57 protein-coding genes (1 of these 57 cut by a window edge) are annotated in these 55,369 nt (G+C 62.6%); 15 read left to right on the top strand and 42 right to left on the bottom strand.

What is annotated here, in order from left to right; translation table 11 throughout:
• The 3 genes in view from AC1DYJ_RS30890 to AC1DYJ_RS30880 are tightly spaced (at most 24 nt apart) and all read right to left on the bottom strand, a layout consistent with a single transcriptional unit that may run on beyond the window.
• Positions 1-630, bottom strand: partial view of a Bax inhibitor-1/YccA family protein gene (locus AC1DYJ_RS30890; RefSeq protein ID WP_477281607.1) — the 5' portion only. Its footprint begins 75 nt before the window's first position; the window shows 630 of its 705 coding nt (coding positions 1-630); the start codon lies at positions 628-630; its stop codon lies beyond the left edge, outside the window.
• A gap of 24 nt (positions 631-654) precedes the next feature.
• Entirely contained in the window at positions 655-1,431 is a 777-nt protein-coding gene (locus AC1DYJ_RS30885) for an anti-sigma factor family protein (RefSeq protein WP_477281605.1), read from the bottom strand.
• Positions 1,428-1,961, bottom strand: coding sequence for a sigma-70 family RNA polymerase sigma factor (locus AC1DYJ_RS30880; protein WP_477281763.1), 534 nt, complete (start codon positions 1,959-1,961; stop codon positions 1,428-1,430). The genes AC1DYJ_RS30885 and AC1DYJ_RS30880 overlap by 4 nt, the downstream gene beginning before the upstream one ends.
• A gap of 175 nt (positions 1,962-2,136) precedes the next feature.
• Here AC1DYJ_RS30880 and AC1DYJ_RS30875 point away from each other — a divergent pair, with 175 nt between their 5' ends.
• Positions 2,137-2,574: a DUF3592 domain-containing protein gene (locus tag AC1DYJ_RS30875; protein WP_477281603.1), complete on the top strand. Its 438-nt coding sequence runs from the start codon at positions 2,137-2,139 to the stop codon at positions 2,572-2,574.
• Between the two features lie 49 nt (positions 2,575-2,623).
• Here the strand turns inward: AC1DYJ_RS30875 and phnX are convergent, their stop codons facing one another.
• Complete coding sequence (gene phnX / locus AC1DYJ_RS30870; RefSeq protein WP_477281601.1) at positions 2,624-3,436, bottom strand: phosphonoacetaldehyde hydrolase; 813 nt, start codon at positions 3,434-3,436, stop codon at positions 2,624-2,626.
• The gene (locus AC1DYJ_RS30865) at positions 3,436-4,596 is read right to left on the bottom strand and encodes a TIGR03364 family FAD-dependent oxidoreductase (RefSeq protein ID WP_477281600.1); all 1,161 of its coding nucleotides are present in this window, start codon (positions 4,594-4,596) and stop codon (positions 3,436-3,438) included. The genes phnX and AC1DYJ_RS30865 overlap by 1 nt, the downstream gene beginning before the upstream one ends.
• Positions 4,597-4,786: 190 nt before the next feature.
• Here AC1DYJ_RS30865 and AC1DYJ_RS30860 point away from each other — a divergent pair, with 190 nt between their 5' ends.
• Complete coding sequence (locus AC1DYJ_RS30860) at positions 4,787-5,971, top strand: amino acid aminotransferase (RefSeq protein WP_477281598.1); 1,185 nt, start codon at positions 4,787-4,789, stop codon at positions 5,969-5,971.
• Positions 5,972-6,054: 83 nt separating this feature from the next.
• Here AC1DYJ_RS30860 and AC1DYJ_RS30855 read toward each other — a convergent pair whose 3' ends face one another.
• Complete coding sequence (locus AC1DYJ_RS30855; RefSeq protein WP_477281597.1) at positions 6,055-6,270, bottom strand: hypothetical protein; 216 nt, start codon at positions 6,268-6,270, stop codon at positions 6,055-6,057.
• 150 nt (positions 6,271-6,420) lie between these two features.
• Here AC1DYJ_RS30855 and AC1DYJ_RS30850 point away from each other — a divergent pair, with 150 nt between their 5' ends.
• Together AC1DYJ_RS30850 and mazG are read left to right on the top strand one after the other, a co-directional pair.
• The gene (locus AC1DYJ_RS30850) at positions 6,421-7,908 is read left to right on the top strand and encodes a winged helix-turn-helix domain-containing tetratricopeptide repeat protein (protein ID WP_477281595.1); all 1,488 of its coding nucleotides are present in this window, start codon (positions 6,421-6,423) and stop codon (positions 7,906-7,908) included.
• A gap of 93 nt (positions 7,909-8,001) precedes the next feature.
• On the top strand, positions 8,002-8,826 hold the full coding sequence (mazG, locus tag AC1DYJ_RS30845) for a nucleoside triphosphate pyrophosphohydrolase (protein ID WP_477281761.1): 825 nt from the start codon (positions 8,002-8,004) through the stop codon (positions 8,824-8,826).
• Between the two features lie 6 nt (positions 8,827-8,832).
• Here the strand turns inward: mazG and hflX are convergent, their stop codons facing one another.
• The 8 genes from hflX to dusB form a co-directional block, all read right to left on the bottom strand.
• Positions 8,833-10,224 carry a GTPase HflX gene (gene hflX / locus AC1DYJ_RS30840; RefSeq protein ID WP_477281593.1) on the bottom strand — a complete coding sequence of 464 codons (1,392 nt, stop codon included), beginning with the start codon at positions 10,222-10,224 and terminating at the stop codon, positions 8,833-8,835.
• Complete coding sequence (gene hfq / locus AC1DYJ_RS30835; protein ID WP_006202172.1) at positions 10,225-10,470, bottom strand: RNA chaperone Hfq; 246 nt, start codon at positions 10,468-10,470, stop codon at positions 10,225-10,227. It lies immediately after the preceding gene.
• 145 nt (positions 10,471-10,615) lie between these two features.
• Positions 10,616-11,476: a D-amino-acid transaminase gene (locus tag AC1DYJ_RS30830; RefSeq protein ID WP_477281591.1), complete on the bottom strand. Its 861-nt coding sequence runs from the start codon at positions 11,474-11,476 to the stop codon at positions 10,616-10,618.
• A 229-nt stretch (positions 11,477-11,705) separates the two neighbouring features.
• Positions 11,706-13,067, bottom strand: a complete 1,362-nt coding sequence (gene ntrX, locus AC1DYJ_RS30825) for a nitrogen assimilation response regulator NtrX (protein WP_181056899.1) — start codon at positions 13,065-13,067, stop codon at positions 11,706-11,708.
• Positions 13,057-15,345, bottom strand: a complete 2,289-nt coding sequence (locus tag AC1DYJ_RS30820; protein WP_477281589.1) for a sensor histidine kinase NtrY-like — start codon at positions 15,343-15,345, stop codon at positions 13,057-13,059. Before AC1DYJ_RS30820 ends, ntrX begins: the two co-directional genes overlap by 11 nt.
• Positions 15,346-15,488: 143 nt before the next feature.
• A complete protein-coding gene (gene ntrC, locus AC1DYJ_RS30815) occupies positions 15,489-16,946 on the bottom strand; it encodes a nitrogen regulation protein NR(I) (RefSeq protein WP_181056897.1) in 1,458 nt (485 codons plus the stop codon).
• Positions 16,943-18,088 carry a two-component system sensor histidine kinase NtrB gene (locus AC1DYJ_RS30810; RefSeq protein ID WP_477281585.1) on the bottom strand — a complete coding sequence of 382 codons (1,146 nt, stop codon included), beginning with the start codon at positions 18,086-18,088 and terminating at the stop codon, positions 16,943-16,945. The genes ntrC and AC1DYJ_RS30810 overlap by 4 nt, the downstream gene beginning before the upstream one ends.
• The gene (gene dusB, locus AC1DYJ_RS30805; RefSeq protein ID WP_477281583.1) at positions 18,085-19,113 is read right to left on the bottom strand and encodes a tRNA dihydrouridine synthase DusB; all 1,029 of its coding nucleotides are present in this window, start codon (positions 19,111-19,113) and stop codon (positions 18,085-18,087) included. The genes AC1DYJ_RS30810 and dusB overlap by 4 nt, the downstream gene beginning before the upstream one ends.
• A gap of 140 nt (positions 19,114-19,253) precedes the next feature.
• Between dusB and AC1DYJ_RS30800 the strand changes: the two genes are divergently transcribed.
• Both AC1DYJ_RS30800 and AC1DYJ_RS30795 read left to right on the top strand, forming a co-directional pair.
• Positions 19,254-20,477, top strand: coding sequence for a bifunctional 2-C-methyl-D-erythritol 4-phosphate cytidylyltransferase/2-C-methyl-D-erythritol 2,4-cyclodiphosphate synthase (locus tag AC1DYJ_RS30800; protein WP_477281581.1), 1,224 nt, complete (start codon positions 19,254-19,256; stop codon positions 20,475-20,477).
• The gene (locus AC1DYJ_RS30795) at positions 20,474-20,983 is read left to right on the top strand and encodes a CinA family protein (RefSeq protein WP_477281579.1); all 510 of its coding nucleotides are present in this window, start codon (positions 20,474-20,476) and stop codon (positions 20,981-20,983) included. The genes AC1DYJ_RS30800 and AC1DYJ_RS30795 overlap by 4 nt, the downstream gene beginning before the upstream one ends.
• Here AC1DYJ_RS30795 and AC1DYJ_RS30790 read toward each other — a convergent pair.
• The 12 genes from AC1DYJ_RS30790 to eno all read right to left on the bottom strand — a co-directional run bounded on the left by AC1DYJ_RS30790 (position 20,959) and on the right by eno (position 31,751).
• Positions 20,959-21,417, bottom strand: a complete 459-nt coding sequence (locus AC1DYJ_RS30790; protein ID WP_477281577.1) for a type II toxin-antitoxin system RatA family toxin — start codon at positions 21,415-21,417, stop codon at positions 20,959-20,961. The two genes, AC1DYJ_RS30795 and AC1DYJ_RS30790, sit on opposite strands and share 25 nt — an antisense overlap.
• 11 nt (positions 21,418-21,428) lie before the next feature.
• Positions 21,429-22,394, bottom strand: coding sequence for a lipoyl synthase (lipA, locus tag AC1DYJ_RS30785; RefSeq protein ID WP_477281575.1), 966 nt, complete (start codon positions 22,392-22,394; stop codon positions 21,429-21,431).
• Between the two features lie 127 nt (positions 22,395-22,521).
• Positions 22,522-22,779: a GlsB/YeaQ/YmgE family stress response membrane protein gene (locus tag AC1DYJ_RS30780; RefSeq protein ID WP_477281573.1), complete on the bottom strand. Its 258-nt coding sequence runs from the start codon at positions 22,777-22,779 to the stop codon at positions 22,522-22,524.
• A 102-nt stretch (positions 22,780-22,881) separates the two neighbouring features.
• On the bottom strand, positions 22,882-24,330 hold the full coding sequence (gene lpdA, locus AC1DYJ_RS30775) for a dihydrolipoyl dehydrogenase (RefSeq protein WP_477426358.1): 1,449 nt from the start codon (positions 24,328-24,330) through the stop codon (positions 22,882-22,884).
• Between the two features lie 191 nt (positions 24,331-24,521).
• A complete protein-coding gene (locus AC1DYJ_RS30770; RefSeq protein ID WP_477281569.1) occupies positions 24,522-25,163 on the bottom strand; it encodes an SGNH/GDSL hydrolase family protein in 642 nt (213 codons plus the stop codon).
• Positions 25,160-25,573, bottom strand: a complete 414-nt coding sequence (locus AC1DYJ_RS30765) for a hypothetical protein (RefSeq protein WP_477281567.1) — start codon at positions 25,571-25,573, stop codon at positions 25,160-25,162. Before AC1DYJ_RS30765 ends, AC1DYJ_RS30770 begins: the two co-directional genes overlap by 4 nt.
• Positions 25,574-25,588: 15 nt before the next feature.
• Positions 25,589-26,956: a pyruvate dehydrogenase complex dihydrolipoamide acetyltransferase gene (locus AC1DYJ_RS30760; RefSeq protein WP_477281565.1), complete on the bottom strand. Its 1,368-nt coding sequence runs from the start codon at positions 26,954-26,956 to the stop codon at positions 25,589-25,591.
• Between the two features lie 2 nt (positions 26,957-26,958).
• A complete protein-coding gene (locus AC1DYJ_RS30755; RefSeq protein WP_477281563.1) occupies positions 26,959-27,264 on the bottom strand; it encodes a hypothetical protein in 306 nt (101 codons plus the stop codon).
• Positions 27,265-27,290: 26 nt separating this feature from the next.
• Entirely contained in the window at positions 27,291-28,676 is a 1,386-nt protein-coding gene (locus tag AC1DYJ_RS30750) for a pyruvate dehydrogenase complex E1 component subunit beta (protein WP_477281561.1), read from the bottom strand.
• Positions 28,677-28,691: 15 nt separating this feature from the next.
• Positions 28,692-29,738, bottom strand: a complete 1,047-nt coding sequence (pdhA, locus tag AC1DYJ_RS30745) for a pyruvate dehydrogenase (acetyl-transferring) E1 component subunit alpha (protein WP_477281559.1) — start codon at positions 29,736-29,738, stop codon at positions 28,692-28,694.
• 196 nt (positions 29,739-29,934) lie between these two features.
• The gene (locus tag AC1DYJ_RS30740) at positions 29,935-30,258 is read right to left on the bottom strand and encodes an FtsB family cell division protein (protein ID WP_477281557.1); all 324 of its coding nucleotides are present in this window, start codon (positions 30,256-30,258) and stop codon (positions 29,935-29,937) included.
• A gap of 218 nt (positions 30,259-30,476) precedes the next feature.
• Positions 30,477-31,751, bottom strand: coding sequence for a phosphopyruvate hydratase (eno, locus tag AC1DYJ_RS30735; RefSeq protein WP_477281555.1), 1,275 nt, complete (start codon positions 31,749-31,751; stop codon positions 30,477-30,479).
• A 395-nt stretch (positions 31,752-32,146) separates the two neighbouring features.
• On the opposite strand from eno, the gene AC1DYJ_RS30730 reads away from it, so the two are divergent.
• Both AC1DYJ_RS30730 and AC1DYJ_RS30725 read left to right on the top strand, forming a co-directional pair.
• The gene (locus AC1DYJ_RS30730) at positions 32,147-33,433 is read left to right on the top strand and encodes a glycoside hydrolase family 19 protein (RefSeq protein ID WP_477281552.1); all 1,287 of its coding nucleotides are present in this window, start codon (positions 32,147-32,149) and stop codon (positions 33,431-33,433) included.
• Between the two features lie 108 nt (positions 33,434-33,541).
• Complete coding sequence (locus AC1DYJ_RS30725) at positions 33,542-33,664, top strand: hypothetical protein (RefSeq protein ID WP_023688444.1); 123 nt, start codon at positions 33,542-33,544, stop codon at positions 33,662-33,664.
• Between the two features lie 70 nt (positions 33,665-33,734).
• On the opposite strand, the gene AC1DYJ_RS30720 is transcribed toward AC1DYJ_RS30725, so the two are convergent.
• The 6 genes from AC1DYJ_RS30720 to AC1DYJ_RS30695 all read right to left on the bottom strand — a co-directional run bounded on the left by AC1DYJ_RS30720 (position 33,735) and on the right by AC1DYJ_RS30695 (position 36,873).
• Positions 33,735-34,100 (bottom strand): PRC-barrel domain-containing protein, encoded by a 366-nt coding sequence (locus AC1DYJ_RS30720; protein ID WP_477281550.1) that lies wholly within the window; start codon positions 34,098-34,100, stop codon positions 33,735-33,737.
• A gap of 85 nt (positions 34,101-34,185) precedes the next feature.
• Positions 34,186-34,389, bottom strand: coding sequence for a dodecin family protein (locus tag AC1DYJ_RS30715; RefSeq protein WP_027045027.1), 204 nt, complete (start codon positions 34,387-34,389; stop codon positions 34,186-34,188).
• A gap of 86 nt (positions 34,390-34,475) precedes the next feature.
• On the bottom strand, positions 34,476-35,339 hold the full coding sequence (gene kdsA, locus AC1DYJ_RS30710; RefSeq protein WP_477281548.1) for a 3-deoxy-8-phosphooctulonate synthase: 864 nt from the start codon (positions 35,337-35,339) through the stop codon (positions 34,476-34,478).
• Positions 35,336-36,208 (bottom strand): VOC family protein, encoded by an 873-nt coding sequence (locus tag AC1DYJ_RS30705; RefSeq protein ID WP_477281546.1) that lies wholly within the window; start codon positions 36,206-36,208, stop codon positions 35,336-35,338. Before AC1DYJ_RS30705 ends, kdsA begins: the two co-directional genes overlap by 4 nt.
• Before the next feature lie 123 nt (positions 36,209-36,331).
• A complete protein-coding gene (locus tag AC1DYJ_RS30700) occupies positions 36,332-36,622 on the bottom strand; it encodes a Dabb family protein (RefSeq protein ID WP_477281759.1) in 291 nt (96 codons plus the stop codon).
• A 116-nt stretch (positions 36,623-36,738) separates the two neighbouring features.
• Positions 36,739-36,873, bottom strand: a complete 135-nt coding sequence (locus AC1DYJ_RS30695) for a hypothetical protein (protein ID WP_268926460.1) — start codon at positions 36,871-36,873, stop codon at positions 36,739-36,741.
• A 259-nt stretch (positions 36,874-37,132) separates the two neighbouring features.
• Between AC1DYJ_RS30695 and AC1DYJ_RS30690 the strand changes: the two genes are divergently transcribed.
• Complete coding sequence (locus AC1DYJ_RS30690; RefSeq protein WP_477281544.1) at positions 37,133-38,383, top strand: class I SAM-dependent methyltransferase; 1,251 nt, start codon at positions 37,133-37,135, stop codon at positions 38,381-38,383.
• A gap of 33 nt (positions 38,384-38,416) precedes the next feature.
• Here AC1DYJ_RS30690 and AC1DYJ_RS30685 read toward each other — a convergent pair whose 3' ends face one another.
• The gene (locus AC1DYJ_RS30685; RefSeq protein ID WP_477281542.1) at positions 38,417-40,396 is read right to left on the bottom strand and encodes a bifunctional 2',3'-cyclic-nucleotide 2'-phosphodiesterase/3'-nucleotidase; all 1,980 of its coding nucleotides are present in this window, start codon (positions 40,394-40,396) and stop codon (positions 38,417-38,419) included.
• 138 nt (positions 40,397-40,534) lie between these two features.
• On the bottom strand, positions 40,535-41,800 hold the full coding sequence (locus AC1DYJ_RS30680) for an NAD(P)/FAD-dependent oxidoreductase (RefSeq protein ID WP_477281540.1): 1,266 nt from the start codon (positions 41,798-41,800) through the stop codon (positions 40,535-40,537).
• 180 nt (positions 41,801-41,980) lie between these two features.
• Between AC1DYJ_RS30680 and AC1DYJ_RS30675 the strand changes: the two genes are divergently transcribed.
• Both AC1DYJ_RS30675 and AC1DYJ_RS30670 read left to right on the top strand, forming a co-directional pair.
• Positions 41,981-42,643, top strand: coding sequence for a 5-formyltetrahydrofolate cyclo-ligase (locus tag AC1DYJ_RS30675; RefSeq protein WP_477281538.1), 663 nt, complete (start codon positions 41,981-41,983; stop codon positions 42,641-42,643).
• A 165-nt stretch (positions 42,644-42,808) separates the two neighbouring features.
• A complete protein-coding gene (locus tag AC1DYJ_RS30670) occupies positions 42,809-43,219 on the top strand; it encodes a hypothetical protein (protein WP_477281536.1) in 411 nt (136 codons plus the stop codon).
• Here the strand turns inward: AC1DYJ_RS30670 and AC1DYJ_RS30665 are convergent.
• A complete protein-coding gene (locus AC1DYJ_RS30665; protein WP_112395099.1) occupies positions 43,216-43,689 on the bottom strand; it encodes an Lrp/AsnC family transcriptional regulator in 474 nt (157 codons plus the stop codon). The two genes, AC1DYJ_RS30670 and AC1DYJ_RS30665, sit on opposite strands and share 4 nt — an antisense overlap.
• A 157-nt stretch (positions 43,690-43,846) precedes the next feature.
• On the opposite strand from AC1DYJ_RS30665, the gene ald reads away from it, so the two are divergent.
• Positions 43,847-44,962, top strand: a complete 1,116-nt coding sequence (ald, locus tag AC1DYJ_RS30660; protein ID WP_477281534.1) for an alanine dehydrogenase — start codon at positions 43,847-43,849, stop codon at positions 44,960-44,962.
• Positions 44,963-45,182: 220 nt separating this feature from the next.
• The gene (locus tag AC1DYJ_RS30655; RefSeq protein ID WP_477281532.1) at positions 45,183-46,457 is read left to right on the top strand and encodes an outer membrane protein; all 1,275 of its coding nucleotides are present in this window, start codon (positions 45,183-45,185) and stop codon (positions 46,455-46,457) included.
• Between the two features lie 418 nt (positions 46,458-46,875).
• On the opposite strand, the gene AC1DYJ_RS30650 is transcribed toward AC1DYJ_RS30655, so the two are convergent.
• The 6 genes from AC1DYJ_RS30650 to AC1DYJ_RS30625 all read right to left on the bottom strand — a co-directional run bounded on the left by AC1DYJ_RS30650 (position 46,876) and on the right by AC1DYJ_RS30625 (position 51,392).
• Positions 46,876-47,343 (bottom strand): DUF1203 domain-containing protein, encoded by a 468-nt coding sequence (locus AC1DYJ_RS30650; protein ID WP_477281530.1) that lies wholly within the window; start codon positions 47,341-47,343, stop codon positions 46,876-46,878.
• Positions 47,344-47,489: 146 nt separating this feature from the next.
• Positions 47,490-48,059, bottom strand: coding sequence for an OmpA family protein (locus AC1DYJ_RS30645; RefSeq protein ID WP_477281528.1), 570 nt, complete (start codon positions 48,057-48,059; stop codon positions 47,490-47,492).
• A gap of 95 nt (positions 48,060-48,154) precedes the next feature.
• A complete protein-coding gene (locus AC1DYJ_RS30640) occupies positions 48,155-48,718 on the bottom strand; it encodes a GNAT family N-acetyltransferase (RefSeq protein WP_477281757.1) in 564 nt (187 codons plus the stop codon).
• 5 nt (positions 48,719-48,723) lie between these two features.
• Positions 48,724-49,575 carry a 3-mercaptopyruvate sulfurtransferase gene (sseA, locus tag AC1DYJ_RS30635; RefSeq protein WP_477281526.1) on the bottom strand — a complete coding sequence of 284 codons (852 nt, stop codon included), beginning with the start codon at positions 49,573-49,575 and terminating at the stop codon, positions 48,724-48,726.
• Positions 49,576-49,614: 39 nt separating this feature from the next.
• Positions 49,615-50,358 carry an alanyl-tRNA editing protein gene (locus AC1DYJ_RS30630; RefSeq protein WP_477281524.1) on the bottom strand — a complete coding sequence of 248 codons (744 nt, stop codon included), beginning with the start codon at positions 50,356-50,358 and terminating at the stop codon, positions 49,615-49,617.
• Entirely contained in the window at positions 50,358-51,392 is a 1,035-nt protein-coding gene (locus tag AC1DYJ_RS30625) for a cysteine synthase A (RefSeq protein ID WP_477281522.1), read from the bottom strand. Before AC1DYJ_RS30625 ends, AC1DYJ_RS30630 begins: the two co-directional genes overlap by 1 nt.
• Before the next feature lie 214 nt (positions 51,393-51,606).
• Between AC1DYJ_RS30625 and AC1DYJ_RS30620 the strand changes: the two genes are divergently transcribed.
• The gene (locus tag AC1DYJ_RS30620) at positions 51,607-52,428 is read left to right on the top strand and encodes an SDR family oxidoreductase (RefSeq protein WP_477281521.1); all 822 of its coding nucleotides are present in this window, start codon (positions 51,607-51,609) and stop codon (positions 52,426-52,428) included.
• A gap of 71 nt (positions 52,429-52,499) precedes the next feature.
• A complete protein-coding gene (locus tag AC1DYJ_RS30615; RefSeq protein ID WP_477281519.1) occupies positions 52,500-53,474 on the top strand; it encodes an alpha/beta hydrolase in 975 nt (324 codons plus the stop codon).
• Positions 53,475-53,574: 100 nt separating this feature from the next.
• Here AC1DYJ_RS30615 and AC1DYJ_RS30610 read toward each other — a convergent pair whose 3' ends face one another.
• Positions 53,575-55,011, bottom strand: a complete 1,437-nt coding sequence (locus AC1DYJ_RS30610; protein ID WP_477281517.1) for a DEAD/DEAH box helicase — start codon at positions 55,009-55,011, stop codon at positions 53,575-53,577.
• Positions 55,012-55,369: the final 358 nt, after the last annotated feature.

Genomic DNA, 55,369 nt, shown 5'->3' with positions numbered 1-55,369 from the left:
GAAGACGGCGAGCTTCTGCTGCGATTCCGCGTCGAAATTCTCGGCATACTGTTCCTTGATCGTCTGCGTGTCCCAGGCGGTCAGGCCGACGAACACGGCGATACCGATCACCGAGATGGCGAACTGCAGCGCGGTCGAGCCGAGGAAGATATTGACGACGCTGGCGATCACCACGCCGATCAGGCCCATGATCATGAACGACGAGAACTGCGTCAGGTCGCGCTTGGTGGTGTAGCCGTAGAGGCTGGTGGCGCCGAACATGGTGGCGGTGATGAAGAAGGTGCGCGCAATGCTGGTGCCGGTGAAGACCAGGAACACCGAAGCCAGCGACAGGCCCATCACCGCACAGAAGGCCCAGAACATGGTCTGGGCGCTCGCCGCCGACATCGTCTGCATCTTGAACGAGAACAGCAGCACGAAGGCCAGCGGCGCCAGCATCACCACCCATTTCAGCGGGCTGGAAAAGATCGGCACGTAGAGAGCCGGCGTCGAGGCCACCACCATGGCGACGATGCCGGTGACGACCAGGCCGATGCCCATATAGTTGTAGACGCGCAGCATGTGGCTGCGCAGGCCCTCGTCATAGACGGCGCCAGCGCCCATGCGGTAGCCAAGGTCAGGGGTGTTCATGCGGGTTCTCCTTGTGTGAGGTCTTTAGTAAAGGGTTTTGGCGAGTGTCTCGGCGGCGCGGTCGAGGTCGTGGACATCGCTGCGCGCAACGACCGCGTAGGCGACCTCGCCGATCTGGAAATAGGCCGAGGAAATATCGCCCGAAGGCGCTATTGCCGGCTTGACCACGTCGAAGGTTCCGGGACGGATCGCAAACAGCGAGACCAGCCCCATATCCTTCGTCTCCAGCGCCACCTCGACGCTCGGCCCGAAGCGCGACGGATAGATCTGCACGTCGCGGACCTTCCAGTCCTTGGGTAGCGACGGCATGACGATGGCGGTCGCCGCGCGGATTTCGTCGGCATTGTAGTTGGGCGCCTCAAGCTGCGAGGGCATCGCCTCGCGCATGAGCGTCGTCCTGTGCGCTCGGATCGCTTCTTCGACATAGGCCGGCGGCGTCGGCGAGGCCACGACCTGGGTCACCAGCAGCGGTCCGAACAGGCCGTTCGCCAGCCAGCCGGCGGCGACAAAGACGGCAACCGCGGCCGCCCGCTGCAGCACGGCGAAGACGCGGCGACTGGCGAGCCCCCTGCCCAGCCGGCGCGCGACCTCCGTCGTCGCCGGCCGTGCCATCCCGGTGGAAGCGGCCAGCGCCAGGCGCAGCTCGTCGCGCGTCCGCAAATCGGACATCACCCGCGCCGCCGCTTCCGGACGAGCCGACAGAAACGCTTCCACCTCGATGCGACGCGCGACGTCCAGCTGATCGTCGACATAAGCGTCGAGGTCGGTATCGGTCACCGGGTCCCGCAACAGATCGGTCATGACGGGTCTCCCACGATCCTAAGATGGTTTTTGGCCGGCGAAGGGGCAGTGCTTTCCATCGAGCGCAGTGCCGCGCGCGCCCTGCCGATGCGCGACATCAGCGTGCCCAGCGGCACCCCGCTGGCGTCAGCAGCCTCCTGGTAGGAAAGGCCCTCGATGGCGACCAGATGCAGCGCCGAACGCTGTTCTTCCGGCAGGCTGAAAAAAGCTTCGCGCACTTGCGCCAGGCGCACGGAATGTTCTTGCGGCGCCGGCGTGCTGGCGTCGGTGAGGTAGCCGGCCTGCTCGACGCGTGCCGCTTCCGAACGGCGCGAACGCATCTTATCGATGAAGGCGTTGTGGACGATCGACAGCAGCCATGCCCGCAGATTGCCGCCGGAGCGGAATGTGCCGCGCCGTTCATAGGCGCGCACGAGCGCGTCATGCACCAGGTCCTCGGCGTCAGCACTGTCGCGCGTCAGCGAGCGTGCATAGCGCCTGAGCGAACCCAGCTGTCCAACTATATCGAAGCGTGGCATCGATCGTTTCATGCCCTGTGTACGGAGCATGTGGGGATTTTAATCCCTCGCCCGCCAAAAACATTTTGCGCCGCCACAATAGGTATCATGCAATCAGAAGTCTGCCTCTCAACGCCTATCTCCCGCGCGGCAGATGTTTGCCTTATGCTGTTGGTCTAGCCTTCCTGTCTTTCCAGAGGAGCAAAAGATGGTCGGTGGGGATCGGGTGACGGGTGCCGCGGCGCTGCCGATCGTCGGCAGGGTATTCATGATCCTTGGCATCGTCGCGATTATCGCTTCCGCTGTGCTGGCGTCCATCGAAACATACGGGCCCCGCACGGCCACGGCGCCGGGCAAGATTGTCGCCGCCGAATATTACCCGCTCGTCGAGTTCTCGACGGTCGACGGCACCGTCATCCGCTTCACCAATGCCATCCGCTCCTCGTTCTGGGGTATCGGCGACAGCCTTACCGTCGCCTATGATCCCACCAATCCGAACAATGCCTCGATCGACGGCTTTGCCGGGCGCTGGTTTCTCTCAGGGCTGGCCGGACTGATCGGCGGCGCCTTCCTGCTGATCGGCATTGTGCTCACAGTGCTCGGACGGGCGCTTATGCGGCGGGTCGCCACGAATTCAAGGCCATAGCCGCGTTTCAAGCCGCTGGCGACGCACTGACAGCTTGGCAGTTGCTCCCTCAGGGTCGCTCGCCGCGTCGCAGCCTGCCCTCGATTACGGCAATGACCGGCAGCAGATCGGCAACGCCGTTGACGACATAGTGCGCACCGGCGGCGCTGAGCCTGGCCGAGGCCTCGGCGCGCTTTCTGCGAAACACTTCTGGCGCCATTGCCTGCGTTTCGGCCAGTGAGTGGCCGAAGACGTTGCCGGTCACCGACACGCCGACCGTCCATGCGCCGGCATTGATGCCTTCCGCAATGCCGACCTCGGTGTCGTCGACCTTGACGCTGAGCCATGGCGGATAGACGCCGAGTTCGGTCAGCGCCTTCCACAGCATGAACGGCGTCGGCCTGCCGTCCGGCGTATCGCCGGTGCAGACCAGGCAATCCGGGGCAAAACCGTGTGCTGCCGCTCCCGGCAGGATTTCGGCCATGATGTCGCGCGTGTAGCCGGTGGTCGAGCCGATCTTGAGGCCGTGCGCGCGCAGCGTGGCGACCACATCGGCGACACCTGGAATGACATCGGAAAAGCGCGCCGCCACCGCCCGGTTCTTCGGCACGAAGACGTTGTAGACGGCATCGATATCGGCGTCGGTCGGCGCATGCCCGTGCTGTTTGGCCCAGGCGGCCGAGATCCGCGGCAGCGCCATCAGCGCGGCAATGTGTGGGCGTTTGGCCATGCCCATCGGTCCGCGCGCCTCCTCGATGGTGATGGCGACACCGAATTCCTGGAACGCTTCGACGAAGACGCCCATCGGCGCCAGCGAGCCATGATCGACAACGGTGCCGGCCCAGTCGAAAACGACGGCGCGAAGCAGGTGCTGGGTGGTCATCAGGCGATCTTTCTGGCGTCTGCCGTGGTTGAACCGAAGAGGTCATCGATCACCTCTTCGGCGATGGCGAACGACGTCGAGGCGCCGGTGCCACTGGTGATCATCACCATGCGCACATTCTCCTGCGGCGCGTCGGCGAACATCGTGTGGTCGGCAGCCGAGGCATAAATGCCGGTCCAGCGTTCCAGCACCCGCGGCGGCGGGCCGCCGAAGACGGCGCTGAACTCTTCCAGGATGATTTCGTCGACCCGCTCCGAGGCGAACGGATCGGGCGTTGCTGCATAGTGATGCGAATCGCCGACCACCAGCGTGCCGTCGGCGCTCTGCACCACGATCAGGTGCACGCCATTGTCCAGCGCCTGCTGTTGATCGCTCTCGAGCCGACGCCGCAAGGCTGTGGCCTCAGGCAAGGCCCCGAAACCGGAATAGCGCGCCAGCCCAAGATCCGACAACACCGGAGACGGAAGCCGGAAACCTGGATCGGCAAGCCGCATCATCTGCAATTTGCAGCGCCTGACGCCGTAGAGCGCAATTCGTTCGGGATAAAGCGTCGCCAGATCATCGCCGGGGCAGACAACCACCTTGTCAGCGTGAACTGTGCCGCGGCTGGTCTCGATCGATGGCGGCTCGATGGCGCGTACTGCCGTTTCGCGCCGGAATTCCACGCCGTGCTGTTGGGCTAGGAACGCGGCAAGCTGCGGGATCGCTTGGCGTGACTCGACACGCACCTCGTGCGGGCTCCACAGCGCACCGGCAAAGTCCCGCCCGGCAAGCTGTGGGTATTGGCGGCGCAAATCGTCCGGTTCGAGCAGTGAACAGCCCTCGCCCATCTCGGTCTGCAGGAACGCCTCGACCACGCTGCGCGCCTCGGGACGCCGCGCGACGACAACCGTGCCGCGCTGGATGATGTCGATGCCGGCCGGCCCGGCCACTTCCAGCCAAATATCGCGGGAGCGCATGGCGCGCCGCCACACCTGGCCGCGTTCCTGGCCACTCACCGTGACGAAGCCGAAATTGCGCACCGAGGCGCCGTTGGCCTGCGCATCGCGGTCGATGATAACAACGGAAAGGCCGCGGCGGACGGCAGCGAGCGCATGCGCAAGACCGACAATGCCGGCGCCGACAATGGCGAGATCGAATTTATCTTGCTGGCTCATCATTGTCCTTTCGCCGCAACGCTTTGTCTGTCCCGGCTAAGCTATTCAAACTACGCCCATGTGACAGGAACGTGTAGGCGAGATTCCGTCGCCGCCGATGGTCCTCGCCAAGCTTTCCGTCTGGTGCACATGAAAGCGCTGGCGAAGCCCGGCCGATTTGCGTATCAATCCGCCGCCACCGGAACCACTCTTCATGTTCGAAACACTGCAGCCTGCTCCCGCCGACAAGATCATCGCCCTGATTGGCCTCTACCGCGCCGATCCGCGACCCGACAAGATCGACCTGGGCGTCGGCGTCTACAAGGACCGCGACGGCAAGACACCGGTCATGCGCGCCCTGCGCGAGGCCGAGAAGCGGCTGCTGCAGGGCCAGGACACCAAGACCTATCTCGGCCTTCCCGGCGATACCGCCTTCAACACGGCGATGGTCAAGCTGGCCTTCGGCCCCACCGCCGACATGACGCGCATTCGCGCGGCGCAAGCGCCGGGGGGCTCCGGCGCGCTGCGGCTGGTGGCGGAGCTGCTTAGCCGGACGCGCCCCGGCGCGACCGTCTGGCTGTCGGACCCGACCTGGCCGAACCACCCACCGGTGATGCGCGGCGCCGGCCTCAAGGTGCGCGACTATCCCTATTTCGACGCGGCGTCCGGCGCGGTGCGCTTCGACGACATGCTGGCGGCGCTGGGAAAAGCCGAGGCCGGCGACATCGTGCTGCTGCATGGCTGCTGCCATAACCCGACCGGCGCCAATCTCGATGCCGCCCAGTGGGCGAAGGTTACCGATCTCGTCGTCGAGCGCGGGCTGCTGCCCTTTGTCGACATTGCCTATCAGGGCTTTGGCGAAGGCCTCGACGCCGATGCCGCCGGTTTGCGCCTGCTGGCCTCCAAGGTGCCGGAAATGGTCGTTGCCTCGAGCTGCTCGAAGAACTTTGCCGTCTACCGTGACCGCGTCGGCGCGGCGATGATCCTGGCCAAGAACAGCGCTGAGGCCGATGTGGCGATGAGCCAGATGCTGGCGGCGGCGCGCGCCATGTATTCCATGCCGCCGGACCATGGTGCGGCCGCGGTACGCATGGTGCTGGAAGATGATGGCCTTCGCGCCGACTGGGAGGCGGAACTCGAGGAGATGCGCCTGCGCATGCTCAAGCTGCGCGTTCTGTTTGCCGATGCGCTGCGCCGGCAATCCAATTCCGACCGCTTCGATTTCGTCGCCAGCCACCGCGGCATGTTTTCAAGGCTTGGCCTCACCGAGGCGCAGGTCGAACGGCTGCGGGCCGAATACGGCGTCTACATGGTCGGCGACAGCCGCATCAACGTCGCCGGCCTGCCCGAAGACGGCATGGACGCTCTCGCCAAGGCGGTTGTCTCGGTGCTCGACTAGAGCAATTCCAGGAAAAGTATGAGCGGTTTTCCGTCCGGAATTGCGAAAAAACAAAGAGAGCAATTCCAGGAAAGTTCCGCCTCTCACCAGGTGGGATCCCGACCCTCAAGGTCGTCGTCCGGGGCGACCTCCGGCTGGCGGCGACTGGCGTAGGGGCCAACATATGCCATTTTGAGCGCATCTCCCACCACGCTGGATATGGCGGCAAGCGATGCGCCGATTTCGAGCCTCGGATAGCTTGGCCGTAGCCGGCTAAGGCTGCGGATTGTGATCGCGGCGGTGGTGGGGATGTCGGTCATGGCGTCCTCCTTGACCATGAGAATGACACCGCTCCCCACTCAGGTCCTTGGCTCGGACCTGAATAGTCCTGACCAGTCCTGAACAGCCCTGAAGTTCGCCTTCAGAACCGTCTTGGGTTATCCTCGCCCCCGAGGGACGGGTTCTGGCAAATGGACTTGGAGTTCGGGAACTACCACCTGAAACGCAGCGAAAGGCTGCTGCTAGGCCCTGATGGGCCGGTGGAGCTTTCGGGGCGATCCTTCGACATCCTCGCCACATTGCTGGGGAGGCCGGACGAGGTGGTCGGCAAGAGCGAACTCTTCGATGCGGCCTGGCCCGGCGTGGTGGTGGAGGAGAACACGCTGCAGGTCCACATTTCGGCGCTGCGAAAACTGCTGCCGGCCGAAATGATCGTAACCGTGCATGGCCGCGGCTATAAATATGCCGGCCCCAAGCCCTTCGCGGCCACGGCCGAGGCTACGGCGCCGTCGAGACCGTCCATCGTCATCCTTCCCTTCGACAATATGAGCGGCGACCCGGAGCAGGACTATTTCAGCGACGGGATTACCGAAGACATCATCGCCGAGCTTGGCAAGTTCAAGGAGTTTCTGGTCATCGCGCGGAACTCCTCCTTCCAGTTCCGCGGCAAGGCGAATGACTTGGCCGAGGTGGCAAAGAAACTTGGCGTGCAGTACGTCGTCGAAGGCAGCGTGCGCAAGATCGGCAACCGGGTGCGTGTCACCGTGCAGTTGATCGACGCTTCTTCAACGGCTCACATCTGGGGCGAGCACTACGACCGCGAACTCGACGACATTTTCGCCATCCAGGACGAAATCACCCAGATGATTGCGGCGCGTCTGGCAAGACAGACCAGAACCGCGATTGCGTCGCGCGCCAGGGCGCGGCCGACGGACAACATGTCGGCCTATGAGTTCTACTTGCGAGCCCTGCAACTGGCGGCAGTCTATGACGCCGCGCACGAAGCGGAACCGTTTCTGCGCCAGGCGGTAAAGCTCGACCCCAGGTTTGCTGCGGCTCACGCCATGCTCAGCGTTGTCGAGACCCTCAAATTCTTCTGGGTCTTCTACGATCCAGCCTATCTGCGTCCCGCGCTGGAAATGGCAAAGACCGCGTTGCAGCTGGACCCCGACGAGGCCTACGGCCATCTCGCCAGCGGCTTTGCTCACTTGTATTTGCGCGAACTCAGGCAGGCTGAAATCACTCTTGACCGTGCAATTGCCCTCAATCCGAACGATCCGTTCATTCTCAGTTTCCGTGCGCTGTTCCTCAACTACACGGACAGGCCGGATGAGGCGCTTGTTGAAATAACCGAAGCCCAGCGCCGCGACCCATACGCTGTGGGATGGTATGACGACTTTCGCGGCATCATCCTGACCACGGCTGGACGATATGCCGAAGCAGTTGCCTGCTACGCGAAAATGGCTGACGTACCGCGGTGGTCACTCGTTCGTCTTGTCGTCTGTCATTTTGAACTCGGCGAAATCAAGCAAGCGCAAGACGTCCTGGCAAAGGTCAAGGCGCACTATCCCGGACTACGCCTTGACGAGATCGTTGACGCGGAAGTGGATTACTACAGGGATGCCGCCGTTTGCACCCGTTATCGCGCGATCCTGGAGCGCGTTGACGGCGAAGGATAAGCTTCATCACGACCCGCCGCCACCTGTGGACAATCTCCCCTCGCCGACCGACGGCATTGGCCGGCAAGCCGTATGCACGATAGCATCCCGGCCATGAAACCTTCGCGCGACATTTCCCGGCTGATCGAAATCATGGCCGCGCTCCGGGCGCCGAAAACCGGCTGTCCCTGGGACATCGAGCAGGATTTCTCGACCATCGCGCCCTACACGATCGAGGAAGCCTATGAGGTGGCCGACGCCATTGCGCGCGGCGACCTCGACGATCTGCGCGACGAGCTTGGCGACCTCCTGCTGCAGGTCGTCTACCACGCGCAGATGGCGCAGGAGACCGGCGATTTCGCCTTCGGCGATGTGGTTGAGGCCATCACCACAAAAATGATCCGCCGTCATCCGCATGTCTTCGGCGACGAAGAGGCACGCAGTGCCGGCATGGCCAAAGGCATGTGGGAAAAGATCAAGGCGCAGGAGAGGGCTGAAAAGCGAAGCGCCCGCCTCGCCCGCGGCCTCGACCCGGAAGACAATGGCAAGGGGTTTCTGGACAGCGTGCCGGTCGCTCTGCCCGCCCTAACCCGGGCGCTGAAACTGCAGGAAAAGGCAGCCCGGGTCGGCTTCGACTGGAGCGAGGCAGTCCCCATCCTCGACAAGATCGAGGAGGAGATCGGCGAGTTGCGCGAGGCGCTGGCCAAGGGAGAAACGGCCGAGATCAAGGACGAATTCGGCGACATGCTGTTTGCCGTCGTCAATCTGGGGCGCCACCTCAAGCTCGACTCGGAAGCAGCACTCAGCGGCACCAACGACAAGTTCCGCTCGCGCTTCCACTATGTCGAGCGCGCAATCGATGCGTCGGGAAGCACGCTGGAAAAGGCCACGCTGGACGAAATGGAAGCGCTCTGGCAGCAGGCCAAAGGCAAGAAATAAGCAGGCTTATGCCTTGTTCTTGCGGTACAATCGGCTTTCGATCTCTTGCCGGGCGGTGTGCGTCGCCTTGAGCGCGATGGTCGTGCTGCCATCTTCGTTGTCGGCGCGCGAAACGATGTCGCCATTGCGGTAGAGCCAGTCGACGAGACCGAACTGCGCCGGCTCGATCGTCACCGTCAGCTCTTCCAGCTCGCCCGACATCCTGGTCTCGATCAGCGCCTTCAGCGCATCGATGCCTTCGCCAGTGATGGCTGAGATGGCGATCGGCGGCGCCTTGTTGGCATCAGTGCCATCGGCCAGCAGACGTTCCCGGTTGCCATCGTCGAGCAGGTCGACCTTGTTCCACACCTCGATGACCCGCTTGGCGTCGCCGGCATCGACGCCGAGATCGGCCAGGATGCGTTCGACGTCCTCGGCCTGCGCGGCGGTGTCGGGATCCGAAATATCGCGCAGATGGATGACCAGGTCCGCCTCGACCACCTCTTCCAGCGTGGCGCGGAAGGCGGCGACCAGATGCGTCGGCAGGTCCGAAATAAAACCGACCGTGTCCGACAGGATGATCGGCGTGCCGTGCGGCAGGCGCACGCGGCGCAGCGTCGGATCGAGCGTGGCAAACAGCATGTCTTCGGCCAGCACGTCCGCCCCGGTCAGCCGGTTGAACAGCGTCGACTTGCCGGCATTGGTGTAGCCGACGATCGCGACCACCGGGAACGGCACCTTCTTGCGCTTGGCGCGGTGCAGGTCGCGGGTGCGGCGCACGGTTTCCAGCTCGTGTTTGAGCTTGATGATCTTTTCCTGCAGCTGCCGCCGGTCCGACTCGATCTGGGTTTCGCCGGGACCGCCGAGGAAGCCGGCGCCGCCGCGCTGGCGTTCAAGGTGGGTCCAGCTGCGCACCAGGCGGCCCTTCTGGTAGTTGAGATGGGCAAGCTCGACCTGCAGCGTGCCTTCCTTGGTCCGTGCGCGTTCGCCAAAGATTTCCAGGATCAGCCCGGTGCGGTCGAGCACCTTGGCGTTGAATTCTTTCTCGAGATTGCGCTGCTGCACCGGCGTCAGCGGATGGTCGACGATGACCACCTCGGCGTGACCCTCTTTGACGATCTCGGCGAACTCCGCGACCTTGCCGCTGCCAAGCAAGGTTGCCGGGCGCGGATCGTTGACGGTCACGACCGCCGTGTGGATCAGATCAAGGTTGATGGCGCGGGCAAGGCCGACCGCTTCGTCGTGGCGCGCGTCGGCCGAACGCGTCAGCCGTGGACGATTTGTTTCGTCATCGTTGCGCTGATGCCGGGTAAGCACCGGCACAATGACAACCGCCCGGGTCGGACCATTGGCTTCCGTCCCGGGGTGATGCGCTGGTTTCCCGCGGACGCTGCGGTCCGCGTCTTTCTCACGTGCCAATCAGGCGCCCTGGCTTTCCTCGCCATCGAACATCTGAACCGGCTGGCTCGGCATGATCGTGGAAATGGCATGCTTGTAGACGAGCTGGGAGTGGCCGTCGCGGCGCAGCAGGACACAGAAATTGTCGAAGGAAGTGACCACGCCGGTCAGCTTGACGCCGTTGATGAGAAAGATGGTGAGTGGATTTTTGCTCTTGCGAACAGAATTCAGGAACAGGTCCTGAAGGTTTTGCGATCGTTCCGCCATTGTTCTTGTCTTTCGCCGATCCCCTTCGGTTTGCAGGCCAATGCGCCAAATTAGCGGGCACATGTCAAGCTTGCAAACACCCCCTTGCCGTCARTAACGACAAGCAGAACGAGATATATTGATGTGCAGTCCGTCTGTGCGGTTATCAGGCTGGACTTTTTTCCGCAACGTCAAAAAAGGCTTGCCGCAATGAAAGTGTTATTGAGCCGGGATGGCCATTGGCGACCGCGGCGCCGTCAATTGCCACCACCGGCATGGCGATTGTCGTTGCCGAACTGATGAAAGCTTCGCGCGCCGCCTTGGCCTCGGCGACGGAAAAACCGCGCTCCTCGATCTTCAATCCGAGCTTGGCCGCCACCTCGAACATGGTGGTGCGGGTGATGCCCCGCAGGATGCCGTGCTCGGCCGGCCGGGTCACCAGAACGCCGTCGCGGGTGACGATCCAGGCATTCGACGAACCGCCTTCCTTGACGTTGCCGTCGGTGTCGACGAACCAGGCTTCCTGGGCGCCGGCCTCCTTGGCTTTCTGCTTGGCCAGCACGTTGGGAAGCAGGCCGGTGCTTTTGATGTCGACCCGGTCCCAGCGGTTTTCCGGTACGGTGATGACCTTGATGCCGGTCTCGGCCCGCTTTGCGGCCGCCGCCGGGTCGGCTTTTCTGGCCGTGATGACCAGCGACGACAGCGTGTCGGCCGGGAAAACGAAGTCGCGGCTGGCAACACCGCGCGTCACCTGGACATAGACCAGGCCGTTGACGACCTGGTTACGGCGCACGACCTCTCGCAAGAGAAGCGGCAACACGCCCTTGGTAACCGGCCAGTCGATCGAGAGCTCGGTGAGCGAACGGTTCAGCCGGGCAAGGTGGCGCGGCATGTCGACGATGAAGCCTTGCGCCACCTCGCAGACCTCGTAGACGCCGTCGGCGAACTGATAGCCGCGATCCTCAATATGCACGGCAGCGTCGGCATGAGCGACATAGCGCCCGTTCACATAGGCAGTGCGCGGCATTCAGCAATCCCTCAGAAAAGTCCTTGTTTTTCTATGCGATTCCGCCGTCGCCGTAACCGGCAATTGTATGGGCCACGACGGCCGCCCCGGTGTGTTGAGATTCAGGTCAGGCCTAGCCGAGAATGGTGGCTTCCGAGAACCGGAGCGGAGCGTACTTAAGGTACGTGAGCACCGGAAGCGCAGGAAGCCGCCTTTCGCAGGCCGGCCTCACCTGAATATCAGCACGCCGTCAGACCCCCAGCGACTTCAGCTTGCGGTGCAGCGCGGATCGCTCCATGCCGATGAATTCCGCCGTCTTCGAGATGTTGCCGCCGAAGCGGTTGATCTGGGCGATCAGATAGTCCTTCTCGAACTGTTCGCGGGCTTCGCGCAGCGGCAGCGCCATGATGTGCTGGTCCGACTGGTTCGGTGTGCGCGGCATGACATCGCCGATCTCGGACGGCAACAGATCGGCGGTGATGGGTGCATCGACATCGTCGCCGCGCGCCAGGATCATTAGCCGTTCGACGTTGTTGCGCAGCTGGCGGACATTGCCCGGCCAGTTATGCGCTTGCAGCACGGCAAGCGCATCGTCGCCGATGCGGCGCGGCTTGATGCCGGCCTGACGCGCGATCTGCTTCATGAAATTGTCGACGAGGTAGGGAATGTCCTCGCGCCGCTCGGCCAGGCCCGGCACCATGACCGGAACCACCGCCAGCCGGTGATAGAGGTCCTCGCGGAATCGGCCGTCGGCGATCATTGCTTCCAGGTTTTGCGAGGTCGAGGAAATGATGCGGACATCGACCTTGACCCGCTTGGTGCCGCCGACGCGTTCGAACTGCTGCTCGACCAGCACGCGCAGGATCTTGTTTTGCGTCTCGCGCGGCATGTCGGCCACTTCGTCGATGTAGAGAATGCCGCGATGCGCCTCCTCCAGCGCACCCACCTTGCGCTCGGTGCCGTTGGATTCGGTGCCGAACAGCTCGATCTCCATGCGTTCGGGCGTGATGTTGGCCGCACTCAGCGTCACGAACGGCGCGCCCTTGCGCGTCGACAGCGTGTGGATAGCGCGCGCGGCGAGCTCCTTGCCTGAACCGGACGGACCGATGATCATGACGCGGCTGTTGGTCGGCGCGACGCGCTCGATGGTCTGGCGCAACTGGCTCATCGCCGACGACATGCCGATCAGGTCGAAGGTCTCGCCGCTGCGCTGCTTGAGGTCGGAGACCTCGCGCCGCAATTTCGACGTCTCCAGCGCCCGCTCGGCAATCAGGATCAGCCGGTCGGCCTTGAACGGCTTCTCGATGAAATCATAGGCGCCGCGGCGGATGGCCGACACCGCCGTCTCGATGTTGCCGTGGCCCGAGATCATCACCACCGGCAGGCTCGGGTGCATCGTCTTGATCTCGTCGAGCAGCGCCAGCCCGTCCAGGCGCGAGCCCTGCAGCCAGATGTCGAGGAAAATCAGCCGCGGCGCACGGTCGGCGATTGCCGCCAGCGCACTGTCGGCATCGAATGCCGTACGGGTTTCATGCCCTTCGTCGCTCAATATGCCCGCGACGAGTTCACGGATGTCTTCCTCGTCATCGACGATGAGAATATCAGACGCCATTACCGACCTTTTCAGTTTCTCTTTCGAGTCCAGTTTCGCCTTGACCGCGTGGCGGCGCGGCTGCGGCAGCGGGTGGCAGGATGATAGAGATCATCGCGCCGCGTCCACCGTGGAAGTCCGCGGGCGCATCGTGCAGTTCGAGCCGCCCGCCATGGTCCTCCACGATCTTCTTGACGATGGCGAGGCCGAGCCCGGTGCCCTTCTCGCGCGTCGTCATATAGGGCTCGAGCAGCCTTTGGCGATTCTCGCGCGGCAAGCCTTTGCCATTGTCGATGACGTCGATTCTGATCGCGCCATTCTGCCGGCCAGCTTGAATCCGGATTATGCCGTGCGAACCGTCCTTTTGTTCCAGTCCGTCAATCGCTTCGGCGGCGTTTTTGATGACGTTGCCGAAAGCTTGCGCCATCAGGCGGCTGTCGAACGTGCCCTTCAGCGGCTCGTTGCCAAAGACGCGTTCGAAAGCGATGTCGGCACGGCTGACCTCCACCAGGAACGAGGCCTCGCGCAACGATTCGCGCAGATCGATCGACTTCATCTCGGGCTTCGGCATGCGGGCGAAAGCAGAGAATTCGTCGACCATGCGGCCGATGTCCTCGACCTGTCGGATGATGGTGTCGGTGCATTGATCGAAAATCTCGCGGTCCTCGGTGATGACCTTGCCGAAACGGCGTTTGATGCGCTCGGCCGAAAGCTGGATTGGCGTCAACGGGTTCTTGATTTCATGCGCGATGCGCCGCGCCACATCCGCCCAGGCCGAGGAGCGCTGGGCCTGGACCAGATCGGTGATGTCGTCGACCGTCACCACGTAGGATTTCTCGTCCTCGCCGTCGTCGCCGGCCTCGATGGTGATCTGCACGTTGAAGGTGCGCTCGGCGCCCGTGCGATAGAAGGTGACCTGCTCGCGATAGACCGGCTTGCCGGATTTGCGGCCGATCTCGAAGACGCGGCCGACATGCGGCAGCACGGCCGACAGGTTCTGCCCGAGCGCTGCCGTCGCCGATATGGCCAGCATCGTTTCGGCCGACTTGTTGACGATGGTGACGATGCCGTAGGGGTCGACGCCGATGACGCCGGCGGTGACGCCGGCCAGCACCGCTTCCGAGAAACGCCGCCGCTCGTCGATCAAATCCTTGGCCGACAGGATCTCGTTGCGCTGCGATTTCAGCTCAAGCAGCATCTTGTTGAACGTATCGCCAAGCGACGCGACATCACCGTCGGAAGGCCGCACCGGCACGGCGACATCGAGATTGCCGGTCGCAACCTCGTCGGCCGCGCCGATAAGCTGGCGAATGGGCCGCACCAGACGGTCGGCCACCGCTATGCCGGTCCAGATGGCCGACAGGATGATGATCAGCGTCAGCGACAGATAGGGTAGAGCGAACGCCACCTGCGACGTCCGCCTGTTGTCTTCCAGGCCGCGATATTCCGCGGTGTTGGACTGAACGATCTGCCGCGCCTTGATCACCTCGGGATCGACGAGGCGGATGGTGTAGAGGTAGAGGCCTTCGATCTCCCGCAATTTGACGATGGCGCCCATGATGTTGCGCGTCTTCGGCTCGATCAGCACCGGTTTGCCGCCGGCCGCCTCCGCCACGGCCCCTTCCGGCGGCTCCGGCATGGCGAAATTCGTATCGGTCTTGGCGCTCATGACGAAGGAGCCATCCGGCTTGATCAGCGCCGCATGCGCGAGGGTCCTGCCCACGGCTTCCTTGTTCATCAGGTCGAGAAAGCCGGTTCGATCGAGGCCGTAAAGCGTGCGTGAAGCATCGAGATCGTAGGCCATCGACAGCGTCGTGCCCTGAAGATTGCGAGCATTTTCCTGCACATAGGCATCGGCGATCGACAGCGACGAGTTGACGATCGTCTTGGTGCGGATTTCGAACCAGCGGTCGAGGCCGATATCGAGCGTGATCGAGGCGATGATGGCCACCATGATGGCGGGGATGGCGGCGACCAGCGCAAACATCGCCACGATGCGCACATGCAGCCGCGATGCCGCCTTGCCGTGCCGGCGCGCCATGACGATGCGGTGCACTTCGCGGCCGACCAGGGCGATCAGCGACAGCACGAACACGGCGTTGACCGCAATCAGCGTCAGCGTCGTGTTTGCGTCCGGCGTGATCGGAGTCGCGCCGACGAGGATCGCAAATGAGATTGCCGCCGTAACCAAGGCACCAGCAATTGCGACGACACCGGGCAACGCAAGCAGACGGCGTCCATCCCTTCCGCCGGGTCTGCTGAAAAGCGGTTCGTTTGATGTAAGAGCCTGCGAAGCCATGTCGCCGTCTAAGAGCCAGTGATTGCGTCGGATGTATGCAACGCATTGTGGCGATTATGCAACAAGTGTGGCCGCGAGGGAAACTTTCGGCCGCCGATCCCCTGAAAAGGGGATGACCACGCGTCACTTCGAGTGCTACGCGCTCACGATCTCGACGATTTGTAGACGTTGACGCCCAATTCGCGAATCTTCTTGCGCAGCGTGTTGCGGTTCAAGCCCAGCAATTCGGCCGCCTTGATCTGGTTGCCGCGTGTTGCCGTCATGGAAGCCAGCACCAGCGGATATTCGACCTCGGACAGGATGCGCTGATAGAGGCCGGCCGGCGGCAATTCGCCGGCGAAAGAGGCGAAATAGCGCTGCAGGAAGTGCTCCACCGCCTGGCCGATGGACAGATCGTCCGGGATTAGGTTACCGCCGCCGGGAACGACCGGCCTTTCGCCGGTCTTGAGCTCGGCTTCGATGATCTCGGCGGATATTTCGTCCTGCGAGTAGAGCGCGGCAAGCCGCCGCACCAGGTTTTCCAGTTCGCGCACATTGCCCGGCCAGGGATAGCGCTTCATCAATTCGATGCCGCCGGTCGAAATGCGCTTGGTCTGCAGGCCTTCGCTGGCGCCGATCTTGAAGAAATGTCGCACCAGATCGGGAATGTCCTCCGACCTCTCACGCAAGCCCGGCAGCCGCAACGGCACGACGTTGAGGCGATAGAACAGATCCTCGCGGAAAAGCCCCTGGTTGATCAGCGTGCGCAGATCCTTGTTGGTGGCAGCGACGATGCGCACATCGGTCTTGATCGGCGTGCGCCCGCCGACCGTGGTGTATTCGCCCTGCTGCAGCACGCGCAGCAGCCGCGTCTGCGCTTCCATCGGCATGTCGCCGATCTCGTCGAGGAACAGCGTGCCACCCTCGGCCTGCTCGAAGCGGCCGGTGGAGCGGTTCTGCGCCCCGGTGAAGGCGCCCTTCTCATGGCCGAACAGTTCCGATTCGATGAGGTCGCGCGGGATCGCCGCCATGTTGATGGCGACGAACGGACCGCCGCGGCGGCGGCCATATTCATGCAGCGCGCGTGCCACCAGTTCCTTGCCTGTGCCGGATTCGCCCGAGATCATCACCGTCAGATCGGTCTGCATCATGCGCGCCAGCATGCGGTAGATGTCCTGCATGGCCGCCGAGCGGCCAACCAGCGGCATCGCGTCCGGCTGCTCCTCCGGCCGGGTGTCGATCTTCGGCCGACGCGGCTCGGACAGCGCGCGGTTGACGATGCTGAGCAGCTCGGTCAGGTCGAACGGCTTCGGCAGATACTCGTAAGCGCCTGTTTCGGAAGCACGAATCGCCGTCATGAAGGTGTTTTGCGCGCTCATCACGATGACCGGCAGTTCCGGCCGCGCCTTCTTGATGCGCGGTAGCATGTCGAAGGCGTTTTCATCCGGCATGACCACGTCGGTGATCACCAGATCGCCCTCGCCGGCCGCCACCCAGCGCCACAGCGTCGAGGCGTTGGACGTCACGCGCACCTCATGGCCGACGCGCGACAGCGCCTGGTTGAGCACGGTGCGGATGGCCGCATCGTCGTCGGCGACGAGAATATTGCCGCGAACCGTCATTTGCGGTCTCCTTCGCCTTCATCATCGGCAATGTCGATCGGTACTTCCTTCCAGGCCGGCATCAGGATGCGGAAGGTGGTGCCGCGCGGCGTCGAATCGCATTCGATGATGCCGCCATGCTCGCCGACGATTTTCGCCACCAGCGCCAGGCCGAGCCCCGAGCCGTTCGGCTTGGTGGTGATGAACGGATCGAACAGGATCGGCAGGATGTCTTCCGAAACGCCCGACCCATTGTCGCGGACGCAGAACTCCAGCGGCAGCGAGACGCGGTCCTGCGTTCCCGGCACGGAAACGCGAATGCCCGGCCTGAATGCCGTCGACAGCACGATCTCGCCCTGCGGATCGCCGCCGATCGCCTCGGCGGCATTCTTGACCAGGTTGAGGAACACCTGGATCAGCTGGTCGCGGTTGGCGAAAACCGGAGGCAATGATGGATCATAGTCCTCCAATATCCTGATTCTCTTGGCAAAACCGTTCTTGGCGATCGCCTTGACGTGATCCAGCACGACATGGATGTTGACGGGGTAGCGGTCGATCGGCCGCTCGTCCGAAAACACCTCCATGCGGTCGACCAGCGACACGATGCGGTCGGTCTCGTCGGTGATCAGCCGGGTCAGCGCACGATCCTCGTCGGAAGCCGACAGTTCGAGCAGCTGTGCTGCGCCGCGTATGCCCGACAGCGGGTTCTTGATTTCATGCGCCAGCATGGCGGCAAGGCCGGTGACCGAACGCGCGGCACCCCTATGCGTCATCTGCCGGTCGATCTTGTCGGCCATCGAGCGTTCATGGAACATCACCACGACCGAGCCTGGGAATTCCGGCACCGGCGCGACGTAGAGATCGACGACCTTCTCGATGCCGAGACGGGGCGACGACACGTCGACACGGTACTCGTTGACCGGCGCGCGGCGCTCGCGCACCTGATCGACCAGCTGTAACAGCGGGCTGCCGAACGGGATGAGCTTGGACAGCGTGTTGCGCGCCAGCATGTTCGCGCTGGAGCGGAAAAAATCTTCCGCATCGGCATTGGCGTAGGTGATGAACCCGTCGGGATCGACCATGATCACCGGGCGGCGGATGGTGTTGAGCACGATACTGGCGGCATCCGCCATGTCGGCGCCGGGTGCGACAGAGGCGTTCATGCTGCGCTCCGCAAGGGTGCGGCGTCGCCTTCGCCGGAAAATACCTCGCGCAGCAGGGCAATGACGCGGGCGGGCTCGTAGGAGGTGAGGATGGCTTTGCGCCGGTCGTCAGCGACGCCGGCGGCGTGGCGGTCGAGATACCAGCCGAGATGCTTGCGCGCCTGGCGCAGGCCGCTTTCGACGCCGTAAAGCGCCAGCATGTCCTCGTAATGGGTGGCAATATAGTCGGCCATGGCTTGCGGGCTGTCCGGCACGCCGGAGGGCGCGTCGCCCGCAGCTGTCGCCGCGATGCGGCCCGCCGTCCACGGCGCGCCGTAATGCGCGCGGCCGATCATCACCGCATCGGCGCCCGACTGTTCGAGAATTTCGGCAGCCTCCGCCGGCGAGCCGACATCGCCATTGGCGACGACCGGGATGGAAACGGCGTCCTTGATCCGGGCGATCGCGCCCCAGTCGGCCTTGCCTTGATAGAACTGGCAGCGTGTGCGGCCGTGCACCGTCACCATTTTGACACCGGCCTCTTCGGCGCGGCGCGCCAGAGCCGGCGCGTTCAGCGCATTCTCATCCCAGCCGAGCCGCATCTTGACCGTGACCGGCACCTGGACCGCGCCGACCACCGCCTCGATCAGCGACAGCGCGTGGTCGAGATCGCGCATCAGTGCGGAGCCGGCATAGCCGCCGGTCACCTTCTTGGCCGGGCAGCCCATATTGATGTCGATAATGTCGGCGCCCTCGCCGGCAGCGATGCGCGCGCCCTCGGCCATGTGTCCGGCCTCGCGGCCGGCAAGCTGGACCATATGGACAGGCAGGCCGGAATGACGGATGCGCAGGTCGCAGCCGGCCCTGCCCTTGGCAAGCTCGCCGCTCGCCACCATTTCCGACACGACCAGGCCCGCGCCATGCGCGTAGGCGCGCTGCCGGAACGGCTCGTCCGTTATTCCCGACATCGGCGCGAGGAAGACGCGGTTGCGGATCGTCACGCCGCCGACATCGAGCGGCAGAGCCAATTTTGTCACTTCAGGCATGCACAAAAACCAAGCATATCGGATTGCTGCACATTCTCTAGCCATAAGAAAGGCATTGTGCAACGCGCAATGACGTCACATTGCGGCGCATTTGGGAAAATGCTGGCCTTCGGCTTTTACCCCGACTACCACCAATCGCAATGACAGACACAAGTGAAAATCGGGCTCCGGGCGACGACGGCAAGGTCGGCGTGGTCATCGTCGCCGCCGGCCGCGGCGCGCGCGCCGGGCAAGCCGACGGGCCGAAGCAATATCAGAAGATCGGCGGTCGCGCCGTCATCGCGCGCACGCTGGAGACGTTCCTCGCACATCCGGCAATCGGTCCCATCGTTGTCGCCATCCATGCCGACGACGGCGCGCTGTTCGACAAGGCGGCCGGCGCGCACGCCAAGCGGGTCACCACTGTCGTCGGCGGTGAATCGCGGCAGGCCTCGGTCCGGCTCGGGCTGCTGGCTCTGAGAGACCAAGCCCCGTCCCGTGTCCTGGTGCACGATGCCGCGCGGCCGTTTGTCGATGCAGCCCTGATCGACCGCACCGTCGCGGCCATTGGCGAGCGCCAGGGTGCGCTGCCGGCGCTGCCCGTCGCCGACACGCTGAAGCGCGAATCGGCCAGCGGCATGATCGAGGAGACGGTACCGAGGGCCGGCCTGCATGCCGCACAGACACCGCAAGGCTTTCCGTTCTGGCCGCTGCTGGCCGCACACGAAAAGGCCCATCATCTCGGCAAGACGGATTTTACCGACGATGCCGCGATCGCCGAATGGGCGCATATTCCGGTGAAAATCGTCATGGGGTCGCCGGACAATGTCAAACTCACCTGGGCAAGGGATATTGCGATGGCGGATCAGCGGCTTACCGGCGAGCGTTTTCCAGACATTCGCACCGGCAATGGCTATGACGTGCACGCCTTCGAGCCCGGCGACCATGTCACGCTGTGCGGCGTCGCCATTCCGCACGGCAAAAAACTGTCGGGCCATTCGGATGCCGATGTCGGCCTGCACGCGCTGACCGACGCACTGCTCGCCACCTGCGGCGCCGGCGACATCGGCACGCATTTCCCCCCTTCCGACCCGCAATGGAAAGGCGCTGCGTCAAAGATCTTCGTCGAGCATGCGGCAAAACTGGTGCGCGCGCGCGGCGGGCGCATCGCCAACGCCGACATCACGCTGATCTGCGAAGCGCCGCGCGTCGGTCCTCATCGCGACGCCATGACCAAGGCCTTGTCGGCGATGCTGGGCATTTCCGGCGACCGCATCTCGATCAAGGCGACGACCAACGAAAAACTTGGCTTTGTCGGCCGCGAGGAAGGCATCGCCGCCATCGCCACCGCCAGCGTCGTCTTCCCCGGGGACGTCCCGGTATGACCAACAGCGACCTCGCAAGCGCCCTGCTCCAGGCCTGCCAGCAGCGCGGCATCATGCTGGCGACCGCCGAAAGCTGCACCGGTGGCATGATCATTGCCGCCCTTACCGACATTGCCGGTTCGTCCGCCGTCGTCGATCGCGGCCTCATCACCTATTCCAACGAAGCCAAGATGGAGATGCTCGGTGTCTCTGCGGCCACGCTTCAAGCGCACGGCGCCGTCTCGCGCGAAACGGTTCTGGAAATGGCCGCCGGCGCGCTGGCCCATTCGCGCGCCGGACTGGCGCTTGCCGTCACCGGCATAGCCGGCCCGGGCGGCGGCTCGCCGGAAAAGCCGGTCGGCCTGGTCTGGTTCGGGGTAGCGCTCAAGGGCGGGCCGGTTGCAGCAGAGCTCAATATGTTTGCCGACAATGGTCGCGACTTCATCCGCCGCGAGACGGTCCGGCACGCACTGGAGATCGGCCTGCGCGCGCTCGGCGACACTCAGGAAATGGGCGTCGTGCCGTAGATGACGTCGGCGCGCTTTTCGAACGCTTCGGAAAACATGCGGAAGGCGCGGTCGAACATGGTGCCCATCAGCGCGCCGAGAATACGGCTCTTGAACTCGTAGTCGATGAAGAAGCGGACGCTGCAGCCGCCGTCAGCCGGCTCGAAGCGCCAGATGTTGGAGAGATATTTGAACGGCCCATCGATGTATTTGACGTCGATGGTGTTCTCGTCCGGCTTCAACAGAACCTGCGTCGTAAAGGTCTCGCGGATCGCCTTGTAGCCGATGCTCATATCGGCAACGAGAATGGTGCGGCCGTCGCGCTCCTTGCGCGAGCGCACCGTCAGCGCTTCGCAAAGCGGCAGAAATTCAGGATAGGTCTCGATATCGGCGACCAGCGCAAACATCTGCTCCGGCGTGTGGGCAACGCGGCGAGTGGCTTCGAATTTCGGCATTAAAGCAGGATTTAGCTGGCTTTTTTGAGCTGCGCCTCGCGCGCCGCCCGCAGCCTGGCAAAATCGTCGCCAGCGTGATGCGAGGAGCGCGTCAGCGGGCTCGACGCCACCAGCAAGAAACCCTTGGTCTTGCCGATCGTTGCAAAGGAGTTGAACTCCTCCGGCGTGACGAAGCGGATCACCGGATGGTGCTTCTTCGACGGCTGCAGATACTGGCCGATGGTCATGAAGTCGACATTGGCCGACCGCAGATCGTCCATCAGCTGCAGGATCTCGTTCCGCTCTTCGCCAAGGCCAACCATGATGCCGGACTTGGTGAAGATCGACGGATCGAGCTCCTTGACCCGCTGCAGAAGCCGGATCGAGTGGAAATAGCGCGCGCCCGGCCGCACCGTCAGATAGTTCGACGGCACGGTTTCGAGATTGTGGTTGAAGACGTCCGGCTTGGCCGCCACGACGATCTCCAGAGCGCCTTCCTTGCGCAGGAAGTCGGGCGTCAGGATTTCGATCGTGGTCAAGGGTGTTGCCGCGCGGATGGCGCGGATGACCTCGGCGAAGTGCTGCGCGCCGCCATCGGCAAGATCGTCGCGGTCGACGGAGGTGATGACGACGTGGCTCAGGCCCATCTGCTTGACGGCATGCGCGACGCGCGCCGGCTCGTCGGCATCGAGCGCGGTCGGGATGCCGGTGGCGACATTGCAGAAGGCGCAGGCGCGCGTGCAGATCTCGCCCATGATCATGAAAGTGGCGTGCTTCTTTTCCCAGCACTCGCCGATATTGGGACAGCCGGCCTCTTCGCACACCGTCACCAGCTTGTGCGATTTCACGATCTCGCGTGTCTCGGCATAGCCCTTGGAGACCGGCGCCTTGACGCGGATCCAGTCGGGTTTGCGCAGCACGTCCTGGTCGGGCTTGTGCGCCTTTTCGGGGTGCCGCAGCCGCGGTGCGTTGGCGATCGTGTCGAGGACGGTGACCATCTCAAACCTGACTTGTTGGCATCCGCCCGTCGGCGTCGGCCTTTAGAACGTCACTTAAGACTTTTCGGGGCAAAGAAAAAGGCCACGACGGCGCATGCCGCCACAGCCTTTTTCGCATAGCGGTTATCTAGCGGCGTATGACCCGCCCGGCAAAGATCAGCAGGCAGGCGCCGATGAAGCCGGTGATCAGGTACGCGAGCCAGCCGACGCCGAAGGGCTCGATGTTGAGGGCCCTGAGGATGGCGTTGAGCACCACCGCGCCGACAATGCCCATAACGATGTTCATCAAGATGCCGGTGTTGCTCTTCATGACCATCTCGGCCAGCCACCCGGCCAAGCCGCCGATGATGATGGCTGCAATCCAGCCCACGCCATTCACGTCCATATGCCAACTCCTCCAGTGTCAGGTGAAAATGCATCCGGAAACGAACTGTCTTGCCGCAAGGTTCCTCCGGCGCATGCGTCTGAGTCTCGCGGCAGCAATTTATCATGCGTTGAGCGCGCGCCCATAGGCGTCGAGCACGCTTTCCTTCATCATCTCCGACAGCGTCGGATGCGGGAAGATAGTGTGCATCAACTCTTCCTCGGTGGTTTCGAGGTTCATCGCTACGACAAAACCCTGGATCAGCTCCGTCACCTCGGCGCCGACCATATGCGCGCCAAGCAACTGGCCGGTCTTCTTGTCGAAGATGGTCTTGATGAACCCCTGATCCTCGCCGAGCGCGATCGCCTTGCCGTTGGCGCCGAACTGGAAACGGCCGACGCGGATGTCCTTGCCTTCGGCCTTGGCCTTGGCTTCGGTCAGGCCGACCGAGGCGACCTGCGGGTTGCAATAGGTGCAACCCGGGATCTTCAGCTTGTCGGTCGCATGCACGCCGGGGAAATTGGCGATCTTTTCGATGCAGACCACGCCCTCATGCTCGGCCTTGTGCGCGAGCATCGGCGGTCCGGCGACATCGCCGATGGCGTAGATGCCGGGAACGTTGGTCTTACCGTAACCGTCGACGACGACACAGCCCCGATCCGTCTTCACGCCGAGCGCCTCGAGACCGAGATTCTCGATGTTGCCCTGCACGCCGACGGCGGAGATCATGCGGTCGGCGGTGATTTTTTCGACCTTGCCATCCTTCATCTCGACATGCGCCGTGACGGAATTCGCACCCTTCTCGACCTTGGTCACCTTGGCTTCGAGGATGATCTTCATGCCTTGCTTCTCGAACTGCTTTTGCGCGAATTTCGAGACTTCGGCATCCTCGACCGGCATCACCGCCGGCAACAGCTCGACCACCGTCACGTCCGCGCCCATGGTGCGGTAGAAGGAGGCGAACTCGATGCCGATGGCGCCGGAGCCCATCACCAGCAGCGACTTCGGCATTTCCTTCGGCACCATGGCCTCGAAATAGGTCCAGATCAGCTTGCCGTCCGGCTCGATGCCGGGCAGCGCGCGTGGCCGCGCGCCTGTGGCGAGAATAATGTGCTTGGCGGTGTAGGTGCCCTCGCCCTTGACGCCTTTCGGCACCGGCGGCTGCGGCTCCATCGGCTTCTTGGCTGTCTTGGAAACGACGATCTCACCGGGCTTCGACAGTTTTGCTTCGCCCCAGATGACGTCGACCTTGTTCTTCTTCATCAGGAAGGCGACGCCGCCATTGAGCCTCAACGACACCTTTCGCGAGCGGTCGACGACGGCCGCGGTATCGGCGCTGACCTTGCCGCCTTCGAGCTTGAGGCCGTAGTCCTTCAAATGATCCGAATAGTGCATGATCTCGGCCGAGCGCAGCAGCGCCTTGGTCGGGATACAGCCCCAGTTGAGGCAGATGCCGCCGAGATGCTCGCGCTCGACGATCGCCGTCTTGAAGCCGAGCTGGGCGGAACGCACCGCCGTGACATAGCCGCCGGGGCCGGAGCCGATGATGATGACGTCGTAATTCTCAGCCATTTTTGCAGTTCCTATTGAAACGAGGCCTCAGCTGAAAGCATGTCGGCTAAATAGAGCACCAAAGTCGCAAGTGCGTGAGATATCCAGACTCCGAGAAGTATTCCTGCGGCAAGAAGCAGACCCGGTCGACCTCGCCAGTTGACGGCCAACCAGAGTCCTATGATCAGAACAGCGCTGTCCATCTTGGCGGGTCACAGTTCCAGCATCACGCGAACCAGCGGCGCCAGCGCGCTACCGATGTTGCGCGTGTTTTCCGCATCGAGATGGACACCGTCGAGCGGCGTGGTCGTGGCCACCGTGCCGGCATCGAAAAAGCCGCAGCCGGCCTCGTCGGCAAGCGCTGAATATTGCGGAGCAAGCCGCTTCGAGGCCTCGTCGCCGCCGGCAAACATTTCCTTGAATTCGGCATTTTCCGTACGACTGACCGCCGGCGGCGCCACCAGCAGGATCTGCGGCGCGTCCCAGTCGAACGGATAGTCATGGCCACGCACGATATCGATCAAGCGCTGCATGCCTTGCTTGGCCGCCACCGGATTGCCGTGGATCCACGGCTTCATGTCATTGGCGCCGAGCATGATGACGATCAGGTCGATCGGCGCATGGCTGGTCAGGATCGTCGGCAAAAGCCTGGCGCCATTGCGGTCGGCGCCGGCCAGGTGATCGTCGAAGGCCGTGGTGCGGCCATTCAGGCCTTCGGCAATGACTTCGATATCATCGTCGTCCAGCGCCGCCTTGAGCACGCTCGGCCAGCGGTCTTCCAGGGCATGGCGGCCAAGGCTTGCCGCGTCATAGCCCCAGGTCAGGGAATCGCCGTAGCAGAGGATCGTCTTCATGCACCCGCCTGTGTCTTGATCAAACCGCGTCTCAGCCGCCAGCGCACGAACAGCCATTGAACCAAAATAGTCACCAGACTTGGCAAGCCGAGGCCGACTACGATGGGCATGTCTCCCTTCACATCCGCCGGGCCGGCCTCAGTAAGAATGACAGCAACCAGTACGAGAAACAGCACCGTAAAAATGATCAGCAACCACTTGCCCGTCTTGCCTACAGCCGAGATCGGATCGGTCATAAACTGCGCGACGAAAAAGACGAGGGTGACGACAACAGTCACCAGTGCCGATAGCAAGAACACGAGGATATATTCTTCGTGCGCGTCGGTGATGACCGCCAGTTGCTGAGCAACCAACCCGCCAGCGATACCGGAAAGGAAGAAGGCAAAAAGGCTGGTGAAGAATCTCCGCACCGCCTTGTTCCCTTTCTAGACCAGCATGCCCATCGGGTTTTCGATCATGCGCTTGAAGGCGCCCAGGAGTTCAGCGCCGAGCGCACCGTCGACGGCGCGGTGATCGGTCGACAGCGTCACCGACATGACGTTGGCGATCTTGATTTCGCCGTTCTTGACCACGGCGCGCTGCTCGCCCGCACCCACTGCCAAAATCGTCGCATGCGGCGGGTTGATGACAGCGGCAAAGTCCTTGATGCCGAACATGCCGAGATTGGACACCGCCGTCGTGCCACCCTGATATTCCTCGGGCTTCAGCTTGCGGCTGCGGGCGCGGCTGGCCAGATCCTTCATCTCGTTGGAGATGGTGGACAGCGTCTTTTCGTCGGCGTGGCGGATGATCGGCGTGATCAGGCCGCCAGGGATCGACACGGCAACGCCGACATCGGCATGCTTGTGCTTGACCATCGCGGTATCGGTCCACGATGCATTGGCATCCGGCACCGCCATCAACGCCATCGCCATCGCTTTGATCACCATGTCGTTGACCGACAGCTTGTAGACAGGCGCCTCGCCCTTGTCGGTCTTCTTCGTCGGAGCAGCCGCATTCAACTGCGTGCGCAGCGCCAAGAGCGCATCGAGCTCGCAGTCGAGCGTCAGGTAGAAATGCGGGATGGTCGACTTGGCCTCGACCAGCCGCCGCGCGATCGTCTTGCGCATATTGTCGTGCGGAACGAGCTCGTAGGAGCCTTCTGCGAACAGTTTCAGCACCTGCTCGTCCGACATCGCCTTGGGTGCGGCAGCGGCTGCTGCCGGCGCCGGAGCAGCGGCAGGTGCTGCTTTCGCGGCCGGTGCCGCCTTGGCGCCACCGCCGGCAATCGCTGCCTCGACATCGGCCTTGACGACACGGCCATGCGGRCCGGTGCCGGTCACGGCCGCCACATCGACGCCGGCATCCTTGGCGATGCGACGGGCCAGCGGCGAGGCGAAGGTGCGTTCGCCCGCGGCGTGGCCGTTAGCAACTGGAGCGGCTTCCGCCTTGGCCGGCGCAGGCGCGGCGCCTGCCGGCTTTGGCGCTTCAGCCTTAGGCGCTTCGGCTTTCGGAGCCTCGGCCTTGGGCGCGGCAGCGCCGCCGCCCTTTGCCGCGGCACCCGCATCCTCGCCTTCACCAGCCAGAATGGCGATCAGCGCATTGACCTTGACGCCTTCGGTACCGGCCGGAACGACGAGCTTGGCAACCGTTCCCTCATCGACAGCTTCGACTTCCATCGTCGCCTTGTCGGTCTCGATCTCGGCGATCACGTCACCCGGCGAGACCTTGTCGCCTTCCTTGACCAACCACTTGGAAAGATTGCCTTCTTCCATCGTGGGCGAGAGCGCCGGCATGGTGATGTTGATTGGCATAGTTACTCTCCCTGCAAGCCAGCCGGGCTAACCACGGCAAGTTCTAGACGTTTGCCTTTGAATTCCTTGCCAATCGTTCGGGCCAGGAAGAAATTCAAACAAAGGAATGATGCTACAAGCCCGACGCATGCTCCCCCGACAGAGCTCAGTGTCTGAATTGCTTCATGGCGCAGTCCAAAAAACACGCCAATGAACCCAATGAGGAATCCAGCAATCGCGCCACCCACAAATCCACAAGCGATACTAGACAGGAAGCTCCGCCAGAACAGGGACCAAGCTATTCTCCTGACATCCGCCATCGTCGCCATTCTGCCCTCCCCCAAAAGAAAGAACGTTAGCGATACGTGACGGCTTTGACCGCCTCGATGACCTCGCCGACATTGGGCAGGGCCAGCTTTTCGAGGTTCGCCGCATATGGCATCGGCACGTCCTTGCCGGCGATGGTGATGACCGGCGCGTCGAGGAAATCGAAGGCGCGCTGCGACACCTGGTTGGCGATGTGGTCGCCGACAGAGCTCTGCGGGAAACCCTCTTCCACCACGATCAGGCGGTTGGTCTTCTTCACCGAGGCGATGATGGTGTCGAGGTCGAGCGGACGGATGGACCTGAGGTCGATGATCTCGGCATCGATGCCCATGCCGCGCAGTTCGGCTTCCGCCTTGATGGCATAGGTCATGCCGATGCCGAACGAGACGATGGTGACGTCCTTGCCCTGCTTGTGGATGCGCGCCTTGCCGATCGGCAGCACGAAATCATCGAGCTTCGGCACGTCGAAGGACTGGCCGTAGAGGATTTCGTTTTCGAGGAAGATGACCGGGTTCGGGTCGCGGATCGCCGCCTTGAGCAGGCCTTTGGCGTCGGCCGCCGTATATGGCATCACCACCTTCAGGCCGGGGATGTGGCTGTACCAGGCGGCGTAGCACTGCGAATGCTGGGCGCCGACGCGGGCAGCCGCCCCGTTCGGACCGCGGAAGACGATCGGCGCGCCCATCTGGCCACCCGACATATAGAGCGTCTTGGCGGCGGAGTTGATGATCTGGTCGATCGCCTGCATGGCGAAATTGAAGGTCATGAACTCGACGATAGGCCTCAGGCCCGCCATTGCCGCGCCGACGCCGACGCCGGCAAAGCCGTGTTCGGTGATCGGTGTGTCGACGACGCGACGCGGCCCGAACTCCTGCAGCAACCCTTGCGTGATCTTGTAGGCGCCCTGGTATTCGGCGACCTCCTCGCCCATGACAAAGACATCGCCGTCGCGGCGCATCTCTTCGGCCATGGCGTCGCGCAGTGCCTCGCGCACCGTGGTCGAGACCATCTCGGTGCCGGCCGGAATGTCCGGATCGGCGGCGGCTTCCGTTTTCGGAGCGGCCGCCACAGGCGCCGCGACCTCGCTCTTGGCCGCGACAGGTGCGGGTGCGGCTGCTTCAGCCTTGGCAGGTTCTTCGCCAATGCCTTCGCCGGCCTTGTCGACGTCTTCGCCCTCGACCGCCAGCACGGCGATCACCGCGTTGACCTTGACGCCTTCGGTACCGGCAGGAACCACGATCTTGGCAATTGTGCCTTCGTCGACGGCTTCGACTTCCATCGTCGCCTTGTCGGTTTCGATCTCGGCGATGACGTCGCCGGCGACGACCTTGTCGCCTTCGTTCTTCAACCACTTGGAAAGATTGCCCTCTTCCATCGTCGGCGAGAGAGCGGGCATGAGAATTTCGATCGGCATGTCCTTGCCCTCCCGTTACAATACGATGTCGGTCCAGAGCTCGGATGGATCCGGCTCTGCGTCGTGCTGGGCAAATTCGGCGGCGTCGGCGACGATGTCGCGGACCTCTTTGTCGATGGTCTTGAGCTCGTCCTCGTCGGCCCACTTTTTGGCTGTCAGCCGCGCCTTGACCTGTTCGATCGGGTCATGGTCGGAGCGCATCTTCTGCACTTCTTCCTTGGAGCGATATTTCGCCGGATCCGACATCGAGTGGCCGCGATAGCGATAGGTCTGCATTTCGAGGATGATCGGCCCGTTGCCGGCACGGCACCATTCGGTCGCCTGATCACCGGCGGATTTGACCGCACGCACATCCATGCCGTCGACCTGGATGCCAGGAATCTTGAACGAGGCGCCGCGATGCGAAAAATTGGTTTCGGCCGACGAGCGCGACACCGAAGTGCCCATGGCGTAGCGATTGTTCTCGATGATGTAGATCACCGGCAGCTTCCACAGCGAGGCCATGTTGAAGCTTTCATAGACCTGGCCCTGGTTGGCCGCGCCATCGCCGAAATAGGTCAGCGAGACATTGTTGTTGTCGCGGTAGCGGTTGGCGAAGGCCAGGCCCGTGCCGAGCGACACCTGCGCGCCGACAATGCCGTGGCCGCCGTAAAAATGCTTCTCCTTGGAGAACATGTGCATGGAACCGCCCTTGCCCCTCGACAGGCCGCCGCGGCGTCCGGTCAGTTCGGCCATGACGCCGCGCGGGGAAAGCTCCATCGCCAGCATGTGGCCGTGGTCGCGGTAGGCGGTGATCATCTGGTCGCCCTGGATCAGCGCCATCTTCATGCCGGTGACGACCGCTTCCTGGCCGATATAGAGGTGGCAGAAGCCGCCGATGAAGCCCATGCCGTAGAGCTGGCCGGCCTTCTCCTCGAAGCGGCGGATGAGCAACATGTGCCGGTAGGCGGCAAGCTCCTCGTCCTTGGTGAATTCGGCTGGCTTGGGGGCGGCAAGCCCCGTGGATTTGGCGGATGTCGATTTGACGGATTTGGCAGGCGCTTTTTTGGCGGCGGTGGCCATGCATCACTCCCTGTTGGCGTCTCTTTGCGGACACAAGAGCAGCACGAAAATCTGCTCCGAGGGAGATCAGCTCTCCCCACCGATTTGAAAGAGGCTAACACGCGAGAAAGCGTTTCGCCATGCTGAAAAATGCATGGCTGTCATGCGTCTAAACGGTTAGAATCATTTGATATAACAGCAATTAACTGGAATTCAGTTATTTCGAATTCGCCGGCAGCATGATGGTGATTTCATCGGCCTGGGACAGATTAAGCGCCCGGCGCGCCTGCTCGTCAAGCATATCCTTCTCCAGCGTGCCCTCGTGCATCAGCTGGACACGCCGCTCCAGATCGACCCGGCGCGCCTTGATGGCATTGTACTTGGCCTGCAGTTCGACGGTCTGCGCTTCGAGCTGGTATTTGGAATAGATGCCGAATTCGCCATGGTAGGCATGGAAGCCGAAATAGGCCAGGAACGCCACGCAAAGCGACGGGATGATCAGCCGGCCGGTGTTTCTCTGCTTGTGCTGGCGTGTCCACATGGTCGCAATCCAACTCTTGTTGGAGCATGACCTCCGGACAAAACGGTTCCCGTTTGTCCGAGAAAACCGGTTCCCACTTTTCGGGATCATGCTCTGACCGTCCTATCTCGCCCGATTGTGCTTAATGGACGGTTACGGACAGGGCCCGCTGGCGGTGACCACAACAAAAAAGGGCGGGAAAAATCCCGCCCTTCGCCATTCTTAGCCAATCGGCTGGATTACGCTTTCACCACCGACTTGCCGGCGTAGCGCGCCTGCTTGCCCAGCTCTTCCTCGATGCGGATCAGCTGGTTGTACTTGGCCATGCGGTCCGAGCGCGACAGCGAGCCGGTCTTGATCTGCCCGCAATTGGTGGCGACGGCCAGATCGGCGATGGTCGAATCCTCGGTTTCGCCCGAACGGTGCGACATGACGGCGGTGTAGCCAGCCTTGTGCGCGGTCTCGACGGCGTCCAGCGTCTCGGTCAGCGAGCCGATCTGGTTGACCTTGACCAGGATCGAATTGGCGACACCCATGCGAATGCCGTCGCGCAGCCGCGCCGTGTTGGTGACGAAGAGGTCGTCGCCGACAAGCTGGGTCTTCTTGCCGATCAAATCGGTCAGATACTTCCAGCCTTCCCAGTCGTCCTCGGCCAGGCCGTCCTCGATCGAGATGATCGGATAGTCGGCAGCAAGCTTGGCCAGGTATTTGGCCTGCGCCTTGGGATCGCGGGTCTTCTTCTCGCCTTCATAGACGTAATTGCCGTCCTTGAAGAACTCGGTCGCCGCGCAGTCGAGGCCGAGCGCGATTTCCTCGCCAGGCTTGAACCCGGCCTTCTCGATCGATTCCATGATGAAATCGAGCGCCACCGGCGCGCTCTTCAGGTTCGGGGCAAAACCGCCTTCGTCACCGACATTGGTGTTGTGGCCGGCGTCCTTGAGCTTCTTGCGCAGCGTGTGGAAGATTTCCGAACCCCAGCGCACGCCTTCGCGCAGCGTCGGCGCACCGACCGGCATGATCATGAATTCCTGGAAATCGATCGGGTTGTCGGCATGCGCGCCGCCATTGATGATGTTCATCATCGGCACCGGCAGGATGTGCGCCTTGGTGCCGCCGACATAGCGGTAAAGCGGCAGGCCGGCAGCCTCCGCGGCCGCCTTGGCCACCGCAAGCGACACGCCGAGAATGGCGTTTGCGCCGAGCCGGCTCTTGTTGGGGGTGCCGTCGAGCTCAATCATGGTCTGGTCGATATGAATCTGGTTTTCGGCTTCCATGCCGCCGATCGCCTCGAACAGCTCGCCATTGACGGCTTCGACTGCCTTGAGCACGCCCTTGCCGAGATAGCGGGCGCCACCATCACGCAGTTCGACGGCCTCATGCGCACCGGTCGAAGCGCCGGACGGCACCGCGGCGCGGCCCATCGAGCCGTCTTCGAGAACGACGTCGACCTCAACGGTCGGATTTCCACGGCTATCCAGGATTTCACGCCCGATAATGTCGATGATGGCGGTCATTGCGATGTCCCCGATTGATCGATAAAGCGTCGCGCCCCTCTTAGCCAAAGCGCCGTAAAAGGCAATTGGGAATGGCATGAAATAATAGTGACAGTCGCCCATGCCCTTAGGCCTGGGGAACCGGCGACGCCATCTGAACGCAAACAGCCTGACCTAACGTCATATGTCTGGCGCCAGATGGGGCCGCGCCTCTCCCCCCTTTTATCGCGGCAATGCCTTCGTCACGAAATACCAGGCAGCATACAAACTCCAGCCGATGCTTCAAAAGAGACTGCCGCCAACGTGACAAACATCACAATGCAGAGACATCGAAGATGTTAGGGTCGCATCTACAATGCGAACTATTTGACGACAACAATGAAATCAATAAACTAGAGTTCTTCGGGGAGGTGGAAATGGCAACAATTTCAGGTACTGGCTGGGAACTTCTTATTAGCCGGCAAGTCGAGCATATGAGGGGTACCAGGCGCAGAACGGTTGGAACCTATAAAGTCTTTCACAACGGCACGGCAGTCGCGGGCTTGTCGGGGTTTGTGTGTGAATCTCGCGGCCCAGGCGACAATTCCAAAGAAGACAATGGCAGGCGCATCGAGCCCGGCACCTACCCGCTGGCGACACAGGCCGGAGGCAAGTATGTGACAATCGGTTACACTGGTGGCAAGACGCCACCCAAACCTGGACTCGAACTGCTTAAGACCAACAAGCGCACCGAAATCCTGATCCATCCAGGCGTCAATTTCCTATCCAGCATCGGATGCATCAATCCGACGAAGAAGGTGAGCGGTCCGCTTTCCGACATGGACTTCACGGAGAGCCGGACCCGGGTGATCGCCCTCATCGACGACCTGAAAGCCTTTGCCGGCAGTGGTTTCCCGAAAACCAACGGCAAGCCAATTCCCAAAGCTTCGGTCGTCATCGAAGGCGAACCGGTGCTGTCGACCGAGAGCGTCGAGAGTGTGCTTGAAGCGGTTGCGGGCGATCCGAAGAAGGGCTTACCAGCAGCGGTCTTCCAGAAATTCGCGCCGCGACCGGCAGGCGGTTCCAAGCGGGCGATCTATGACGGTTACATCGGCGCCTTTACCTCCGACAAAGGCCTCAAAACACTCGGCGATCATGGCGTGTGCAACAACTATGACCGGCTGATGCATTTCTTCGCACAAGCGGCGATGGAAACCGGTGGCTTCACCCTTATTCGCGAGTCCCTGACCTACACGACCGTGGCGGCGATCCGGAAGGCGTGGAAATCGCGAGCCGCCAGCAAGACCGATCAATGGATCAAGGACAATCTGCTGCGCAAGCCGGAAGCGCTGGGCGACTGGGCCTATGGCGGCCGCATGGGCAATGTGAAAGGAACGCTGGACGGCTTCAATTTCCGCGGCGGCGGTACGTTCCAGACCACCGGACGCGACGCGTACACGGCCAAAGGCAGGCTCGCCGGGGTTGACCTCGCCAATCATCCTGAACTCATTGAGGATCCGCAGGTTTCCCTGCTTGCCGCTTGTGCCGAATGGAAGGGGTCAGGCTGCAATGCCTTTGCCGATGCCGGTCAGATCAAAAAGATCTCGCGCGCGATCAACGTCGGCAATGCCAATTCGACCACGCCGGCTAATGGCGAAGCGGATCGGGTCGCCTGGCACGAGAAGATCTTCAAGGCGGTGAAGAATGCCGGACTACTCGGCTGAGCGTGCCTTGATCACGTTCGACAACATGGCGTCACGATAATTCACGAGCAACAATCGAGGCGTCGGTTAGGATCGTGCCGCGCGGGGCGAAACTGGAGGAGTTTCGCCATGTCAGAGTTGAGCGGTATCGTGAGTTTGTTCCTGATCGCAGCGGCGTTCCTGACGTCATGCGACACTCAGCAGCCGCCAAAGGCTGCGACGCAACTGTCGACGCTTTACGCCGCAGAATAGGAACCGTCCCTGTTGCATTGAAAAGGCCCCGGTTTCGGGGCCTTTTCACGTCAGCCGTCAGTGCCGCGGATCAATGCCAGTAGGGCGTGACCTTGTAGTAGTCATAGGAAGCGTCACGGGCGGTCTCGCCATCGGCGCCGGCCAGTTCATTGATCGAATAGGACGGAGCCGCTTTCAGCTGATCCTTGGAGAACGGCACCACATAGCCGCCCTTGTCCTCGTCATAGTCGAGGCTCGCCCACGGAATGGCGTGATATTTTTCGCCGATGCCGAGAAAGCCGCCGAACCCGATGACCGCGAACATGATGCCGTTCGACGTCTTGTCGAGCATGACATCCTCGATGGTGCCGATGCTCTTGCCTTCGGTATTGTACACCGACGTGCCGATGACGCGCGAAGCGGCGATAGCTTCGGTGTGGCCTGTCTGGGCGGTCATGTCTGATGCTCCTCATTGTCGTTGATGCTACTTTGACAATGAGGGGCGCGGGCGAAAGTTCCCGACTTTTTTGAGCGGCGGGCGGTTACTCCGCGAGGATGAACGTCACTTTCATGTTGACGCGGTAGGCCGCGATCTTGCCGTCCTCGACGACGATCTTCTGGTCCTGGATCCAGGCGCCTTCGACGTTCTTCAGGGTCTTTGAGGCGCGCGCAATTCCCTTCTCGATGGCGTCCTGAAAGCTCTTTTTCGACGACGACGTGATTTCGGTGACGCGGGCAACAGACATGGCTTCCTCCTGCCAAGACGCTCATTTGCAAGGAGGAGCCTACAGCCGGCCTTTGCCGACTACAAGCTGACCATCACGGTGGCCAGTCAGGCAACGCCCTTGGCGATGCGGTCGAACGCCATAAGCTTTTCGAGCAATGCCGGCATATCCTTCAGCGGCAGCATGTTGGGGCCGTCGGAGGAGGTCGAATTGTCGGGATCCTGATGGGTTTCGATGAAGACGCCGGCGACGCCGACGGCAACGGCAGCGCGGGCAAGCGTTTCGACAAAGCGGCGCTCACCGCCGGAGGAACCGCCCTGCCCGCCTGGCTGCTGCACCGAATGTGTGGCGTCGAAAATCACCGGCGCGCCGATCTCGGCCATCACGGGCAAGGCCCGCATGTCCGACACCAGCGTGTTGTAGCCGAAGGAAGCGCCGCGCTCGGTGGTGAGCACGTTGGCGTTGCCGGAGCCGGTGATCTTGGCGACGACGTTCTTCATATCCCAAGGGGCAAGGAACTGGCCCTTCTTGACGTTGATCACCTTGCCGGTCTTGGCGGCGGCAACCAGCATGTCGGTCTGGCGCGACAGGAAGGCCGGGATCTGCAGCACATCGACATGGGGTGCCACGATCGCGCACTGCTCCTCGGTGTGGACGTCGGTCAGAATGGGAAGCGAAAACGCCTTGCGCAACTCGTCAAACACCGGAAGGGCCGCATCCATGCCGGCGCCGCGCGTCGCCGACAGCGAGGTGCGGTTGGCCTTGTCGTAGCTGGTCTTGTAGACGAGGCCGATGCCGAGCTTGCCAGTCAGTTCCTTCAGCGCGCCGGCCATGTCGAAGGCGTGCTGGCGCGATTCGAACTGGCACGGGCCGGCAATCAGCGCCAGGGCCGCATTGTTGTCGAAAACGACGTTACCGACGGTTACTGCCGAATTGGGCGCCATCGCATTGGACGCTTGGGGCTTGCTCATGGGATCTCCAGGAAGATGAAGGCCGCGCCCTGCCCGGATGCCGGCTGCACGACAATTTCGTTGCCCGCTATATCGTGCCGGATGGCGTTTGCTGCAAGCAGCCGGGCGGCGACATCAACACTGCGGATCGAAAAGACGATCGCCGCGAAGCGAAGGTCCGTCGGCGCGCCGGCGGCAAAGCCAAAGCGCGCGGTGAAAGCCGCAGGATCGAGAACGGTCAGGCGACCATTCGGCAGGTCGAAGACCGCACCGCTCTCCTGCTTCGAGCCAGCCACTGCCGAGATCAGCAGAGCCTGTGTGGAAGGCGCATCGCTGACTGCCACGATTTCGGCAATGCCGGTCACGCCATTGGCATGGGCCTGCAGGGCCGAGCGGTCGATTTTCGGCGCATTGATCCGCTCGCAAGCGAACAGAAACGCGTCCGTCGCTGTGGCGCTGGACGCAAAAGCCAGCTTGAACGACGCCACATCGCTCTTTCCCGCCGCATCCGTGAAGGCGCGCGAAAAGCTCAATACGTCTCCCGCCGACAGGCCGGCCGAGACATAGCGCGTATGATCCGCTTCGGCATCAGTGGTGCCCAGCACCACAGCGGAAAAGCCCTCATCGCCCAGGCTGGCGCGATAGCGGCGATCGCGCGCGACAAAGACATTGCCGCCGGCAATCGCGTCCGCCGCCACCTGTTCGTTGCCAACCGCGAGCGGCTCGAGATAGGTGCCGTCGGCGAAGAACACGCAGCAATTTTCTGTGCCGAAAGGGTGGATTCCGGTTGGCGCGACGATGAAGCCGAGCGATGTCAGCCGCGCCCGCGCCGCGGCGAGGCTCGCCGTAGGCAGCACCAGATGGTCAAGCGGATGGGTTGCGCTGGTCATGCCGGCGCGGTGTGCATCATTCCGGAAATTGGTTCAAGCGTTTCCGCCGCTGGCATGCGATTCGCGCAGCCCGATGTATGAATTCCGCTTGTGAAAAACTGGCGAGGTTTCCTGCCGGCCCGATCAGGCCATCGCCACGACATCGGCCGAATAGCGCAATTCGCGCAATGGTTTGACCCGGCTGGTCGTCTCGGCATAGAGTGGGTGCGCCTTGTAGGCGGCCAAGGCCGCATCGTCCTCGAACTCGGCATAGACGACCACGTCGATCGCGTCCGACAACGGATCGACCTTGGTGTTGAGCGTCACCTCGAACAGGTTTGAATGCGGGATCTTGCCCAGGTTGAGCAAGCCCGTGCGCACGGCCTCGACATCGTCCTTGCGCCGCGCGCTGAAGAAAACGATATGCCGGATCACGCCTGCCTCCACTTTCGAATTGCCGGCATGTTTTTGGGTGAGCGGGACCGCCGCGTCAACCGCCACGATGTCGCGCCCGGCGGTGCCGGAGGGCGACTTTGCAGAGGCGCAAAAAGCTAGCCCCCGCCGGTGACGTAGCGCACGATGCGCGACATCTCCCGGACCGAGGTGTCGAGATAGCGGCCGCTGTTGTAGAGGCCGTCCCAGATCAGGAAAAAGGCGATGGCCATGATGACGACGACGTAACGCATGGCTGAAACTAACGTATGTGGCGGTTCGTAACCATAGTGATTTCGCCGACGGCCGATCGTCGCCCGAATTCCGGCCTCGAACCGGCTGCCTTGGTCCAGCCGCGCCCACAGCTTGCCTCTTGAAGTTCCGGTCGATGCGGTGGAAGATTGTGGCGAAAATTCACGCAGGGTGCGGCGTTCGCGCCTGGCGAATGAAATGTGGAGGATGTGGAGGCCGGCAGATCTTGCGCCGTCCCCGCGGAAGTCCAGGGGATGTGAGATGGCTGCTAGGGACAACAAGGGCGTCGGCGACGCCATCAGGCTGGACGAGTTCAACTTCGCCGAGATCGTCAAGGGCTTGCCGGCCAAGGCGCGCATGGTGCTGTCGGCGGCGATGAAACTGCCGCGCGGTTCGCTGAAGGTAAGGATGCCGGACGGCCGCGCCGTTCTTGTCGGCGGCAATGCGCCCGGCCCCGACGCCGAACTGGTGCTGAAGAACTGGCGCCTGCCCGGCCGCGCCTTTTCCGGCGGCACCATCGGCGTTGCCGAATCCTACATGGATGGCGATTGGGAAAGCCCTGACGTGACCAGCTTTCTCGAACTGTTCGTCGTCAACTCGGCCATCGGTGAACGCGTCGCCGGCGGCGCCAGCTGGCTCATCAACACTGTCCAGCGCATCCGCCACTGGTTCAACGAAAACACCCGCACCGGCTCGAAGCGCAACATTTCGGCGCATTACGACCTCGGCAACGCCTTCTACAAGCAATGGCTCGATCCGAGCATGACCTATTCGTCGGCGCTCTATGCCACCGGCGCCAACGACCTTGAAAGCGCGCAGGCCGCCAAATACCGCGCCTTGGCCAAGGACACCGGCATCGGCAAAAAAGACCATGTGCTGGAGATCGGCTGCGGCTGGGGTGGTTTTGCCGAATTTGCCGCGCGCGAGATCGGCTGCCGCGTCACCGGCCTGACCATCAGCCGCGAACAGCACGATTTCGCCAAGGAGCGCATCCAGAAGGCCGGACTTGCCGACAAGGTCGACATCAAGCTGCAGGATTACCGCGACGAAACAGGCACTTACGACCGCATCGCATCGATCGAGATGTTTGAGGCGGTTGGCGAAAAATACTGGCCGGTGTTCTTCGGCAAGATGAAGGCGTGCCTGAGGCCTGGCGGCACCGCCGGCCTGCAGATCATCACCATCAACGAGGCCGCCTACGATACCTATCGGGCGCGGCCGGATTTCATCCAGCGCTATGTTTTTCCGGGCGGCATGCTGCCGACGCCGTCGATCCTGAAGACGCTGGGAAGCGACCATGGCCTTGCCCATCTGCGCGAGCGCGTCTTCCCGGACGACTATGCCCGCACGCTGGCCGAATGGCGCAACCGCTTCTGGCAGTCGTGGGAAAAGATCGTCCCTCTCGGCTTCGACGACCGCTTCAAGAAGCTCTGGGAGTTTTACCTCCACTATTGCGAAGCCGGCTTCAGAGCCAGCTACATCGACGTGCGTCAGGTGGTCTACAAGGCGTAGACTTAGTTGAGCGGGCGTTTGCCCGCTCCTTTCTCAAAGCAGGATGCGGTACTTCGCAAACGCGGCTTCGCCCTCGCCCACCGGCTCGATCTTCAGCGATTTCACACTTGATATAAAATCCTTCGCCTTGGGGCCGGTCTCGAACACGACACTGGTTCCGGGCAGCGGCGTGAACGACCAATTGTCGTCGGCCGACGGATTGATCGTGCCCTCGCTGACGACATAGCGCACGATCACGTCACGGTTGGTGTCCGGCGCCTCGTAGATGATCTTCGAAGCGTTGATGTCGGGAAAATTGCCGCCGCCGCCGGCGCGGTAATTGTTGGTGGCGACGACGAATTTCGCTGCCGGATCAATAGGCTTGCCATCGTAGCTGAGATCGACGATGCGGCTGGAGCCGGCATTGGCGACGCCACCCTTGGCATCGTATTTCGGCGGTTGTGACAGGTCTATCTTGTAGCTGACGCCATCGATGACATCGAAATTATAGGACGGGAATTCGGTGTCGATCAGCGCCTGGTCGGCTTTGCCCGGCTCGATCCTCCTGAAGATGCCGGCCGACATTTCCAGCCATTCCTTGACCTGCGCCCCGGTGATCTCAACCGCCCGCACCGTGTTGGGGTAGAGATAGAGATCGGCGACGTTCTTGATGGCGATGTCGCCCACCGGCACATCGGTGTAGTAGTCGGCGCCGTTGCGGCCGCCGGCCTTGAAGGGTGCCGCCGCCGACAGCAGCGGCACATCCTTCCACTGCGTGCTCTTCAAGATATTCTTGAGGTACCAGTTCTGCGCCTGGTTGACGATCTGCACCGACGGATCGTCGGCCACCAGCGCGAAATAAGAATAGAGCGGCGCCGAGGTCTTGCCGACCGGACGGCGAACATAGGCCAGTGTCGCCTCATGGTCCGCCTTCAGCGCATCGACGATGCGCTGGTCGTCGGCAACCGTCGGCTTGTTCGCCTTGTCGACGCGTTCGTAGATCGGCCGTGCCTCCGAGGTCGCCGAGACCACGCGCCATTTCGATCCATCACGTTCCAGCAAAAGGTCGATCAGGCCCATATGCGAGCCCCAGAAGCCGCCCATCACTGCCGGCTTGCCTTGCAGCGTGCCTTTTTCAGTGTCGACGCCGTCAAGCGCCTGAAAGTCCTTCTTGCCAGGAAAGACCAGATGCTGATGGCCGGTGAACACCGCATCGATGCCCTCGACGCCGGCAACGAAGAAGGAAGCATTCTCCATGCCGTCGCCCTGTTTGATATCGATGCCGGAATGCGAGAGCGCAATGACGATGTCGGCGCCCGCCTCCTTGATCTCAGGCACCCAGGCCGTGGCCGCCTCGACGATGTCGCGCGTGCGGACATTGCCTTCCAGGTTCTTCAGGTCCCAGACCATGATCTGCGGCGGCACGAAGCCGATGATACCGATCTTGATCGGCTGCTCGGCGCCCGCCCCGTCCTTAATCTTCTTGTCGAGGATGACGTAGGGCTTGAGATAGAGCTTGTCGTCGCGCGGGTTGGCGGCAAGTTCGGTACCGCGGATCAGATTGGCGCAGACGAACGGAAAATTGGCCCCGGCCAGCACCTTGTCGAGAAACGACAGGCCGTAATTGAACTCGTGATTGCCGAGCGTCGAGCATTCATAGCCGAGCAGGTTCATGCCCTTCATGATCGGATGCAGATCGCCATCCCTAAGGCCCTTTTCGTAGGCGATGTAGTCGCCCATCGGGTTGCCCTGCAGAAGGTCACCATTGTCGATCAGCATTGCATTGGTGGCTTCCTTGCGCACCGCCGCGATCAGCGAGGCCGTCCGCGACAGGCCCATCGTGTCGTTCGCTTTGTCGGCGTAGTAATCGTAAGGCAGCACATTCACATGGATGTCGGTGGTCTCCATGATCCTGAGATGCGCCTGATTGGCCTCAGCGCGGGCGGAAAACGGATGCAGCATGATCAGCGCGCCTGTAGCGGCCGCACCGGCAAGAAAACCGCGGCGGGAGATGGGGTGGAGCAAAGGCGACATTGGTTTTCCTTCCCAGCGACGTGAACACCCCAGCCCCGGGCGGAAGCTACGCGCCGAAAGCCGGCCATGTCCACCGTGAAGTCAGTCGATCAGCAAAAGGTGACGGCCGGATGAATATCCGTGGCCGACAGGAAGACCTCAGCCCTTGTCGTCGTCGCCCTGGGTGATCAGCCGGGCGCTGCGCTGGCCGGTGAAATAAATCCATAGCCAGCTAAGCGATACCGACAGCCGGTTGCGAAAGCCGATCAGAAAGTAAATGTGGGCCACGCCCCACAGCCACCAGGCGAGCCAGCCGGTGAGCTTGATCCAGCCGAAATCGATCGCCGCCGCCCATTTGCCGATCGTCGCGAGGTCGCCGGCATGTTTGTAACGGAACGGACGCGGCGCACTGTCCCCGGCCAGCCGCGCCTTGATCGTCGCCGCGACATGCTTGCCCTCCTGCTTGGCTGAGGGCGCGACGCCGGGCACCGGCTTTCCGTCCGGCCGCAGCACATGCGCCGTGTCGCCGATGACGAATATCTCCGGGCTGTTGGGCACGGTCAGATCGGGCTCGACCATCACCCTGCCCGCCCGGTCGACCGGCGCGCCCAGCCACTCTCCGGCGGGCGAAGCGGCAACACCTGCCGCCCACAGGATCGTCCTTGCCTGCAGGTGCGTGTCACCAAAGACGACGCCTTCGGCATCGAGGCGCGTAACGGCGCGGCCGAGTTCCACCGTGACGCCCCGCCGTTCCAGCGCCTTGCGGGCATAGTCGGACAGTTCCGGCGCGAAATTGGCGAGAATCCGGTCGCCGGCCTCGACCAGCACAACGCGCGCCTCACGCGTGTCGATGTTGCGGAATTCGCCGCGCAGCGTCTCATGCGCGAGTTCGACAATGGTGCCGGCAAGCTCGACGCCGGTCGGGCCGCCGCCAACGATGACCAGCGTCAGCAGCGCCTGGCGCTTGGCCGGATCGGTCTCGCGCTCGGCCTGCTCGAAGGCGAGCAGGATGCGGCGGCGGATCGTCGTGGCGTCCTCCAGCGTCTTCAGCCCGGGCGCGAAAGGCTCCCATTCGTCATGGCCGAAATAGGCGTGGCGCGCGCCGGTAGCGAGCACCAGCGTGTCGTAGGCAACCGAACTGCCGTCCTCGAGCAGCACGCGCTTGCCCTGGCGGTCGACGCCGGTGACGTTGCCGAGCAGTGTCGTCACATCCTTGCGCTTGCGCAACAGATGGCGGATCGGCCAGGCCACCTCGGACGTCGCCAGCGACGTGGTCGCCACCTGGTAAAGCAGCGGCTGGAAAAGATGGTGGTTGCGCTTGTCGATCATGGTGATGCGCACCGGTGCACCGGACAGCGCCCGGGTGAGTTCGAGACCACCGAATCCCGCACCGACGACAACGACATGATGGCTGGTTTCATTCATAGCACTCACCTCGTTTTCACCGTCCTTATCTAATGATTTTTGTGCATCGCAACAATGTCACGGCGCGCAAGACTGCCATGCATCAAGGCTGCCCAAGACTCGCCTTCCAATGTCGCGAATGCCTATGTCCGCAGGCTCGGACGGGTATAGCCTCGCCGGACAGGATCACGGGAGTGAGGCATGGCCAACGATCATGACGGCGCCAAAGATGGCGAAGGCCCGGCGCACTATTCTTCGCCGCCTTGCTTCATGCATGAACTCGACCCGGAATTTCGCGCGCCATTAACCGACTGGACCGACGTCAGGCGTTGGCGCAAGGCCGAGCGCGAACGGCTGATCGCGGCGCGTCTTGCTGTTTCAGCCGATGCGCGCGCAGCCATGTCGCAGCGTATTGCCGACGGTCTCGACGCGATGATCGGCGACATTGCCGGCCGCATGGTCAGTCTCTACTGGCCGTTTCGTGGCGAGCCCGACCTGCGGCCCTGGATGGCGTCTATCAATGAACGCGGCGGACGCACGGCGCTGCCCATCGTCATCGAGAAGGGCCAGCCGCTGATCTTCCGCGCCTATGTTCCGGGCGACCGGCTGGAAAAAGGCGTCTGGAACATCCCGATCCCCGCAGAAGGCGATCCGGTGCTGCCCGATATCGTCATTTCACCGATCGTCGGCATCGATCCGCAAAACTACCGCCTGGGCTACGGCGGCGGCTTCTTCGACCGCACGCTGGCGGCAATGCCGTTCAAGCCACTGGTCATCGGCGTCGGCTACGAGCTGCAGCGCATCGCCACCATCTACCCGCAGCCGCACGACATCCCGATGGATCGGCTGGTGACCGAGGCCTAAGCGCCCGTTCGGCAAATGAAACCGGCTGGATTTCGCCAATGCCAAAAATCCGACTTGGTCGACCAATAGCATGAACTTCAAGGAGACAGCGGAGCACCGCGCTCTGGGCGGATTCAACAGTGTCCAGCCGCTCTTGAATTGGCTGCTTCGCAACGGGTGACGCGGATGATCGGACGAACCATAGCAACTGCCCTTGCAATTGCGTTTTCCCTTTCGCCTTTGCATGCGCAACCACATCGTTTGCCCAGCGGCTATAAATGGGGCCGCTGCCTGCTTGTTGCTGACGGTCAGACCCGCATATCCGGACGGTGCTCCTATCAAATCGAGCAGGGCGGCGATTTCAACATCCAGGGGCCCCGGCAGGTTTTTGCAGGGATCGACTATCCTGATCCGCATAGTGGCGCTGGCGAAATGTCCCAGGATTATTGGGCGGATGTCTACAAGGACGGCGATATCTGGGCGGGCTATGGCAACTCCGACATTCGCGCAACGCACGGTGATGAACGCTGGGAAGACCTTCGCCGCGAAGGCGCGTGCTATATCGGCAAGGACGTCCGGATCTGCCTTTGGCGTTAAGCCAGTTCCGGCTTCATGCCCATGGCGGTCCGATCGACGATCTCGCGCAAGGCAAATGACGAATTGATCTTGGTCACATGCGGCATCGCCGACAGCCATTCCTTGTGGATGCGCTCATAGTCGACCAGATCCTTGGCGGCGATGCGCAGGATGTAGTCGTATTCGCCTGACATCAGATGGCACGACAGCACATTCGGGCAACGCTTGATCGCCGCCTCGAAATCCGACAGCGTCTTTTCGAATTGCCCCGACAGCGAGATGTGCACGATCGCCGTCATCTGGTGGCCGAGCGCGGCATTTGAAAGCCGGGCGTGATAGCCGCGGATGGTCCCGGATTTCTCCAGATTGTCGAGGCGACGCGAGCAGGCCGACTGCGACAGGCCAACTCGTTCGGCCAGCGCCGCATTGGGTATGCGCCCATCCTTCTGCAATGTCTCGAGAATGGCGATATCGATCCTATCGAGCGGCATTTCTAGCGATTCCTGCGAAAATAATGCAATTTCGCGCAACGATTATCGAAACACATGGTCTCGCGCAAGCGCATTCGCAAACACTTGCGCAACGATTCATGGTTGACTGGGTTCATACAGGGAACGAGCCCAAAAAGGGCCGGATCAGGAGAAGACAATGCGCGTCGGCTGCCCCAAGGAAATCAAGAACCACGAATACCGCGTCGGCCTGACGCCGGGCTCGGTCCGCGAATATGTCGCGCACGGTCATGAGGTGCTGGTCGAAACCGGCGCCGGCGCCGGCATCGGCGCCGATGACAACGCCTACCGCGCCGCCGGCGCCACCATTGCCAAGACCGCCGCTGACGTGTTTGCCAAGTCGGACATGATCGTCAAGGTCAAGGAGCCGCAGCCCAATGAGTGGGCGCAGTTGCGCGACGGCCAGATCCTCTACACCTATCTGCACCTGGCTCCGGATCCGGAACAGACCAAGGGCCTGCTCGCCTCCGGCGTCACCGCGATTGCCTACGAGACCGTAACCGACGACCGCGGCGGCCTGCCGCTCCTGGCGCCGATGTCGGAGGTCGCCGGCCGCCTGTCGATCCAGGCCGGCGCCACGGCGCTGCAGAAGGCCAATGGCGGCCGGGGCGTGCTGCTCGGCGGCGTGCCCGGCGTGCTGCCCGGCAAGGTCACCGTGCTCGGCGGCGGCGTCGTCGGCCTGCATGCCGCCCGCATGGCGGCCGGCCTTGGCGCCGACGTCACCATCATCGACCGCTCGATCCCGCGCCTGCGCCAGCTCGACGACCTCTTTGCCGGCCGCGTCCACACCCGCTACTCCACCGTCGAGGCGCTGGAAGAAGAATGCTTCTCGGCCGACATCGTCGTTGGCGCCGTACTCATCCCGGGGGCGGCCGCGCCCAAGCTGGTGACCCGCGAAATGCTGTCGGGCATGAAGAAGGGCTCGGTGCTGGTCGACGTCGCGATCGACCAGGGCGGCTGCTTCGAAACCTCGCACGCCACCACCCATGCCGATCCGACCTATGAAGTCGACGGCGTCATCCATTATTGCGTCGCCAACATGCCAGGCGCCGTTCCGGTCACCTCGGCGCACGCGCTCAACAACGCGACGCTGCATTATGGCCTGCAGCTGGCCGACAAGGGCCTGAAGGCGCTGGTCGACGACCATCATCTGCGCAACGGTCTCAATGTCCACAGGGGCAAGATCACCAACCGCGCCGTCGCCGAGGCGCTCGGCTACGAGATGGTCGAACCCAAGGCGGTTCTGGCCGCCTGACCGACCTAAAACAGCTTCTGCCTCCCTCACCTGCCGGTTGTACCACCGGCGGGTTTTTCTTGGCCGGCCCGCCCGCAAAATGCCTGCTCCGAGGCAGCGCACGGCAAAGCGCTCCGCCGCGGCACTGCATTTGCCTGTTATTGTGGCATTTATGTCATTCCTAATTCAGGAGGCGTCCTGCTAGAACACGGTGGGGTTGTTTTCAGGGGTAAGGGCTAAAATGTCTGCTAAATCTGTTCTGCTCGGCGCCGTCTCGGCGTTGGCTTTGATCTCGGTTGCGCATGCCGCCGACGTAGTGCAGCCGGTGGAAGCACCGGCAGGCTTCAACTGGAGCGGTGCCTATGTCGGCATCGGCGGCGGCTTTGGCGCCACCGTGCATCGTATCAGCGTCGACCCGGTGGTCGACTTCAATGGTCTCGGCGGCAATGGCGTGTTCGGCGAAATCACCGCCGGCTACGACTATATGGTCTCGGAACGCTTCCTGCTCGGCGGCTTCATCGACGCCAACGTTGGCAATATCGGCCCGTCGATCAGCCTTCCGGGCGCTGATATCGACCTGACCAACGCTTATGGTTTCGACGCTGGCTTACGCGCCGGCTATCTCCTGAACCCCGATACGCTCGGCTATGTGCTCGGCGGCTACACCTGGAACCATTTCAAGCTCGAGGGTTCGGGTTTCGCGGACGGTATTGATTTCACGGAAAACCGCAGCGGCTACGTTCTCGGCGTCGGCATGGAAACCGTGCTGCGGGGCAACTGGACGCTGAAGACCGAGTATCGCTACGCCAACTATGGCAACGATTCGGTGGCTGACCTCGGCATCATTGGCGGCCCCGGCACCTCTCTGGATGTCGAGCCGTCCACGCATACCTTCCACATCGCAGCCAACTACCGTTTCAATGCCCAGAATGGCGGCGGTGCCTCGTTTGCTGCTCCGACCTACAACTGGACCGGCTTCTATGTCGGTGGCGCTCTTGGCGCCGGCACTGTGGTGCATGACCTGACGCTGTTTAGTGCCCTCGAGGTGGACGGCATCGGCGGCGAAGGCGTGTTCGGCGAAGCAAGCGTCGGTTACGACCATGATTTCGGCAGCTGGGTTGCCGGCGTTCAATTGGACGCCCGTTACTCCGGCATCCGTTCGAAGCTCGACCTCTTCGGCGGATCGATCAAGGGTGATGCCGACTACGGCTTCGATGCCCTGGCCCGCGTCGGCGCCAAGGTCAACGAATCGACGCTGGCCTATGTCATCGGCGGTTACAGCTGGCAGCATTTCGACCTGCACGCCTCCTCCCCGGTCGGCGACATTATCGACTGGGGTTCGAGCGGCTTCTCGATCGGCGGCGGCCTGGAAACGGCCGTTTCCTCCAACATGACGCTCGGTCTCGAATACCGCTATTCGCAGTATGAGAAAGAGGACTTCGGCTCGGACGGCCTGCTGACTGACGAGCTTTCCTTCCAGACCGTTCGCCTCGGTGCGAAGTATAAATTCAACTAAGAACCGCCCAGGCATGGTCAAAAGCCCGTCGGTCAATTCCGGCGGGCTTTTTCTTTGCGTGGAACAAAGCGGGCAACAAAAAAGCGGAGCCAAAGCCCCGCTTCCTCAGTCGTCGAGATTCCCGCCGGTTCATCCGCGGTCGGCAAATCCATCGACATGTCCCTTTTAGCGTATGAATGCGACGGCAGTGCGACAGTTCTCAGCCAGCCGCGCGCCGCCATGTTCGCGCCGATCGCTGGCGCTGTGTGAAGTGCTTCACATCAGCCATTCGAAAAACCTGCGCAGACAGATACTGCCAACTTGACGGCCCCAGCCTGCCTCCCGAACGCCTGATGTCTCCTATGCGGGCCTCTTCGGCGGCAGCTTCCGTCACACGGTTCCCAACTGCCCGCCAGACGATCGGCGGGCATCTTTTTTGTCAGGCGCGCTCGATGCGGCACTGATAGCAATTGTTGCGCGCCGAGCGGACATGGACATAGGCGATGTCGTCGCGCTCGAACAATGTCTCGGCTCGCGCCGCTATGTCATGCGTGGGAATGACGCCGCCGCTGCCATAGACGATGCGGTCATCAACCCCATAGCCGCGCACGATATAGTCGCTGCTCTCGAGCATATCCGGAAGCGCTTCGGTTTCGGCTGCACGTTCGCATTCCTGCGCATGCAGAAAGATCGGTCCGGTCTCGGCGTAAGGCTGCAGCTCGGGAAACGGCCGGTAGGCCAGGATCAGATAGCCATCGCCTTCAGCGACGTTTCTCAGGCAATGCCGGCAAGGCACACCATCACCATCGGAAATCCTGCGCTCGGGCGTCTGGCCATAGGCATCCGGCCCGCCGCGCTGCAGGGCTCTGACGTCTTCTGTCGGCAAGGCTTTGAACTGAACGGTCATGGCTGGATCTCCGATGTTGTCGACCGGAAATTATGCCGCCACGCAGGTGGCTCCCACCCGATTCCTGCCAAGGCTGTGAGGCCGCCAGCAGCCCGGCCATTTCAAGCCGGACTGCTGAAAACCTTGCCTTGGAATTTCGGTCTTGGTCAGCGGATGAAATCGTCGAAGCGGCGCAGCGTCACGCGACGGTTGCGCCAGTTCTCGTCCTGGGTCTGCACCAGCAGGAATTCCTCGCCATAGCCTACAGTTTCCAGCGCATAGCCCGGCACGCCGAACTCGCGCACCAAAGTGCGCTTCAGCGAGCCGGCGCGTTGCTCGGAGAGGATCTGATTCGACTGGAAGGAGCCGACCGCGTCAGTGTGGCCCTCGATCAGCACGCGGGCGCGGGGATCGCGGCGCAGGATGCGCTCCAGGGCGTCGGCGATGTTTTCGATCTTGCCGTATTGCGAGCTGGAAATGGCCGCCGAGCCGAAAGCGAAATTGATCGACTGGATGTCGATCGAGCGCGCCTGGCGCCGCAGATCCGGCCGGCGCTTGAATTCGCGGATGGTGACGCGCTGGTTGGGGCGCAGTTTCACCCGCGGCGCCGCGTCGAGCTGTCGTTCGATCGTTGCCGCCGACGGTGTGGTCGCCTGTGCGGCGGCCAAGGTCGGCCCAAGTGTCGGCAGTGCAAGGGCAGCGATCAGCGCTGCGGCAAATGTACGTCGGCTCAGCATGTCTTTCTCCTCGGCAATGGTCGCGTCAGTGTTGACGCCACCATGGCAAAGGCAGTCTGAAGCGCCGATGAACAGCTGGTTCAGCCTTCAGGAAATCAAGGCCGCATGACACTGGCCGAGCGCTCGGCGAATGGCAGCGGATGCACGGTTTCCTTCTTTTGCGCCACCGGCGCGAAGCCGAGCTTCTGGTAGAGCGGCAAGGCGGCCGGATGGTCGAGCGTGCAGGTCTGCACCGTCACCCGCTTCGGCCCGTAGGACCAGGCGGCGGCGATCGCCGCGCCCAGGAACCAGCGGCCGATGCCTTGCCCCGTCGCATGCTCCATCATGCCGAAATAAGCGAGTTCGACTTCCTCCGGCAGATGCGGCTTGAGGTCGAAGAACCCGGCAGGCGCGCCGTCGAGATAAAGCACCCTTATGTCGCGGTCCTCGCGGTGGATGCCGGCTGAGAGCTCGTCATCGTCCAGCCTCAGCACATTGACCCAATGCCATTTGCGCCCCACCCGATCCATCAGATAGCGGTAGAAATGCAGCGGAATGTCCTTGGTCCTCAACAGCGCGATCTGCTTGTTGTAGGGCACGGGCGGCGAATAGGCCGGCGGCACATGCATTTCCAGAAACGTCACCGTAACCTCGATGTCGTCCAGCACGCCGTTTTCCATAGCCATCATTCCTTACCCGTTGCAACGGGCGTATCGGCCAGCCCGCCCCATTCGGTCCATGAGCCGTCATACAGCCTGTTGTCGGTGTGACCGAGCGTCTCCAGCGCCAGCGTGACGACAGCCGCCGTGATGCCGGAGCCACACGAGGTAACGACGGGCTTCGACAGATCGATGCCGGCATCCTCAACAGCCTTGCGCAACTGATCTTTCGACAACAGCGCGCCATCTTGCGACAGCACCGAATAAGGCAGGTTGCGCGCGCCGGGCATGTGGCCGGAGCGGACGCCGGCGCGGGGCTCCGGCTCGGTGCCAGTGAAACGGCCGGCGCCACGAGCGTCCGCAATCTGGCTCTCTTTCGTTTCGACGATGCGGCGCATGTCGGCGAGGCTGGCGACCCGGGCGGCATCGAAATCGGCATGAAAAACATTTGGCGCGATCTTGGTCGGCTCCGCCGTCACCGGCCTGCCTGCCGCCTTCCAGCGGTCGAAGCCGCCGTCCAGCACATAGACCTGGAACACGCCCATGACGCGGAACATCCACCACGCCCGCGGCGCCGAGAAGAAACCCGGACCGTCATAGACAATGATGGTGTCGTCGGCCGAAATGCCCATGGCGCCGACATATTGCGCGAAATGCTGTGGCGAAGGCAGCGTGTGCGGCAGCTTGGCATCCGGATCCGAGGCCGCATCATGGTCGAAGAAGCGCGCACCGGGAATATGCGCCGCCTCATACTCGGCGCGCGCATCGCGCTTTTGCGCCGGCAGATACCAGGACGCATCGACAATCGTCAGGCCGGGCTCACCGAGACGGCTCTGCAACCAGTCCGCATCGACAATGAAAGGGCTGTCATCGGCCATTGTGGTTCTCCTGCCTCGCGCACGCGAAGCATCTTGGTTTCAAGCCGCAGGCATCGGTCCGAAGCGGATGCGAAAACGCCGGTTCTCGCGGCCCTTCTTTTCGATCTTGCCGACATGGATCTCACCGATCTCGCCGGTGCTTTCGACATGGGTGCCGCCACAGGGCTGGCTGTCGACCGAAGCGTTGTCGCCGATGCAAACCAGGCGGATCTTGCCGGTGCCGGCCGGCGGCCGGACATTCTTCGACTTTACCAGGCCCGGATTGGCCGCCAGTTCCTCATCGGTAATCAGCCTGATGAAGATCGGGTGATCGGCTCGCACCAGTTCCATCAACCCGGCGGTGACATCTTCCTTGGTGAAGCCGGCATCCGGAGCGTCGAAGTCGACACGGCTGTCATCTTCGGAAACCGCAGCACCGGTGATCGGAAACGGACAGACGACGGTTAGCAAATGGCAGGCGGCATGCATGCGCATCAGCAGATGCCGCCGCTCCCAGTCGATGGCGAGTTTCACACGCTCGCCAATTTCGGGCACCGGCTGCTCCGGCGCCGGCACATGGATGATCTCGTCCTTGGTCTCGCCGGTGATGGTGGCGGCAATGGCGACGCGGCTGCCGTCGGCGCGCTCAATCGTGCCGGTGTCGCCGGGTTGGCCACCCGATGTCGCGTAGAAGATCGTCCGGTCGAGAATGATGCCGCCGCGCTCATTGATCGCGACCACCGTCGCATCGGCCGTTCTGAGATAGGCGTCGTCGCGAAACAGCGCTTCAGTCTTGTGCGCCATCAGGCAACCTTCTCGTACGGCACCGAAATTGTGCTGCGCTCGTCCATCCAGGCCGGCACCGGCAGTTTCTTCTCGCGCAGGAATTCCGGGTTGAACAGTTTTGACTGATAGCGCGTGCCGTAATCGGCAAGGATGGTCACGATGGTGTGGCCCGGGCCGAGCTCGCGTGCCAGCCGGATGGCGCCGGCAATGTTGATGCCGGTCGAACCGCCGACGCACAGGCCTTCTTCCTGGATCAGGTCGAAGACGATCGGCAGTGCTTCCTCGTCCGGCACCTGGAACGAGAAATCCGGCGTGAACCCGTCGAGGTTTGCGGTGATGCGCCCCTGCCCTATGCCTTCCGTGATCGAACTGCCGTCGGACTTCAATTCGCCGCTGGTGTAGAAGGAATAGAGCGCCGCCCCCAGGGGATCGGCGAGCGCGATCTTGACGTTCTTGCTTTTGGCCTTCAGCCCGAAGGCGACGCCGGCCAGCGTGCCGCCCGAACCCACTGCCGAGACAAAGCCGTCGACCTTGCCGCCGGTCTGCGCCCAGATTTCTTCCGCCGTGGTGCGGATATGGCCGTCGCGATTGGCGACATTGTCGAACTGGTTGGCCCAGATCGCACCGTTCGGCTCCGAGCGCGCCATCTGCTCGGCCAGCCGCCCCGACAGTTTCACATAGTTGTTGGGGTTCTTGTAAGGCACCGCCGGCACTTCGATCAGCTCGGCGCCGAGCAGCTTGATCGTGTCTTTCTTCTCCTGGCTCTGCGTGTCGGGAATGACGATCACGGTGCGATAGCCCAGCGCCTTGGCGACCAGCGTCAGGCCAATGCCGGTATTGCCGGCCGTACCTTCGACGATGACGCCGCCCGGCCTCAACAGCCCGCGCTGTTCGGCGTCGCGGATGATGAACAAGCCCGCGCGATCCTTGACCGACTGCCCCGGATTCATGAACTCAGCCTTGCCCAAAATCTCACAGCCGGTTGCTTCCGAGGCCTTGTTGAGGCGGATCAGGGGCGTGTTGCCGATCGCTTCGATCACAGAACGGGGCATCCAGGATTCCTTATGTAGCTGCGCGAGACCCTAGAAACCCGAAGCTTGCGTTTCAAGGCAAGAATTCGCCTGGTCCAGTCGCATTTCGGGTACTGCAATCTCCTGCCGCCGGATGACGCGCGATGACGATCATTTCATCCTTGTGCGGAAAAGCGCTCTTTTCATTCGATTTTTTCACCGCTAGAGCACTAATGACAGATCGGCAGGGCGCAGAATGACACTTTACCGGGCCAACCCGAAGCACGGCGTCGCCTGGATCACCGGCGGCAGCAGCGGCATCGGCCGTGCTCTGGCCAAGGACCTTGCGGCAAAGGGTTTTGTCGTCGCCGTAAGCGCGCTTGACGAGCATCCGATCGACGCGCTCATCGTCGAGACGGCACAGATGCCGGGACGCGTGGTTTCCTACCCCTGCGACGTCACCGACGAGCCGCGCATGGCAGCGACTGTAGCGGCGATCGAAAAGGATCTCGGCCCAATAGTGCTCGCCGTCTTCAACGCCGGCAACTACATCGCCACGCCCGGCGAAGACCTCAGGGTGCGCGACTTTCGCCAGTCCTTCGAGGTCAACTATTTCGGCATCATCAACGGTCTCGTCCCCGTCATGGAGCGCATGCGCGTTCGCGCGCGCGGCCATATCGTGCTTGTCGGCTCGGTCACAGCCTATTTCGGCTGGCCGACCACGGCCGCCTATGGCGGCTCGAAAGCGGCGATCAACATCCTGGCCGAGTCGCTGAAATACGATTTCGACAAGATGAATGTCCGCGTCCAGGTGATGAATCCGGGGTTCATCGACACGCCGCTGACCGAAAAGAACATGCTGCCGATGCCGGGACTGATGCCGGTCAACCGCGCCTCGCGACGCATGCTGCGCGGCATCGAAAAGGGTGGCTTCGAGGTCACCTTCCCGCGCCGGCTGAGCTGGGGGCTGAAGCTGCTGGCGCTGCTGCCCCGGCCATTTTGCCGGTGGTTCATCGGCACCGCGACCCGCTGGCAGGGGCGGCCGCTGAATTTCGACCGCAAGCCGCCGAACGAATAACTGTCCACAGGCCGGCAGTTGCCTGGGCACAGCCGTCGCCATAGGTTGAGATTTGTTGCGTGGAGTCTGCAATGGGGCGACGGATCGTGTTTGCGGTGCTGGGCGTCGTCGTCATCCTTGTTCTGGCCTTCCTGCTTGGTCCGCGCGTTCCCGTCGACACCACGATCCGATTCGATCCCAAAGTGATCGGCGACGATCCGCAGGCCTATCTGGCGCGTGAAGAGGCAGCCGTCCCCAACATCCGTGACGGGCTCGAGAAGGAAATCATCTGGGCCGATCCGATGGTCCACGCCAAGACGCCGCTGGCGATCGTCTATGTCCACGGCTTTTCGGCATCGAAGGGCGAGGTTCGCCCGCTGGCCGACGAGGTCGCGGACCAGCTCGACGCCAACCTCTTCTACACCCGCCTCACCGGCCATGGGCAGGATGGCGCCGCCATGACGCAAGGCAACGTCAATGCCTGGATCAACGACTATGAGGAGGCGCTCGCCATCGGCCGGGCCATCGGCGACAAGGTGATCGTCATCGGCACCTCGACCGGCGGCTCGCTGGCGGCTTGGGCAGCGACCGAGCCTGGCGCATCGGACGGCGTTGCCGCGATCGCATTCATCTCGCCGAATTTCGGCGTCAGGGCCTCAGGCGCCGAGCTGCTGACCATGCCCTGGGGCAAGCAGATCGCCGAACTCGTCGGCGGCAAGGAGCGCAGCTTTCCGACCCGCAACGCGCTGCATGAGAAACTCTGGACGCACACTTATCCGATGGCGGCCGTACTGCCGATGGCGGCGCTGACCGAGCTCGCCTACGCGGCACCGGTGGAGAAAGCGACGATACCGGGTCTTTTCATCTTCTCGGATTCCGACAGCGTGGTGCGCGAAGACCGCACCCGTGAAATCGCCGGCCGCTGGGGCGCACCGCATGAACTGGTGCCGGTCGACGACAATGGCGATCCCGACAACCACGTCATCGCCGGCGACGCGCTGTCGCCCTCGACCACGGCCTTCCTGGCGCAGCGGATTGTCGTCTGGGTGAAGGCAATTACCGAATAGCCGCAAAAACGAAAAGGACGGCCGAAGCACTGCTCCGGCCGTCCTCATGTCTACAGTCAGCAATCAAGCCAGGCGCGACGCGCCTGGCCGATGTGTCCGATCAGGCAGCCCGCGCTGCGGGCCGCTTGCCGCCGAAGCGGCGCTTGTTGTTGCCCTTGAAGGGCTTGGCGCCTTCCGGCTTGCGCTCGCCCGCACCTGCAAAGGCCGGCTTGTCACCAAAACGCTTCTTGCCGAAGCCGTTGTTCTGGCCGCCGGGCCGCCTGCCGTCGCGACGGCCATTGCGGTCGTTGCGATCGTTGGCCGGCTCGAAACGCTCGTTCTTTTCGGCCGGATTGCGCACCGGATCGGGGCTGCCGAGATGGTCGGCAACGATCGGCAGCTTGCTGCGGATGATGCGCTCGACCTGGCGCAGCTTGCTGTTTTCGGAAGGATCGCAAAGCGTGATCGCAATGCCGTCCATGCCGTTGCGACCGGTGCGGCCAATGCGGTGGACGTAGCTTTCCGCCTCGTCCGGCAGGTCGAAATTCACCACATGGCTGATGCCGGGGACGTCGATGCCGCGCGCCGCGATGTCGGTCGCGACCAGAATGCGCACCGAACCTTCGCGGAAATCGTTGAGAGCCTTCTGGCGGGCGTTCTGCGACTTGTTGCCGTGGATGACGGCGGCCTTGAAGCCGTCGCGCTCGAGGTCCTTGGTCACCCGGTCGGCGCCATGCTTGGTGCGCGAGAAGATGATGACGGACTTCATTGCCTCGTCGGCGAGCATCGTCGACAGCACCTGGCGCTTCTGCTTGGTGCGGGCAAAGACGACGCCTTGCACGATCTCGGCAGCAGCGGTGCTTTGCGGCGCGACTTCGACGCGGATCGGGTTCTTCAACAGGCCCTTCGCCAGTTCAGCGATTTCATTGGGCATGGTGGCCGAGAACAGCACCGTCTGACGGTCAGGCGCGGTCGCCTTGGCGATGCGCTTGACGTCGTTGATGAAGCCCATGTCGAGCATGCGGTCGCCCTCGTCCAGCACCAGCCATTTGGTGTCGGAGAGGATCAGGTCGCCCTCGCGCACCAGGTCGGTCAGGCGGCCGGGCGTGGCGATCAGGATGTCGACGCCGGGAGCGACCTTCTTCACCTGGCTGAAGCGCGACACGCCGCCAAGCACGAGCGCCGTCGAGACATGCGCGCCCTTGGCGAGGATCTTGATGGTGTCCTCGATCTGCACGGCGAGTTCACGCGTCGGCGCCAGGATCAGCGCACGGGTGGTCTTGGCCCGGCGCTTGGTGCCGAGCGCGATGATCTTCGACAGGATCGGCAGCGCGAAGGCCGCGGTCTTGCCGGAGCCGGTCTGGGCGATACCGAAAATGTCACGGCCTTCCATCTGCGGCGGGATCGCCTGCATCTGGATCGGCTTCGGCTCGGTGAAGCCGGCACCGTGCGTCGCCTTGAGCAGCGCGCCGGTGATACCAAGGGCTGCGAAACCGGTGAGGTCCGCAGTATTGCCGGCCACAGTGTTGCTGCCGGTTGAGGTGTTTTCGTTGGTCAAAATAGTCTTCTTTCACGCGGCCTTAGCCGCAAACATCGAAGGCGGCAGGGCGCAACCTGCCGTCGAAAAATCTGATATGAAACGACAAGGCGGGCGGACGGAAACGTCCACTCGGCTGCGCTGTCGTGCCCGCAGGCATCATGCCACGGGGCTTTTCCGCCACCTTGCCGATCAATCGGAAAGAGGGAAAACAGACGCAACCAGTCTCATTTGTCGAGAAGGCCGGAATCTCCCGGCCCAAGCGCCTATGGGCTGCATATGGCTGAGTTCGCCCCGGAATGCAAGGGGCGTCATGTTGCAGCGCAGCAAAATAAGACTGATCCGAGCAGCCGGGACTGGCATTTGATGAACAGTCGAA

The sequence above is a fragment of the Mesorhizobium sp. P2_B11 genome (assembly GCF_056404855.1).
The sequence above is the reverse complement of the archived record's forward strand: the minus strand, read 5'-3'. Positions and strand labels throughout refer to the sequence as shown.

Coding starts and splice junctions, on each gene's coding strand:
- AC1DYJ_RS30755 (WP_477281563.1), bottom strand. CDS start 27,264: ATGGCGACGATGGCGGATGTCAGGAGAATAGCTTGGTCCCTGTTCTGG.
- AC1DYJ_RS30655 (WP_477281532.1), top strand. CDS start 45,183: ATGTCTGCTAAATCTGTTCTGCTCGGCGCCGTCTCGGCGTTGGCTTTG.
- AC1DYJ_RS30795 (WP_477281579.1), top strand. CDS start 20,474: ATGACCAACAGCGACCTCGCAAGCGCCCTGCTCCAGGCCTGCCAGCAG.
- phnX (WP_477281601.1), bottom strand. CDS start 3,436: ATGACCACCCAGCACCTGCTTCGCGCCGTCGTTTTCGACTGGGCCGGC.
- AC1DYJ_RS30885 (WP_477281605.1), bottom strand. CDS start 1,431: ATGACCGATCTGTTGCGGGACCCGGTGACCGATACCGACCTCGACGCT.
- eno (WP_477281555.1), bottom strand. CDS start 31,751: ATGACCGCCATCATCGACATTATCGGGCGTGAAATCCTGGATAGCCGT.
- AC1DYJ_RS30665 (WP_112395099.1), bottom strand. CDS start 43,689: ATGCCGCTCGATAGGATCGATATCGCCATTCTCGAGACATTGCAGAAG.
- AC1DYJ_RS30875 (WP_477281603.1), top strand. CDS start 2,137: ATGGTCGGTGGGGATCGGGTGACGGGTGCCGCGGCGCTGCCGATCGTC.
- AC1DYJ_RS30820 (WP_477281589.1), bottom strand. CDS start 15,345: ATGGCTTCGCAGGCTCTTACATCAAACGAACCGCTTTTCAGCAGACCC.
- AC1DYJ_RS30800 (WP_477281581.1), top strand. CDS start 19,254: ATGACAGACACAAGTGAAAATCGGGCTCCGGGCGACGACGGCAAGGTC.
- AC1DYJ_RS30690 (WP_477281544.1), top strand. CDS start 37,133: ATGGCTGCTAGGGACAACAAGGGCGTCGGCGACGCCATCAGGCTGGAC.
- AC1DYJ_RS30670 (WP_477281536.1), top strand. CDS start 42,809: ATGATCGGACGAACCATAGCAACTGCCCTTGCAATTGCGTTTTCCCTT.
- AC1DYJ_RS30680 (WP_477281540.1), bottom strand. CDS start 41,800: ATGAATGAAACCAGCCATCATGTCGTTGTCGTCGGTGCGGGATTCGGT.
- lpdA (WP_477426358.1), bottom strand. CDS start 24,330: ATGGCTGAGAATTACGACGTCATCATCATCGGCTCCGGCCCCGGCGGC.
- dusB (WP_477281583.1), bottom strand. CDS start 19,113: ATGCCTGAAGTGACAAAATTGGCTCTGCCGCTCGATGTCGGCGGCGTG.
- AC1DYJ_RS30625 (WP_477281522.1), bottom strand. CDS start 51,392: ATGCCCCGTTCTGTGATCGAAGCGATCGGCAACACGCCCCTGATCCGC.
- AC1DYJ_RS30770 (WP_477281569.1), bottom strand. CDS start 25,163: ATGAAGACGATCCTCTGCTACGGCGATTCCCTGACCTGGGGCTATGAC.
- AC1DYJ_RS30620 (WP_477281521.1), top strand. CDS start 51,607: ATGACACTTTACCGGGCCAACCCGAAGCACGGCGTCGCCTGGATCACC.
- AC1DYJ_RS30675 (WP_477281538.1), top strand. CDS start 41,981: ATGGCCAACGATCATGACGGCGCCAAAGATGGCGAAGGCCCGGCGCAC.
- AC1DYJ_RS30750 (WP_477281561.1), bottom strand. CDS start 28,676: ATGCCGATCGAAATTCTCATGCCCGCTCTCTCGCCGACGATGGAAGAG.
- AC1DYJ_RS30780 (WP_477281573.1), bottom strand. CDS start 22,779: ATGGACGTGAATGGCGTGGGCTGGATTGCAGCCATCATCATCGGCGGC.
- AC1DYJ_RS30790 (WP_477281577.1), bottom strand. CDS start 21,417: ATGCCGAAATTCGAAGCCACTCGCCGCGTTGCCCACACGCCGGAGCAG.
- AC1DYJ_RS30640 (WP_477281757.1), bottom strand. CDS start 48,718: ATGGAAAACGGCGTGCTGGACGACATCGAGGTTACGGTGACGTTTCTG.
- AC1DYJ_RS30730 (WP_477281552.1), top strand. CDS start 32,147: ATGGCAACAATTTCAGGTACTGGCTGGGAACTTCTTATTAGCCGGCAA.
- AC1DYJ_RS30855 (WP_477281597.1), bottom strand. CDS start 6,270: ATGACCGACATCCCCACCACCGCCGCGATCACAATCCGCAGCCTTAGC.
- AC1DYJ_RS30720 (WP_477281550.1), bottom strand. CDS start 34,100: ATGACCGCCCAGACAGGCCACACCGAAGCTATCGCCGCTTCGCGCGTC.
- sseA (WP_477281526.1), bottom strand. CDS start 49,575: ATGGCCGATGACAGCCCTTTCATTGTCGATGCGGACTGGTTGCAGAGC.
- AC1DYJ_RS30740 (WP_477281557.1), bottom strand. CDS start 30,258: ATGTGGACACGCCAGCACAAGCAGAGAAACACCGGCCGGCTGATCATC.
- AC1DYJ_RS30880 (WP_477281763.1), bottom strand. CDS start 1,961: ATGAAACGATCGATGCCACGCTTCGATATAGTTGGACAGCTGGGTTCG.
- AC1DYJ_RS30850 (WP_477281595.1), top strand. CDS start 6,421: ATGGACTTGGAGTTCGGGAACTACCACCTGAAACGCAGCGAAAGGCTG.
- ntrX (WP_181056899.1), bottom strand. CDS start 13,067: ATGGCGTCTGATATTCTCATCGTCGATGACGAGGAAGACATCCGTGAA.
- AC1DYJ_RS30725 (WP_023688444.1), top strand. CDS start 33,542: ATGTCAGAGTTGAGCGGTATCGTGAGTTTGTTCCTGATCGCAGCGGCG.
- AC1DYJ_RS30685 (WP_477281542.1), bottom strand. CDS start 40,396: ATGTCGCCTTTGCTCCACCCCATCTCCCGCCGCGGTTTTCTTGCCGGT.
- ntrC (WP_181056897.1), bottom strand. CDS start 16,946: ATGACGGTTCGCGGCAATATTCTCGTCGCCGACGACGATGCGGCCATC.
- AC1DYJ_RS30695 (WP_268926460.1), bottom strand. CDS start 36,873: ATGCGTTACGTCGTCGTCATCATGGCCATCGCCTTTTTCCTGATCTGG.
- ald (WP_477281534.1), top strand. CDS start 43,847: ATGCGCGTCGGCTGCCCCAAGGAAATCAAGAACCACGAATACCGCGTC.
- kdsA (WP_477281548.1), bottom strand. CDS start 35,339: ATGAGCAAGCCCCAAGCGTCCAATGCGATGGCGCCCAATTCGGCAGTA.
- mazG (WP_477281761.1), top strand. CDS start 8,002: ATGAAACCTTCGCGCGACATTTCCCGGCTGATCGAAATCATGGCCGCG.
- hfq (WP_006202172.1), bottom strand. CDS start 10,470: ATGGCGGAACGATCGCAAAACCTTCAGGACCTGTTCCTGAATTCTGTT.
- AC1DYJ_RS30865 (WP_477281600.1), bottom strand. CDS start 4,596: ATGATGAGCCAGCAAGATAAATTCGATCTCGCCATTGTCGGCGCCGGC.
- AC1DYJ_RS30810 (WP_477281585.1), bottom strand. CDS start 18,088: ATGAACGCCTCTGTCGCACCCGGCGCCGACATGGCGGATGCCGCCAGT.
- lipA (WP_477281575.1), bottom strand. CDS start 22,394: ATGGTCACCGTCCTCGACACGATCGCCAACGCACCGCGGCTGCGGCAC.
- AC1DYJ_RS30715 (WP_027045027.1), bottom strand. CDS start 34,389: ATGTCTGTTGCCCGCGTCACCGAAATCACGTCGTCGTCGAAAAAGAGC.
- pdhA (WP_477281559.1), bottom strand. CDS start 29,738: ATGGCCACCGCCGCCAAAAAAGCGCCTGCCAAATCCGTCAAATCGACA.
- AC1DYJ_RS30645 (WP_477281528.1), bottom strand. CDS start 48,059: ATGCTGAGCCGACGTACATTTGCCGCAGCGCTGATCGCTGCCCTTGCA.
- AC1DYJ_RS30705 (WP_477281546.1), bottom strand. CDS start 36,208: ATGACCAGCGCAACCCATCCGCTTGACCATCTGGTGCTGCCTACGGCG.
- AC1DYJ_RS30830 (WP_477281591.1), bottom strand. CDS start 11,476: ATGCCGCGCACTGCCTATGTGAACGGGCGCTATGTCGCTCATGCCGAC.
- AC1DYJ_RS30630 (WP_477281524.1), bottom strand. CDS start 50,358: ATGGCGCACAAGACTGAAGCGCTGTTTCGCGACGACGCCTATCTCAGA.
- AC1DYJ_RS30615 (WP_477281519.1), top strand. CDS start 52,500: ATGGGGCGACGGATCGTGTTTGCGGTGCTGGGCGTCGTCGTCATCCTT.
- AC1DYJ_RS30860 (WP_477281598.1), top strand. CDS start 4,787: ATGTTCGAAACACTGCAGCCTGCTCCCGCCGACAAGATCATCGCCCTG.
- AC1DYJ_RS30650 (WP_477281530.1), bottom strand. CDS start 47,343: ATGACCGTTCAGTTCAAAGCCTTGCCGACAGAAGACGTCAGAGCCCTG.